At 53.5% G+C, this 57,119-nt stretch carries 53 protein-coding genes, 2 tRNA genes and 3 other RNA genes (2 of these 58 only partly in view); 30 read left to right on the top strand and 28 right to left on the bottom strand.

The window, feature by feature from the left end; genetic code table 11:
• The 3 genes from AC6I8E_RS10445 to rnd form a co-directional block, all read left to right on the top strand.
• Positions 1-396, top strand: partial view of a Slp family lipoprotein gene (locus tag AC6I8E_RS10445; protein ID WP_013358084.1) — the 3' portion only. Its footprint begins 201 nt before the window's first position; only the last 396 of its 597 coding nucleotides appear in the window; its start codon lies beyond the left edge, outside the window; its stop codon occupies positions 394-396.
• A gap of 206 nt (positions 397-602) precedes the next feature.
• Complete coding sequence (gene fadD / locus AC6I8E_RS10440) at positions 603-2,279, top strand: long-chain-fatty-acid--CoA ligase FadD (protein WP_497823953.1); 1,677 nt, start codon at positions 603-605, stop codon at positions 2,277-2,279.
• Between the two features lie 98 nt (positions 2,280-2,377).
• A complete protein-coding gene (gene rnd, locus AC6I8E_RS10435; protein WP_095707103.1) occupies positions 2,378-3,499 on the top strand; it encodes a ribonuclease D in 1,122 nt (373 codons plus the stop codon).
• Between the two features lie 53 nt (positions 3,500-3,552).
• Here the strand turns inward: rnd and minE are convergent, their stop codons facing one another.
• From minE to minC, 3 genes are read right to left on the bottom strand one after another with little or no spacing between them, the layout of a single operon-like run.
• Complete coding sequence (gene minE / locus AC6I8E_RS10430; protein WP_008925314.1) at positions 3,553-3,822, bottom strand: cell division topological specificity factor MinE; 270 nt, start codon at positions 3,820-3,822, stop codon at positions 3,553-3,555.
• A 3-nt stretch (positions 3,823-3,825) separates the two neighbouring features.
• Entirely contained in the window at positions 3,826-4,638 is an 813-nt protein-coding gene (gene minD / locus AC6I8E_RS10425) for a septum site-determining protein MinD (RefSeq protein WP_003852716.1), read from the bottom strand.
• Positions 4,639-4,671: 33 nt separating this feature from the next.
• Positions 4,672-5,385, bottom strand: coding sequence for a septum site-determining protein MinC (minC, locus tag AC6I8E_RS10420; RefSeq protein ID WP_013358080.1), 714 nt, complete (start codon positions 5,383-5,385; stop codon positions 4,672-4,674).
• Positions 5,386-5,540: 155 nt separating this feature from the next.
• On the opposite strand from minC, the gene AC6I8E_RS10415 reads away from it, so the two are divergent.
• From AC6I8E_RS10415 to ycgN, 3 genes are all read left to right on the top strand, one after another.
• Entirely contained in the window at positions 5,541-5,816 is a 276-nt protein-coding gene (locus AC6I8E_RS10415; protein ID WP_003852719.1) for a YcgL domain-containing protein, read from the top strand.
• 317 nt (positions 5,817-6,133) lie between these two features.
• Positions 6,134-6,793 carry a fumarylacetoacetate hydrolase family protein gene (locus AC6I8E_RS10410; RefSeq protein ID WP_013358079.1) on the top strand — a complete coding sequence of 220 codons (660 nt, stop codon included), beginning with the start codon at positions 6,134-6,136 and terminating at the stop codon, positions 6,791-6,793.
• A gap of 65 nt (positions 6,794-6,858) precedes the next feature.
• On the top strand, positions 6,859-7,305 hold the full coding sequence (ycgN, locus tag AC6I8E_RS10405) for a cysteine cluster protein YcgN (RefSeq protein ID WP_013358078.1): 447 nt from the start codon (positions 6,859-6,861) through the stop codon (positions 7,303-7,305).
• Between the two features lie 71 nt (positions 7,306-7,376).
• Here the strand turns inward: ycgN and dsbB are convergent, their stop codons facing one another.
• Positions 7,377-7,907, bottom strand: a complete 531-nt coding sequence (dsbB, locus tag AC6I8E_RS10400) for a disulfide bond formation protein DsbB (protein ID WP_107319805.1) — start codon at positions 7,905-7,907, stop codon at positions 7,377-7,379.
• A gap of 471 nt (positions 7,908-8,378) precedes the next feature.
• Between dsbB and fadR the strand changes: the two genes are divergently transcribed.
• Complete coding sequence (gene fadR, locus AC6I8E_RS10395; RefSeq protein WP_013358075.1) at positions 8,379-9,098, top strand: fatty acid metabolism transcriptional regulator FadR; 720 nt, start codon at positions 8,379-8,381, stop codon at positions 9,096-9,098.
• Between the two features lie 41 nt (positions 9,099-9,139).
• Here fadR and AC6I8E_RS10390 read toward each other — a convergent pair whose 3' ends face one another.
• On the bottom strand, positions 9,140-10,675 hold the full coding sequence (locus AC6I8E_RS10390; RefSeq protein ID WP_013358074.1) for a SpoVR family protein: 1,536 nt from the start codon (positions 10,673-10,675) through the stop codon (positions 9,140-9,142).
• A gap of 504 nt (positions 10,676-11,179) precedes the next feature.
• Here AC6I8E_RS10390 and AC6I8E_RS10385 point away from each other — a divergent pair.
• Together AC6I8E_RS10385 and dadX are read left to right on the top strand one after the other, a co-directional pair.
• Positions 11,180-12,481 (top strand): D-amino acid dehydrogenase, encoded by a 1,302-nt coding sequence (locus AC6I8E_RS10385; RefSeq protein ID WP_497823952.1) that lies wholly within the window; start codon positions 11,180-11,182, stop codon positions 12,479-12,481.
• Positions 12,482-12,500: 19 nt separating this feature from the next.
• Entirely contained in the window at positions 12,501-13,571 is a 1,071-nt protein-coding gene (gene dadX, locus AC6I8E_RS10380) for a catabolic alanine racemase DadX (RefSeq protein ID WP_497823951.1), read from the top strand.
• Here the strand turns inward: dadX and AC6I8E_RS10375 are convergent.
• From AC6I8E_RS10375 to yeaG, 6 genes are all read right to left on the bottom strand, one after another.
• Positions 13,564-14,757 carry a multidrug effflux MFS transporter gene (locus tag AC6I8E_RS10375; RefSeq protein ID WP_033783278.1) on the bottom strand — a complete coding sequence of 398 codons (1,194 nt, stop codon included), beginning with the start codon at positions 14,755-14,757 and terminating at the stop codon, positions 13,564-13,566. The genes dadX and AC6I8E_RS10375 overlap by 8 nt on opposite strands.
• A gap of 127 nt (positions 14,758-14,884) precedes the next feature.
• The gene (gene wbaP, locus AC6I8E_RS10370; protein ID WP_013358070.1) at positions 14,885-16,351 is read right to left on the bottom strand and encodes an undecaprenyl-phosphate galactose phosphotransferase WbaP; all 1,467 of its coding nucleotides are present in this window, start codon (positions 16,349-16,351) and stop codon (positions 14,885-14,887) included.
• 376 nt (positions 16,352-16,727) lie between these two features.
• Positions 16,728-16,961 carry a DUF1480 family protein gene (locus AC6I8E_RS10365; RefSeq protein ID WP_013358069.1) on the bottom strand — a complete coding sequence of 78 codons (234 nt, stop codon included), beginning with the start codon at positions 16,959-16,961 and terminating at the stop codon, positions 16,728-16,730.
• A gap of 78 nt (positions 16,962-17,039) precedes the next feature.
• On the bottom strand, positions 17,040-18,767 hold the full coding sequence (locus AC6I8E_RS10360) for a potassium/proton antiporter (RefSeq protein WP_033783277.1): 1,728 nt from the start codon (positions 18,765-18,767) through the stop codon (positions 17,040-17,042).
• A 248-nt stretch (positions 18,768-19,015) separates the two neighbouring features.
• Positions 19,016-20,290 (bottom strand): YeaH/YhbH family protein, encoded by a 1,275-nt coding sequence (locus AC6I8E_RS10355; RefSeq protein WP_110330377.1) that lies wholly within the window; start codon positions 20,288-20,290, stop codon positions 19,016-19,018.
• 89 nt (positions 20,291-20,379) lie between these two features.
• A complete protein-coding gene (gene yeaG, locus AC6I8E_RS10350) occupies positions 20,380-22,314 on the bottom strand; it encodes a protein kinase YeaG (protein ID WP_003852739.1) in 1,935 nt (644 codons plus the stop codon).
• Positions 22,315-22,734: 420 nt separating this feature from the next.
• Between yeaG and AC6I8E_RS10345 the strand changes: the two genes are divergently transcribed.
• Positions 22,735-23,484: a MipA/OmpV family protein gene (locus AC6I8E_RS10345; RefSeq protein WP_497823950.1), complete on the top strand. Its 750-nt coding sequence runs from the start codon at positions 22,735-22,737 to the stop codon at positions 23,482-23,484.
• Positions 23,485-23,556: 72 nt separating this feature from the next.
• Entirely contained in the window at positions 23,557-24,408 is an 852-nt protein-coding gene (locus tag AC6I8E_RS10340) for an aldo/keto reductase (RefSeq protein ID WP_147789152.1), read from the top strand.
• 2 nt (positions 24,409-24,410) lie between these two features.
• On the opposite strand, the gene AC6I8E_RS10335 is transcribed toward AC6I8E_RS10340, so the two are convergent.
• Both AC6I8E_RS10335 and gapA read right to left on the bottom strand, forming a co-directional pair.
• On the bottom strand, positions 24,411-25,304 hold the full coding sequence (locus AC6I8E_RS10335) for a D-hexose-6-phosphate mutarotase (protein ID WP_095707108.1): 894 nt from the start codon (positions 25,302-25,304) through the stop codon (positions 24,411-24,413).
• 74 nt (positions 25,305-25,378) lie between these two features.
• Positions 25,379-26,377 carry a glyceraldehyde-3-phosphate dehydrogenase gene (gene gapA / locus AC6I8E_RS10330; protein WP_013358063.1) on the bottom strand — a complete coding sequence of 333 codons (999 nt, stop codon included), beginning with the start codon at positions 26,375-26,377 and terminating at the stop codon, positions 25,379-25,381.
• A gap of 340 nt (positions 26,378-26,717) precedes the next feature.
• On the opposite strand from gapA, the gene msrB reads away from it, so the two are divergent.
• Positions 26,718-27,128, top strand: coding sequence for a peptide-methionine (R)-S-oxide reductase MsrB (gene msrB, locus AC6I8E_RS10325; RefSeq protein WP_013358062.1), 411 nt, complete (start codon positions 26,718-26,720; stop codon positions 27,126-27,128).
• Positions 27,129-27,132: 4 nt separating this feature from the next.
• On the top strand, positions 27,133-27,414 hold the full coding sequence (locus tag AC6I8E_RS10320) for a YeaC family protein (RefSeq protein ID WP_013358061.1): 282 nt from the start codon (positions 27,133-27,135) through the stop codon (positions 27,412-27,414).
• 30 nt (positions 27,415-27,444) lie between these two features.
• Here the strand turns inward: AC6I8E_RS10320 and pncA are convergent, their stop codons facing one another.
• The 3 genes from pncA to sppA form a co-directional block, all read right to left on the bottom strand.
• On the bottom strand, positions 27,445-28,053 hold the full coding sequence (pncA, locus tag AC6I8E_RS10315) for a bifunctional nicotinamidase/pyrazinamidase (RefSeq protein ID WP_110330372.1): 609 nt from the start codon (positions 28,051-28,053) through the stop codon (positions 27,445-27,447).
• 16 nt (positions 28,054-28,069) lie between these two features.
• The gene (gene ansA, locus AC6I8E_RS10310) at positions 28,070-29,083 is read right to left on the bottom strand and encodes an asparaginase (protein ID WP_033783270.1); all 1,014 of its coding nucleotides are present in this window, start codon (positions 29,081-29,083) and stop codon (positions 28,070-28,072) included.
• An 85-nt stretch (positions 29,084-29,168) separates the two neighbouring features.
• Positions 29,169-31,031 (bottom strand): signal peptide peptidase SppA, encoded by a 1,863-nt coding sequence (gene sppA, locus AC6I8E_RS10305; protein WP_033783269.1) that lies wholly within the window; start codon positions 31,029-31,031, stop codon positions 29,169-29,171.
• Positions 31,032-31,204: 173 nt separating this feature from the next.
• Here sppA and AC6I8E_RS10300 point away from each other — a divergent pair, with 173 nt between their 5' ends.
• The 3 genes from AC6I8E_RS10300 to AC6I8E_RS10290 all read left to right on the top strand — a co-directional run bounded on the left by AC6I8E_RS10300 (position 31,205) and on the right by AC6I8E_RS10290 (position 34,174).
• On the top strand, positions 31,205-31,756 hold the full coding sequence (locus AC6I8E_RS10300; RefSeq protein ID WP_147789154.1) for an NAD(P)H nitroreductase: 552 nt from the start codon (positions 31,205-31,207) through the stop codon (positions 31,754-31,756).
• Between the two features lie 193 nt (positions 31,757-31,949).
• Entirely contained in the window at positions 31,950-33,866 is a 1,917-nt protein-coding gene (locus AC6I8E_RS10295; protein ID WP_370421012.1) for a DNA topoisomerase III, read from the top strand.
• Positions 33,863-34,174 carry a YnjH family protein gene (locus AC6I8E_RS10290; protein WP_147789156.1) on the top strand — a complete coding sequence of 104 codons (312 nt, stop codon included), beginning with the start codon at positions 33,863-33,865 and terminating at the stop codon, positions 34,172-34,174. The genes AC6I8E_RS10295 and AC6I8E_RS10290 overlap by 4 nt, the downstream gene beginning before the upstream one ends.
• A gap of 33 nt (positions 34,175-34,207) precedes the next feature.
• On the opposite strand, the gene xthA is transcribed toward AC6I8E_RS10290, so the two are convergent.
• From xthA to AC6I8E_RS10250, 8 genes are all read right to left on the bottom strand, one after another.
• Positions 34,208-35,014, bottom strand: coding sequence for an exodeoxyribonuclease III (gene xthA / locus AC6I8E_RS10285; protein WP_041456889.1), 807 nt, complete (start codon positions 35,012-35,014; stop codon positions 34,208-34,210).
• Between the two features lie 168 nt (positions 35,015-35,182).
• A non-coding RNA gene (locus AC6I8E_RS10280) (RtT sRNA) lies at positions 35,183-35,309 on the bottom strand.
• Between the two features lie 40 nt (positions 35,310-35,349).
• Positions 35,350-35,476, bottom strand: a non-coding RNA gene (locus AC6I8E_RS10275) — RtT sRNA.
• Between the two features lie 41 nt (positions 35,477-35,517).
• A non-coding RNA gene (locus AC6I8E_RS10270) (RtT sRNA) lies at positions 35,518-35,645 on the bottom strand.
• A gap of 40 nt (positions 35,646-35,685) precedes the next feature.
• Positions 35,686-35,770 (bottom strand) — tRNA-Tyr (locus tag AC6I8E_RS10265).
• 39 nt (positions 35,771-35,809) lie between these two features.
• Positions 35,810-35,894: transfer RNA gene (locus AC6I8E_RS10260), tRNA-Tyr, on the bottom strand.
• A 144-nt stretch (positions 35,895-36,038) separates the two neighbouring features.
• Complete coding sequence (gene purU, locus AC6I8E_RS10255) at positions 36,039-36,887, bottom strand: formyltetrahydrofolate deformylase (protein ID WP_003852258.1); 849 nt, start codon at positions 36,885-36,887, stop codon at positions 36,039-36,041.
• A 56-nt stretch (positions 36,888-36,943) separates the two neighbouring features.
• On the bottom strand, positions 36,944-37,399 hold the full coding sequence (locus tag AC6I8E_RS10250) for a YchJ family protein (RefSeq protein WP_071822179.1): 456 nt from the start codon (positions 37,397-37,399) through the stop codon (positions 36,944-36,946).
• Between the two features lie 96 nt (positions 37,400-37,495).
• Here AC6I8E_RS10250 and rssA point away from each other — a divergent pair, with 96 nt between their 5' ends.
• From rssA to AC6I8E_RS10225, 5 genes are all read left to right on the top strand, one after another.
• Complete coding sequence (gene rssA, locus AC6I8E_RS10245; protein WP_013358054.1) at positions 37,496-38,401, top strand: patatin-like phospholipase RssA; 906 nt, start codon at positions 37,496-37,498, stop codon at positions 38,399-38,401.
• 99 nt (positions 38,402-38,500) lie between these two features.
• A complete protein-coding gene (gene rssB, locus AC6I8E_RS10240) occupies positions 38,501-39,517 on the top strand; it encodes a two-component system response regulator RssB (protein WP_013358053.1) in 1,017 nt (338 codons plus the stop codon).
• A 193-nt stretch (positions 39,518-39,710) separates the two neighbouring features.
• Positions 39,711-40,619: a UTP--glucose-1-phosphate uridylyltransferase GalU gene (gene galU / locus AC6I8E_RS10235; RefSeq protein ID WP_013358052.1), complete on the top strand. Its 909-nt coding sequence runs from the start codon at positions 39,711-39,713 to the stop codon at positions 40,617-40,619.
• Positions 40,620-40,641: 22 nt separating this feature from the next.
• A complete protein-coding gene (locus tag AC6I8E_RS10230) occupies positions 40,642-41,982 on the top strand; it encodes a UDP-glucose dehydrogenase family protein (RefSeq protein WP_013358051.1) in 1,341 nt (446 codons plus the stop codon).
• Between the two features lie 14 nt (positions 41,983-41,996).
• Positions 41,997-43,004 carry an NAD-dependent epimerase gene (locus tag AC6I8E_RS10225; RefSeq protein ID WP_107319801.1) on the top strand — a complete coding sequence of 336 codons (1,008 nt, stop codon included), beginning with the start codon at positions 41,997-41,999 and terminating at the stop codon, positions 43,002-43,004.
• A gap of 76 nt (positions 43,005-43,080) precedes the next feature.
• On the opposite strand, the gene hns is transcribed toward AC6I8E_RS10225, so the two are convergent.
• Complete coding sequence (gene hns, locus AC6I8E_RS10220; protein ID WP_497823949.1) at positions 43,081-43,491, bottom strand: histone-like nucleoid-structuring protein H-NS; 411 nt, start codon at positions 43,489-43,491, stop codon at positions 43,081-43,083.
• Positions 43,492-43,899: 408 nt separating this feature from the next.
• Here hns and tdk point away from each other — a divergent pair, with 408 nt between their 5' ends.
• On the top strand, positions 43,900-44,520 hold the full coding sequence (tdk, locus tag AC6I8E_RS10215) for a thymidine kinase (RefSeq protein WP_033783265.1): 621 nt from the start codon (positions 43,900-43,902) through the stop codon (positions 44,518-44,520).
• 68 nt (positions 44,521-44,588) lie between these two features.
• Here tdk and adhE read toward each other — a convergent pair whose 3' ends face one another.
• The gene (gene adhE, locus AC6I8E_RS10210; protein WP_497823948.1) at positions 44,589-47,276 is read right to left on the bottom strand and encodes a bifunctional acetaldehyde-CoA/alcohol dehydrogenase; all 2,688 of its coding nucleotides are present in this window, start codon (positions 47,274-47,276) and stop codon (positions 44,589-44,591) included.
• Positions 47,277-47,735: 459 nt separating this feature from the next.
• Between adhE and AC6I8E_RS10205 the strand changes: the two genes are divergently transcribed.
• The 8 genes from AC6I8E_RS10205 to oppF all read left to right on the top strand — a co-directional run bounded on the left by AC6I8E_RS10205 (position 47,736) and on the right by oppF (position 56,344).
• The gene (locus AC6I8E_RS10205) at positions 47,736-48,383 is read left to right on the top strand and encodes a YchE family NAAT transporter (protein WP_013358045.1); all 648 of its coding nucleotides are present in this window, start codon (positions 47,736-47,738) and stop codon (positions 48,381-48,383) included.
• 553 nt (positions 48,384-48,936) lie between these two features.
• The gene (locus AC6I8E_RS10200) at positions 48,937-49,092 is read left to right on the top strand and encodes a hypothetical protein (RefSeq protein WP_497824715.1); all 156 of its coding nucleotides are present in this window, start codon (positions 48,937-48,939) and stop codon (positions 49,090-49,092) included.
• Entirely contained in the window at positions 49,055-50,590 is a 1,536-nt protein-coding gene (locus AC6I8E_RS10195) for an ABC transporter substrate-binding protein (RefSeq protein ID WP_497824702.1), read from the top strand. The genes AC6I8E_RS10200 and AC6I8E_RS10195 overlap by 38 nt, the downstream gene beginning before the upstream one ends.
• 154 nt (positions 50,591-50,744) lie before the next feature.
• Complete coding sequence (gene oppA / locus AC6I8E_RS10190) at positions 50,745-52,385, top strand: oligopeptide ABC transporter substrate-binding protein OppA (protein ID WP_497823947.1); 1,641 nt, start codon at positions 50,745-50,747, stop codon at positions 52,383-52,385.
• A gap of 92 nt (positions 52,386-52,477) precedes the next feature.
• A complete protein-coding gene (gene oppB / locus AC6I8E_RS10185) occupies positions 52,478-53,398 on the top strand; it encodes an oligopeptide ABC transporter permease OppB (protein WP_013358042.1) in 921 nt (306 codons plus the stop codon).
• A 14-nt stretch (positions 53,399-53,412) separates the two neighbouring features.
• Complete coding sequence (gene oppC / locus AC6I8E_RS10180) at positions 53,413-54,321, top strand: oligopeptide ABC transporter permease OppC (protein ID WP_013358041.1); 909 nt, start codon at positions 53,413-53,415, stop codon at positions 54,319-54,321.
• Positions 54,322-54,332: 11 nt separating this feature from the next.
• Entirely contained in the window at positions 54,333-55,346 is a 1,014-nt protein-coding gene (locus AC6I8E_RS10175; RefSeq protein ID WP_013358040.1) for an ABC transporter ATP-binding protein, read from the top strand.
• A complete protein-coding gene (gene oppF / locus AC6I8E_RS10170) occupies positions 55,343-56,344 on the top strand; it encodes a murein tripeptide/oligopeptide ABC transporter ATP binding protein OppF (protein ID WP_013358039.1) in 1,002 nt (333 codons plus the stop codon). Before AC6I8E_RS10175 ends, oppF begins: the two co-directional genes overlap by 4 nt.
• 43 nt (positions 56,345-56,387) lie before the next feature.
• Here oppF and AC6I8E_RS10165 read toward each other — a convergent pair whose 3' ends face one another.
• Both AC6I8E_RS10165 and cls read right to left on the bottom strand, forming a co-directional pair.
• Entirely contained in the window at positions 56,388-56,711 is a 324-nt protein-coding gene (locus AC6I8E_RS10165; protein ID WP_003853921.1) for an HI1450 family dsDNA-mimic protein, read from the bottom strand.
• A 45-nt stretch (positions 56,712-56,756) separates the two neighbouring features.
• Positions 56,757-57,119: the 3' end of a cardiolipin synthase gene (gene cls, locus AC6I8E_RS10160; RefSeq protein ID WP_497823946.1), read on the bottom strand. The gene runs 1,098 nt beyond the window's last position; only the last 363 of its 1,461 coding nucleotides appear in the window; its start codon lies beyond the right edge, outside the window; its stop codon occupies positions 56,757-56,759.

Below are 57,119 nucleotides of genomic sequence, written 5' to 3'. Positions count from 1 at the left end.
CTGAACGGCAAAACCCGGCTTGAGATTGCGGCACAGCCGCTGGATGAGAGCGCCAGACCGCGTCTGGGTGCGGCCTCGGTTGGCCGGATTTATGCTGACATTCACGGTTTTGTTGATCCGGTGGATGTCAGAAACCAGTACGTTACCGTACTGGGTACGCTGAAGGGCACGGAGCAGGGTAAAATTGGTGAGGCCGATTACAAATTTGCGGTCATCGATGTGCGCGGTTATCAGCGCTGGCGGATTGCCCAGCAGGTAACAGCACCGCCACAGCCGATGGATCCCTGGATCTGGTATGGTCCGACCCGTCATCGCGGCGGATACTGGGGACCTAATCCCTACTGGGGAATGGTCAACACCGGACCCTCAGAGGTGCAGACCATCCTGACCGAATAAGTGTAAACATGATTTATCCAGCCCGGTCGCGGTGCTCGCTACCGGGCTTTTTATTGGCCTGTTTTCCCGGCACGAAATTTAGTGATGCACTTCGCAACCTCAACATGCCGAAACAGGCAAACTGGTACAATCAGTTAAAATATTGTTAACAAACCAGATTGGCTGAGGCAGCGATGGAAATACAACATAATTATCGGGGTGGATCCTTGAATAAGGTTTGGCTGAAACGCTACCCGGCAGATGTGCCTGCCGAAATAAGTGCAGATCGTTACACCTCGCTGGTGGATCTGTTTGAGCAGGCCGCAAAACGCTACGCCGATCAACCCGCGTTCCTGAACATGGGTCAGAAGATGAGTTATCGTCAGCTGGAAGAGAAGAGCCGTGCCTTTGCTGCTTATCTCCAGCACCAGCTGGGCCTGAAAGCAGGTGACCGGGTGGCGCTGATGATGCCTAACTTACTGCAGTATCCGGTGGCCCTGTTTGGTGTGCTGCGTGCCGGTATGGTGGTGGTCAACGTGAATCCGCTCTACACGCCGCGTGAGCTGAAGCATCAGCTCAATGACAGTGGAGCCAGCGCCGTCGTGATCGTCTCAAATTTTGCGCATACGCTGGAAAAAGTGGTGGTGGAAACCGCTGTGCGGCATGTCATCCTGACCCGGATGGGCGATCAGCTGGCACCGATAAAAGCCACACTGGTTAACTTTATCGTTAAGTATGTGAAGAAGCTGGTGCCGAAATACCATTTGCCGGGCGCCATTTCGTTTCGCCAGGTACTGGAAGTGGGTGCCACGCTCAATTATCAGCGACCGACGGTCTCGAATGACGATCTCGCCTTCCTGCAATACACCGGTGGCACCACCGGCGTGGCGAAAGGGGCGATGCTGACCCATCGCAACATGCAGGCGAACCTGGAGCAGACGCGCGCGACCTATGGCAAAGTGCTGCGTGACGGAAAAGAATTTGTGGTCACCGCGCTGCCGCTTTATCACATCTTCGCTTTAACCGTGAATGGCCTGCTCTTCCTGGAGCTTGGCGGCCAGAATCTGCTGATCACCAATCCCCGCGATATTCCCGGCTTCGTTAAGGAGCTGGGTAAAGTGCCGTTTACAGCGATTACCGGCGTGAACACGCTGTTTAACGCGCTGCTCAACGATGAGCAGTTCAATAAACTCGATTTTTCAACGCTGCGTCTCTCTGCGGGTGGCGGAATGGCGGTGCAGAAAGTGGTAGCTGAGCGCTGGGAAAAGCTTACCGGACACTATCTGCTGGAAGGCTACGGCCTGACCGAATGTTCGCCGCTGGTATCCGTCAATCCGTATGACATCAACTGTCACACGGGCAGTATCGGCCTGCCGGTTCCTTCAACCGACGTACGCATTCTGGATGATGCCGGAAACGAAGTGCCGCCGGGGGAACCGGGCGAACTCTGTATCAGCGGCCCGCAGGTGATGCTGGGCTACTGGCAGCATCCGCAAGCGACAGCGGAAGTGCTGAAAAATGGCTGGCTCCACAGCGGTGATATTGTTACCGTTGACGAGGAAGGGTTTATTCGCATCGTAGACCGCAAAAAAGATATGATTCTGGTCTCAGGCTTTAATGTCTATCCGAATGAGATCGAAGATGTGCTGATGCAGCACCCGAAAGTGCGAGAAGCCGCGGCAATTGGCGTACCCAGCGATCTGTCAGGTGAAGCAGTAAAAGTCTGCATCGTGAAAAAAGAGGCGTCGCTGACCAAAGAAGAGGTGCTCGATCACTGTCGACGCCAGCTGACCGGTTACAAGGTGCCAAAAATCATTGAGTTCCGTGATGAGCTACCGAAAACCAATGTGGGCAAGATCCTGCGGCGTGAGCTGCGCGACGAGGCGAAGCCCGGCGCGAACTGAATCTGTATAAGAATTGAGGTTGAACGCCGGCATGTCCGGCGTTTTTATTGTGTTTAACATGGAGCGCCGCGCGTTGTTGGCTGCGGTGGAAATCAGACGTGAACTATTCCCTTATTGACCAGGATGAACAACTGGCTGACGTGTGCCAGAAAGCCCGCCAGCATGCAGCGGTAGCACTGGACACCGAATTCGTCCGCACCCGCACCTACTACCCTCAGCTTGGCCTGATCCAGCTGTTCGACGATCACCAGCTGGTGCTGATTGACCCGCTGAATATCCGTGACTGGTCACCCTTTATTGCCCTGCTGACCGACACCAGCGTGACTAAATTCCTGCATGCCGGGGGAGAAGATCTGGAAGTCTTTCTGCATCGTTTCGGCGTGCTGCCGACGCCGATGATCGACACCCAGATTCTGGCAGCCTTCTCCGGCCAGCCTCTCTCCTGGGGCTTTGCTTCCATGGTGGCGCATTTCACGCAGGTCGAGCTGGATAAAAGTGAATCACGTACCGACTGGCTGGCTCGCCCTCTGACCCAGCGTCAGTGCGAGTATGCGGCAGCGGACGTTCACTATCTGCTGCCGATTGCCCGTCAGCTGATGTTCAACACGGAAGAGGCCGGCAACATGGCGGCGGCACTCAGTGAGTGCGATAACCTGTGTCAGCGCCGTCTCGACAGTGTGGCACCGGATGAAGCCTGGCGGGATATCACCAACGCCTGGCAACTACGTCCGCGTCAGCTGGCGGCACTGCAACGGCTGGCGGCCTGGCGTCTGAAGCTGGCGCGTGAAAAGGATATGGCGGTTAATTTTGTGGTGCGCGAAGAGCATCTGTGGAAAGTGGCGCGCTTTATGCCTGGCTCTCTGGGTGAGCTGGATCATCTGGGGCTGTCAGGCCACGAAATCCGTTTCCATGGCAAAACGCTGGTGGCGCTGGTAGCTGAAGCAGAGGCGCTTGATGAGAATGAACTGCCGGCTCCGCTGGGCAATCTGATCGACCATCCGCACTACAAGCAGGTGTTTAAGGCAATGAAGGCGCTGGTACAGCAGGTGAGCGAGCAGAGCGGATTCAGTCAGGAGTTACTGGCGTCACGACGTCAGATTAATCAGGTGTTAAGCCTGCACTGGGGCCTGAAGCCACAGGGACGTCAGCCGGAGCTACTTACCGGATGGCGGGGCGAACTGCTGAAACCCGGCATTGAGGAGATTCTTGCGGGTTGTTAACCGGTTAAATTTCCCCTGCCACTGCGCAGGGGAAATTCAGGAAACGGTCAGCGTCATTTAGTCACTTCATCCGTTTCCGGCAGCGTGACGTTCAGCTCCAGAATCGAGATGTCATCACCTTTCTGATCGAGCTGTACCGTGACCATTTCCGGATCGATCTTCACATATCTGCAAATCACTTCCAGAATGTCGCGCTTAAGTTGCGGAAGATAGTGGGGCTCACTGTCGCCCCTTCTCCGTTCTGCCACGATAATCTGCAGCCGTTCCTTGGCTATGTTGGCAGTGTTCTTCTTCCGGGATAAAAAGAAATCAAGTAATGCCATGGTTTATCCCCCGAACAGGCGTTTCAGGAAACCCTTCTTCTCTTCTTCGATAAAGCGGAAGGGGCGTACTTCACCGAGTAACCGTTCAACGGTATCGGCATAGGCTTTGCCAGCATCAGATTCGCCGTCAAGAATCACCGGCTCGCCCTGGTTAGAGGCACGTAACACCGATTGATCTTCAGGGATCACGCCGACCAGAGGAATGCGCAGAATTTCCAGCACATCTTCCATGCTCAGCATATCGCCACGGTTTACCCGGCCAGGGTTATAACGGGTCAGCAGCAGATGCTCCTTCACCGGGTCCTGACTGTTTTCAGCGCGGCGGGATTTAGAGGAGATGATGCCGAGGATGCGGTCGGAGTCGCGGACAGAAGAGACTTCCGGGTTGGTGGTGATGATGGCTTCATCAGCAAAGTAGAGCGCCATCAGTGCGCCCGTTTCAATCCCTGCCGGTGAATCGCAGACGATGAAATCGAACTCCATTGCGGCTAAATCGTTCAGGACTTTCTCAACACCTTCACGGGTCAGCGCATCTTTATCGCGGGTCTGCGATGCAGGCAGAATGTAGAGCTGCTCAGTGCGTTTGTCGCGAATCAGCGCCTGGTTGAGCGTGGCATCGCCTTGGATAACGTTAACGAAGTCGTAGACCACACGGCGCTCACAGCCCATGATCAAATCCAGGTTACGCAGACCGATATCAAAGTCGATAACGACCGTCTTTTTGCCTTTCTGCGCTAAACCGGTGGCGATGGCCGCGCTTGACGTGGTCTTACCAACGCCCCCTTTACCGGATGTAACTACAATAATGCGTGCCATAAATGTTGATTTCCTTAACAAAAGAAAAGGGGCCTAATTAAGTGTCTGGATAGTCAGCGCGCCATCCTGCAGGCACAGGCGCGCGGCTTTACCAAAAAATTCTTGTGGGATCTGATCCATGATCCAGTACTCCCCGGCAATCGAGACCAGCTCGGCCGCCAGGTTAGTACAGAAAATCTGGCAGTTACGATCGCCGCTGGCACCTGCCAGGGCGCGACCGCGCATCATGCCGTAAATATGAATGTTGCCATCGGCGACCAGTTCGGCCCCGGCACTGACGCTGCTGGTGATAATTAAGTCGGCGTCACGCGCATAAATCTGCTGGCCTGAGCGCACCGGCGTATTCACGATGCGGGTTTTCGCTGCTGCCGTCTCGGTTACAACCGGCTGCGGTTCAGGAGTGGGGGCCGGCTGCGGTGCTTCGGCGCGCGGCCTGGCCTCTTTGCCTTCTGCCAGTACCGGCAGCCCTGCACGCACGATCATGCGTTTCAGTGCTTCATCTTTGCAGCCGCTTACGCCGACAATGCGCAAGCCGGTAGCAAGAATCGCCTGCTGCAGCTGTTTCCAGTTAACATCGGCACTCAATGTAGCGACGTTAAGCACCACCGGGGCGTTTTTCAGGAAATCGGGAGCCTGGTCAATCTTGTCCTGGAGTGCCTTGCGAATCACCGCAGGGTCATGGTGATGCAAATGAACGACAGACAGGGTGAAACTGCTACCTTTGAATTCGATTGGCGTTTGCGACATCTGTCCCGACTCAGTCCTGTTTTCACTACCGTTAACCTGACGATGATAAAATCATCGCTGAAGCGCTAACGGTGAATATTCGAAGTTCTGCAAGCATGTTATAGTTACAGCTATATTCAGACAAGCCTCAACGCCGGTTAATTCGAGTAAAAAATATGTTTTGTGTGATCTACAGAAGCCCGTTACGTGACCAGACTTATCTCTATGTTGAAAAAAAGGACGATTTCTCGCGCGTTCCGGAAGAATTGCTGAAAGGATTTGGCAAGCCGCAGCTGGCGATGGTGCTAAAGCTGGCGGGCCGCGACAGGCTGGCTAATGCGGATATCAATAAAGTTAAGCAGGGATTGAGCGAGCAGGGTTATTATTTACAGCTTCCACCGCCGATTGAAAGTCTGCTAAAAATTCATTTAGAGGCCGATAAAAAAGTTTAACTCGGATTCTTCTGTAAATATAAATCCTGTTGGTGCGATACTGCAGGGTTAATATTGCTCTGAAGCTGCGCAAAATTAACGGCGCAGCTTATCTGTTTCACCCCTGTTTAAATACCCAGTCCACATTTTCACACCTTATTTGTACGATTATTCAGCATGCCAGGGGCATCGTTTACGCTTTTTGACAAATTCCGCACCCCGGATGGTTAAAAGGATCTTATTATCACGCTCTGTTGCTGGCATTTCGATCAATGCATCAGCAAACATCAATCCGCCAGCCGCGCTGGCATTACACCTAACCTGAACAGGGGATGAGCATGTATCAGCATCATAACTGGCAAGGCGCTCTGTTAGATTTTCCGGTCAGCAAAGTGGTTTGCGTCGGCAGTAATTATGCAAAACACATTAAAGAGATGGGCAGTGCGACGCCAACCGAGCCGGTAATCTTTATCAAACCGGAAACGGCGCTGTGTGATTTGCGCCAGCCGCTCTCCATTCCCGACGCTTTTGGCGAAGTTCATCACGAAGTCGAACTGGCGGTGTTGATTGGTGCAACGCTGAAACAGGCGAGTGAAGAACACGTGGCTAAAGCGATTGCAGGCTATGGCGTGGCGCTGGATCTGACGCTGCGTGACCTGCAGTCCGGGCTGAAAAAAGCGGGCCAGCCATGGGAAAAATCAAAAGGCTTTGATAACGCCTGTCCCATCTCCGGTTTCATCCCGGTAGCCGAATTCAGTGATGATCCACAGAATGTCGAGCTAAAGCTGGTGGTAAACGGAGAAGTGCGTCAGCACGGCAACACCGCCGATATGATTCACAAAATTCTGCCGCTGATTGCCCATATGAGCCACTATTTTACGCTGCGTGCAGGCGATGTCATTCTGACCGGGACACCTGAGGGTGTGGGTCCAATGCGCTCGGGTGACAAGCTGGAAGTGTCGCTGGCGGGTCACGGCATCAGCACGCGCGTACTCTAAAAACTTGCATCACCGCAGCATAGGCTTTATAAGGTGCGTTTCAGGCACAACCCGGACAAATCATCATGACTGACACCCCTTTCTGGCAACAAAAACGCCTGGCACAAATGAGCGATGAGGAATGGGAATCCTTGTGTGATGGTTGTGGCCAGTGTTGCCTGAACAAGTTGCAGGACGCTGACACGGATGAGATTTACTTCACTAACGTCGCCTGCAATCAGCTCAATATTAAAACCTGCCAGTGCCGTAACTATGAGCGCCGCTTTGAATTAGAAGAGGATTGCATCAAGCTGACGCGTGAAAATCTGACCACCTTCAACTGGCTGCCGCGCACCTGCGCCTATCGGTTGCTGGGGGAGGGCAAAGGATTGCCAGTCTGGCATCCGCTGCGGGCCGGTTCGAAAACCGCGATGCATGCGCAGCGAATTTCGGTGCGTTATATTGCGGTGCGGGAGAGTGAAGTGCGGGACTGGGAAGATCATATTATTGATCGCCCCGATCGTAACGGCTAAACGCCACGGTATCATCTGAAACGTAAAAAGGCTGCCAGTGGCAGCCTTTTTCGATCTCAGCACGTTTCGTGTCAGCGACCAAAGAGATCGCGACGCTTAGGTTTGAAAGGCTGAGCAATCAGTACCAGCACGGCGACCAGCAGATAACCAGCAAACACCCCAATCATCCACTGCGGCATGCTGAGTGTCAGGAAAGTCCAGCTGCGTTCTGCACAGTCGCCGCTGGCCAGAAACACCGACGGCAGCCACTTATCAAGCGGTAACCCGCTGGGAAAACGGGCAGCAAAATCACAGGTCGTAAACGGGTTTGGATGCAACTGAATCATCGTATGTTCATAAGAGAGACGCAGGCCCTCCCAGGCACTGTAGATCCATAATGCCAGAGCGCCCAGACGCAGCGGTGATTTCGGCGCAATCACACCGACCAGACCCGCGCCCAGCACACCAAACAGCGCATTACGTTCATAAATACACATCACGCAGGGCTTTAATCCCATCACGTGCTGAAAGAAGAGTGCCGTCAATTCCAGTGCAAGCGCCGTCAGTGCCAGTAATAACCAGGCTCCCCGACCACGAGAACATTGATTCAGATATCGCAACATATTGCATTCCCTGTAAACGTTAATGCCACGCAGTGTAAACCAAAAGCGCGGGCAAACCAGCCAGGGACAGGGAAAAATCGTGTGCAAACATGACCTGATTCTGATCCAGAGCAGGTTACAGGAGGATAAGCGGAGGTCTTCCAGCTGATGCCTGCTCAGTTAACAGCGCCAGGATGTCGACGTTGAGAAAAACCCGGCTGCAATTGGCAGAAAGCGAAACGGCAAGTGCAGGCCATCCGGAACCCGCATACTGTGCTTTCAGGATGATTTTCTGCTGCTTTTGAGACTGAATGTTCCGGCGCAGAAAAGCGTGCATCCGGCCATCGTCTTATAACAGCAGCGTTCGCCGTCAGCCAGTCTGAAATATGCGCCCGCGCCCGGTTTTAATGGTTACGCAGGCTATATCCGCTATAGGGCGTCTGGTATGATGAGTCCCCATCATGATTAGAAAAGCAACGAGAACACATTGCTATGGTTATAAAGGCTCAGAGTCCAGCGGGATTTGCTGAAGAGTATATTATTGAAAGCATCTGGAACAGTCGCTTTCCGCCCGGATCGATTCTTCCTGCTGAGCGTGAGCTTTCTGAATTGATTGGGGTAACGCGCACCACATTGCGTGAAGTGCTGCAGCGTCTGGCACGTGACGGCTGGCTGACGATTCAGCACGGCAAACCGACGCGCGTGAACGATTTCTGGGAGACCTCCGGCCTTAATATTCTGGAAACGCTCGCCCGCCTCGATCACGACAGTGTGCCGGTGCTGATTGACAACCTGCTGTCAGTCCGCAGCAACATTTCATCGATTTTTATCAGCCGTGCGCTGCGCCATCATCCGGACAAAGCGCGTGAAGTGCTGGAAACGGTAAGTGCCGCGGCCGATCAGGCGGATGCTTATACCGAGCTCGACTACCGGGTGTTTCGCGGTCTGGCATTTGCATCAGGCAATCCGATTTACGGTCTGATTCTCAACGGCCTGAAAGGCCTCTATACCCGAGTGGGTCGTCACTACTTTTCCAGTGCGGAAGCGCGCCAGGTTGCGCGGGATTTCTATCTGACTCTTCTGGCCTTGTGCGACAAAGAGCCAGGACAGGATGAGATTGTAGAGGTGGTGCGCAACTATGGCCGCCGCAGCGGCGAAATCTGGCACAGCATGCAGAAGAACCTGCCAGACGACCTCGGCAATAAACGATAAAAAAAACCGGACATCGCGTCCGGTTTTTTGTTTTTAGCCCATCAGAGCGATGAACCGCGTGGCGGATTACGATCCAGCAATTCGACGCTGCCATCTTCGTTCTGCTGTTCCAGGATCACATCAAATCCCCACAGACGATGTACATGCTTCAGCACCTCGCGACGACTCTTATCGAGCGGCGTACGGCTCTGTGGCACATAGCGCAGAGTCAGTGAACGATCGCCACGCAGATCGACGTTGTAGACCTGAATATTAGGCTCAAGATTACTCAGGTTGTACTGTGCAGAGAGCTGCTGCCGAATGGCGCGATAGCCTGCCTCATCGTGGATAGCGGCGATCTCCAGATAGTTGTTGCGGTCATCATCCAGTACGGTGAAGAGACGGAAATCACGCATCACTTTCGGCGACAGGAACTGGCTGATAAAACTTTCATCCTTAAACTCACGCATCGCAAAATGCAGCGTTTCCAGCCAGTCGGAGCCGGCGATATCCGGGAACCAATAGCGATCTTCTTCAGTCGGTGACTGACAGATCCGCTTGATATCCTGCATCATCGCAAACCCTAACGCATAAGGGTTTATGCCGTTGTACCACTGACTGTTATAGGGCGGCTGATAGACGACGTTGGTGTGACTGTGCAGGAACTCCATCATAAAACGTTCCGACACTTTGCCTTCATCGTACAGGTGATTAAGGATGGTGTAGTGCCAGAACGTCGCCCAGCCTTCGTTCATGACTTGCGTCTGCTTCTGCGGATAGAAATACTGGCTCACCTTGCGCACAATGCGCAGGATCTCACGCTGCCAGGACTCCAGCAGCGGGGCATTTTTTTCCATAAAATAGAGCAGGTTTTCCTGCGGCTCAGAAGGGTAGCGTGCCGCTTCAAAAGCCACTGTCTCTTTCTCACGCCGTGGCAGCGTTCGCCATAGCGTATTCACCTGGCTCTGCAGATACTCTTCACGGCTTTTCTGCCGCGCCTTCTCCTCCTGAAGGGAGATTTTCTGCGGGCGTTTATAGCGATCGACGCCATAATTCATCAGGGCATGGCAGGAGTCGAGCAGTCGCTCGACCTCTTCGACGCCATAACGCTCTTCGCAGTCACTGATATAGTTTTTGGCGAACAGCAGGTAATCGACAATCGAGCCAGCATCGGTCCAGCTGCGGAACAGATAGTTATTTTTGAAGAAGGAGTTATGACCATAGCAGGCATGTGCCATCACCAGCGCCTGCATGGTCATGGTGTTCTCTTCCATCAGATAGGCGATGCAGGGGTTGGAGTTGATAACGATTTCATAGGCCAGACCCTGCTGACCATGCTTATAGCGCTGCTCGGTCTCGATAAACTTTTTACCGAATGACCAGTGTGAATAGTTAATGGGCATGCCAACGCTGGAATAGGCATCCATCATCTGTTCTGAGGTAATCACTTCAATCTGGTGCGGGTAGGTATCAAGCCGGTAGAGTTTAGCAACCCGGTCTATCTCTGCTAAATAGACATCAAGCAGTTCGAATGTCCAGTCTGGTCCGTCATTGAGTCGTTTGCTGTCTCTGATGGCTTCGTCAAAGATTGTCGTCATAGCGCACCTCTTTTTTGCAAACCGGCTGACCCGAAAGACAACCCGTTCTGGTTATTTAAGGCTTCATCCTGAAAAAGGGAACCCGAAAAAAACTGAGCGAACACAACAATGATAGCCCACTGTCGCTTATCCGAAATGCGAACTCAAACGAATTCTTTGGCACAAAATCATTAAGAGAGGTGCGGCAGAGAATTTAATAGCCTTTAATTCGAACGTTATTTCAAAGCGCGGAATATCATCCTATTTATAAGCAGAATGTATGGGGTTGAATGATTCTCCTGCCATGCGCAGATTTAACTGCTTTCGTTGTCATTTATTTCTGTGTTTATGGATTAAGGCGCATAAAGCGCTGAAATTGGCCGTGCGACAAGATTTTAGTTACCTGAAAAGTGAAAAAGATGTGAAATAGATGCTGAATTTATGGGGTGGTGTCCGCTGTGTAAATCCGCTGACTATCATCTGCTGAACAGTGAATTATGCTTTTATATGCCGGGTGGGGGAGCTATGCACGTAGTCATTCTTGGAAGTGGTGTGGTTGGCGTGGCAAGCGCCTGGTATCTGGCGCATGCCGGACATCAGGTTACCGTCATCGATCGTCAGCCCGCTGCCGCGATGGAGACCAGCGCAGGCAATGCGGGTCAAATCTCACCGGGGTATGCCGCACCCTGGGCGGCGCCTGGCGTGCCGCTGAAAGCGGTGAAGTGGATGTTCCAGCGCCACGCGCCGCTGGCTATCCGGCTTGATGGCAGCAGTTTCCAGCTGGAGTGGATGTGGCACATGCTGCGCAACTGCGACATCAACCACTATCAGCAGAACAAAAGCCGCATGGTGCGGATTGCCGAATACAGTCGTGACTGTCTGAAAGCGTTGCGCGCTGAGACCGGCATCGCCTATGAGGGTCGTCAGGGCGGCACATTGCAGCTTTTCCGCACGCAGCAGCAGTTCGACAGCGCCAGTAAAGATATTGCGGTACTGCGCGACGCGGGCGTGCCCTATGAGCTGCTGGAGGCGCATGAGCTGTCTCGCGTGGAACCAGCGCTGGCGGCAACCCAGCATAAACTCACTGGCGGACTGCGCCTGCCTAACGATGAAACCGGTGACTGCCAGCTCTTTACGCAGCGGCTGGCAAAAATGGCCGAAGAGGCGGGCGTGGTTTTCCGCTTTAACACCCCGGTCGATCACCTGCTGCGCGATGGCAATCGCATTTATGGTGTGAAGTGCGGCGAGGAAATCATCAAGGCAGACAGCTATGTAGTGGCCTTTGGTTCCTACTCGACCGCACTGCTGAAAAACGTCATTGATATTCCGGTCTATCCGCTGAAAGGCTACTCACTCACTATTCCGATTAAAAATCCTGAGGCTGCCCCGGTTTCGACGATTCTGGATGAGACCTACAAAGTGGCGGTGACCCGGTTTGACGATCGTATCCGCGTCGGCGGGATGGCGGAAATTGTTGGTTTTAACACCAGACTCACCGAAGCGCGGCGGGAAACGCTGGAGATGGTGGTCAGTGATCTCTATCCTGAAGGCGGTCATCTCGCGCAGGCGAGTTTCTGGACCGGTCTGCGTCCGATGACGCCGGACGGTACGCCGATTGTCGGTGCCACGCCACTCTCAAATCTTTATCTTAATACCGGTCACGGTACGCTGGGCTGGACGATGGCGTGTGGTTCTGGTCAGTTGCTGGCCGATCTCATCTCCGGTAAAAAGCCAGCCATTGCGGCGGATGACTTAGCGGTGTTCCGCTACTTACCCGGTTTCGCGGCGACCTCATCGCCGCTGCGTAACGCCAACGCAACTCGTTAAGTATTCAGGGAGAGAAAGGATGTCACGTCCGATTGTCGCTACCATTAACCAGCAGGCGCTTCGTCATAACCTGACTGTTGTTCGCCAGGCGGCACCCGCATCCCGCGTCTGGTCAGTGGTGAAAGCCAATGCTTATGGCCATGGCATTGATCGCGTACGCGAAGCGTTATCTGCCACCGACGGCTTTGCGCTGCTTAATATGGAAGAAGCCATTCTGCTGCGCGAGCAGGGCTGGAAAAAACCGATTCTGCTGCTGGAGGGCTTTTTCCAGCCAGAGGATCTGCAGCTGATTGACCGCTATCGCCTGACGACCAGCGTACACAGTAACTGGCAAATCAAAGCGATGGCCAGTGCCAGCCTCTCTGCGCCGGTTGATATCTATCTCAAAATGAACAGCGGCATGAACCGGCTGGGCTTTCGCCCGGAGCAGGTTTCTGGCGCCTGGCAGAAATTGCGGGCGCTGAGCAATGTCGGTGAGATGACGCTGATGGCCCATTTTGCCGATGCCGAAAATCCGCAGGGCCTGATTGCACCGCTGCAGCGTGTTGAGCAGGCGGCAGAGGGGCTGAACTGCCCACGGTCGCTTTCGAATTCCGCCTGCACCTTATGGCATCCTGAAGCGCATTTTGACTGGGTCCGGCCCGGTATTATTCTGTACGGCGCGTCGCCCAGCGGTGACTGGCAGGACATTGCCGGCAGCGGCCTGAAGCCAGTGATGACCCTGAGCAGTGAGATTATTGCGGTTCAGCAGTTACAGGCGGGCGATGGCGTCGGTTACGGCTACCGTTATCACGCCAGCACAGCGCAGCGGATTGGCGTCGTAGCCTGTGGGTACGCCGATGGCTATCCGCGCCATGCCCCGACCGGCACGCCGGTCTGCGTCGATGGCGTGATGACACAGGTGGTTGGCGCGGTTTCAATGGATATGATTACGGTGGATTTAACCCCCTGTCCGCAGGCGGGCATCGGCTCATCTGTTGAGCTGTGGGGGGAGCAGGTGAAAATCGATCAGGTGGCAAAAGCGGCCGGAACGGTAGGGTACGAGCTGATGTGCGCGCTGGCACCCCGCGTCCCGGTCACGGTTATTTAAGCGCGGTCAGGCTACCGCGCATCTTTCTGCTGCAGCGCCAGGCGATAAAGGCCAGCGCTGCACCCAGCAGCATCATCAGACTCAGCGACAGCTTCTCCGCCACCGGCAGCGCGACGATCACCAGGCTGCCTGCCGCACCACCGGCCATCTGAATAAAGCCCTGCAGGGCGGACGCCACGCCCGCCTGTTGCTGATAGGGCTCCAGCGCATAGCTGGTGGCCGGCCCCACCGTAAAGGCCAGTCCTGCCACCGACACGGCGACCGGGAACATGTAGAGCGCCCAGTGCGTCTGCATCTCTGCCGGGAAAATCTGCATCCCTGCCATCAGCAGCACCGCGCCCAGCAGCATGGTGAAAAATCCCATCGCCAGACAGAATGGTCGACCCGCTTTACGAATCGCTTTATTCACGAACATGCTGACAAACATGATCCAGAAACCGTTAGCGCCAAACGCAAAGGAGAACTGGATCGGCGTCAGCCCGCCTTCGGTCATTAACACCTGCGGTGCCAGCGACACATAGGTCAGCACCATACCCAGCGCACCGGCATTGGCAAAGGCGAAGGCCAGGAAGCGCGGCTGACGCAGGATTTCAGCGTACTGCTTAATCGGCAAGCCTTTCACCCGCAGCGTATTCGCCGGACGTGTTTCCGGCAGCCAGATAATCACCAGCAGCGTAATCAGCACGCCATAGGCGCAGAGGAACCAGAAGGGGGCGCGCCAGTCGAAGGCGCTGGCCAGCAGTCCGCCCAGCAGCGGGGCCAGGGCTGGAACGATATTTAACGCACCGTTCAGGAAGCCATAGGCGCGGGCGGCATCATCACCGCTGAGTCGGTCACGCACGCCGCTAAAGGCAACTACCGCGCTGCAGCAGACGCCACAGCCCTGCACCAGACGGGCCACGACAAACAGCGGGAATGAGGTCGCGGTAGCGGCGATGGCGCTGCCGGTGATGTAGAGCCCCAGCCCCAGCAGGGCAATCGGCTTACGGCCATAGTTGTCCACCAGCGGACCGGTCACCAGTTGTCCCAGTCCCATCACCAGCAGAAACAGGGGAATGGTGGTCTGTACCAGTGAGACCGGCGTATCCAGCCCTTCTGCGATTTGCGGCAGCGTGGGCAAATAGAGATCGATGCCTAAAGGTGCCAGCAGCACCAGGCTTAATAACAGCAGAGTAAATTTTTGCATAACAACCAGAGGGTAAACGTTCTGTTAAAAAACGAGCGCAGAGGGTAATGATTCAGAGGCAAAAAAGATAGAGGAAGTCGTGCGGAAAGTGCGATGCCTGCTGTAAACAGGCATCGCAGGGTCTTTCTTAGTAAGCACCGTCGCGGCGTAGCACCACGCCTGCGGTTTTGAACAGGATCGCGATATCGGTCCAGAGCGCCCAGTTTTTAACATACCAGGAGTCAAAATAGACGCGGGTATCATAGTCGATATCGTTACGTCCGCTGACCTGCCAGAGGCCGGTCATGCCTGGCTTGGCCATCAGGTAGTAGTCGACGTCACCGGCATAACGCTCCAGTTCAGCTTCGATGACCGGACGCGGGCCGACCAGACTCATCTCACCACGAATCACGTTCCACAGCTGCGGCAATTCGTCGAGGCTGGTTTTACGCAGGAAGCTGCCAATCCGGGTCACGCGCGGGTCATTCTTCAGTTTGAAATCTTTGTCCCACTCCATCCGGGCCTCTTCACTGGTCGCCAGCAATTTCTCCAGCACCTCTTTGGAATTGGTCACCATGGAACGGAATTTCAGACATTTGAATTTTTTGCCATTCTGGCCCACACGCTCGTGACCATAAATTGCATTCCCGCCGTCACGCTTCACCATATAGCAGAGCAGGGCGAAGATTGGGCCAAGGAACAGCAGCAGCATCGACGCGACGACAATATCAAAGGCACGCTTCATGAAACGGGAAGAGTGTTTCGCCAGGTTATTACTGACGCGCAGGATCATCACTTCATGACTGAAGATGAAAGACATGTCCGTGCCGTAAAGTGGCACGCCGCGCAGCGTCGGGATCACCGAAACTGACCGGCAGTTCATCTTCGACAGGAACTTCAGCCAGCGATCGCGCATCGGCTGCTGCTCATATTCCATAGCAACAATAAACTGCACGTTGTCACGGTCAATGGTCTGCCAGTTAATATCTTTCCAGGTGATCACTGGCACACCATTCACGCTCTGCTGAGCCGGAACATCATCCACCGAGATAAAGGCCTGCACGTTGTAGCCCAGGATCTCTTCACTCTGTAGCGCCGCATACGCTTCAGTGGCGTTGCGGCCGGAACCGATAATGATGGTCTCTTTCTGCCACTGGCCCGCCTTGTTAATGGCACGTTTAACCAGAGCGCGCATCAGCGGCAGCAGCAGCAGGGCATATGTCCAGCTGAAGACCCACACCATGCGGGAGAAGTCCCATTTAGAGAAGGCGATAAGCGCCAGGTCGAGCAGCGAGAAAACAAATAATGTTTTAACGATCTCTTTCAGCTCAAACCAGAAGGGTTTGCGATAGGTATAATGGCGCAGTCGTACCCAGAACCAGCCGGTACACATAACTGACATAATAAACTGCGCCACAAAACGATATTCAATCTGATGCGGTGGAATAAAGGTATCCAGCTCGCCCCAAATACCCTGTATTGTCGCGGCAGATAAAAACAGCGCCAGGTTAAGTGCAATCAGATCGGAAAAACTCAGGGCGAATTTCACGATGATATTTTTACGCGTTCCGCTCCACGAGCGGCTCGGGCTATTCATTATCAATGTACTTGCCATAAAACCTGCTCTCTTTCTCAAGTAAAAGATGGCCTGATCAGAATCAAATACGCGCTCAGGAGTGGGCCTCTGAAAAATTAAAAAATAATTTTCAGTCTGTTGCAGTCAGTACAGCCAGTGCAGCTGCAAAAAAGGTAACGATTAAAGCGTGATGGTACTCACGAAATGTTGCAGCATTGAGAATGAGTATGCAGGAGTTATTTGACAGAGTTAATACGGAAAAAATCTGAAAACATCAAAAGTGATTAAAGTTTTAAATCGCTAACTGCAGGTTTTTATTGAATAAAATAAGGAAGGGGTCGATTATAACCAAACTGTTTAAGACGCTTTTTAGGAATTACCGCCAAATCATATGACTGGCGGTAGTGATAGTGGCTCAGGCAGGTTTCTTTAAAATCCAGCGGTCCTGCTGTTTATCATAGTGGCCAATCTGCAGATTCACTGGCTCCCCGTCAATCCAGGCCGGTACGCTGGTATCACGATCCCAGCCATCGAGTTGGGTAATTAAGCCGGGATTGGTGTGACAGGGGATACTGACGGTGTCGGCGTTCTCACTGTCAAGATCGGCATCTACAATCTCATAACGACCAATTTTAACCACGTGTCCCATTCATTTCTCCCGTTTTAACTGGCATAGACAGTTAAGCTTAGCGCACTGAGAGAAAATAACGTGGCTGAATGATTAGGATTATTCCTTCTCTTCAGCCGGACGGACACCAATCTTCACGATGCGGTTATCCTCTTTCTCTGCGACGGTCCAGGTCAGCTGATTCCACTCCACCTGATCGCCGACGACCGGCGAGCCGCCCAGCATTGCCAGCACCAGTTGCCCCAGTGACTGCTGATCGTTAGTGCTCTCATCCAGCTCGAGTCCGTAAATCTGCGCAACGTCGCGCAGGCGGGCCTCTGCATCCAGAATAAAGTCACCAAAGAAGCGCTGATCGAGCGAAACCGGCGGTGACTGGCTGAACATCTTGCCCAGCGCCGGAAGATCGCGCTCACGACCTATCACGCAGATGACGTCGTTCTCTTTCAGCCGTGTCCCGCCATTGGGGTGCATCAGCACATTGTCACGGAACAGGGCGGCGATGCGGGTCTCACGCGGCATCTGCAGGTCACGCAGTGCGGCACCCACGCACCACTTGTCAGCGCTGAGCTGATAAACAAACTGCTCCCACGGATTTTCCGGATGAATATCCAGGCCGACACGGCTGATCGGCGAGGCGGTCGGCGGCACCACCACTTTGGCTTTTTTCGCCGCAAAGCCCAACGAGGTGCCCTGCAACATCAGGGAGACCAGCACCACGAAGAAGGCGATATTAAAATAGAGCGAGGCGTTCTCTAATCCGGCCATCATCGGGAAGACCGCGAGGATAATCGGCACCGCACCGCGCAAGCCGACCCAGCTGATAAAAAAGCGTTCGCGCGTGGTGAAGCTTCGGAACGGCAGCAGCCCAATAAACACCGATAACGGGCGCGCTACCAGAATCAGCCATAGCGAGAGGATCATCGCCGGCACCGCGATATGCCACAAATCAGAGGGCGTCACCAGCAGCCCCAGCACAATGAACATGCCAATCTGGCTCAGCCATGCCATCCCATCAAAGGTTTGCAGAATGCCGTGTCGGTTGCGGATCGGGCTGTTGCCCAGTAAAAAGCCGCACAGATAGACCGCAAGGATACCACTGCCCTCTAACACCGTGGTCAGGGCGAACACCAGAATGCCACCGCTCAGCGCCAGCAGCGGATAAAGCCCTGGGGCCAGACTGATGCGGTTAATCAGCTGCTGCAGCGCCCAGCCGCCGCCCAGGCCTAACACAATACCCAGACCAAACTGCTGCACAAGGTGCACCAGGAACATCCAGTCAAGGCCGCTGCGGCCCTGCTCGATCATCTCAATCAGGGTGATGGTCAGAAACACCGCCATCGGGTCATTGCTGCCCGACTCAATCTCCAGCGTGGAGCTGACGCGCTCATTCAGGCCTTTATCACCCAGCAGAGAGAAGACGGCGGCGGCGTCCGTAGAGCCGATAATGGCGCCAATCAGGAAGCCCTGCATCATATCGAGGTTAAATAACCAGGCCGCCACCACGCCGGTTAAGCCCGCGGTAATCATTACCCCGACGGTTGCCAGCGACAGCGCAGGCCCCAGCGCAACTTTAAACGAGCTGGCCTTAGTTCGCATGCCGCCATCCAGCAGGATGATCGCCAGCGCCAGGTTTGAAATCAGATACGCCGCAGGATAGTTATCAAACGCGATGCCGCCAATACCATCAATACCGGTCAGCATGCCCAGTGCGAGGAAGATAACCAGAATAGGAATACCCAGCCGGGATGAGAAAGAGCTGAGCAGAATACTCGATGCGACCAGCACGGAACCGATGATAAACAGACTGTAGACAATAGTGTGGTTCAAACCCGGTCTCCTGAGATATGGCAGTACGATGCGGCAACTGATGACAAATATCCATGCTATCTCTGAAAGATAATGTTTTATCAAGGAGTTGTCATTGTGAAAATGCGTATTATACGAATTGCTTAACAGCATATGGAATCAGATTAATGTGAAGAATGAGGGGGTTGGCAGGCAAGCGGGAGAAAACAGACTGTTTTAGCAGGTTATTCGGCAGATAAAAAAAGCCGGTGATTAACCGGCTTAGTGCATCAGGCTTCCGTTGCCTGTTTATGGAACAGCGATCGGAACACCGGATAGATATCTTCCGGCTCGCGAATATGTTCAATGGCAAAGTTATCAAACGTCGCCTGCAGATGCTCATACTCGCGCCACAGGGTCTGATGCGCCCGGCGGGTAATCTCAATATAACTGTAGTAACGCACGACCGGCAGAATGTGCTTCGCCAGAATTTCATGGCAAAGCGGTGAGTCGTCAGCCCAGTTATCCCCATCCGAGGCCTGTGCTGCATAGATGTTCCATTGCGCCGGGTCATAACGCTCTTTCACCACCTCATCCATCAGTTTCAGCGCACTGGAAACGATAGTGCCGCCGGTCTCCTGAGAGTAGAAGAACTCCTGTTCATCGACTTCTTTAGCCTGCGTATGATGGCGGATATAAACCACATCGACATTCTTGTAGGTGCGGCTCAGGAACAGGTAGAGCAGAATATAGAAGCGTTTTGCCATATCCTTAGTCGCCTGATCCATTGAACCGGATACATCCATCAGACAGAACATGACTGCCTGGCTGGAAGGCTCCGGGCGCTTCTCAAAGTTTTTGTAGCGCAGATCGAAGGTGTCGATAAAGGGCACGCGTTCAATGCGCGCCCGTAACTCGGCAATCTCTCTGCGCAGCCGCTCCTCCTCCAGCAGTTGTGCCGGTTCAGCGTTCTCAACTTCCTGCAGCGTCTCTTCCAGTTCATGCAGCATCCGGCGTTTACCTGCTGTCATCGCCGTACGACGCGCCAGCGAGTTCTGCAATGAGCGCACAACGCTGATATTGGCCGGCACGCCATTGGAGGTGAAACCGGCCCGGTGGGTCTTATACTCATTCAGCTGACGATGCTGGTTGCGACGCAGGTTAGGCAGAGCGAGGTCTTCAAACAGCAAATCAAGATACTCATCTTTCGATATCTGAAAGACAAACTCATCCTGACCCTCACCATCCTGACTGGCATTACCCTGACCACTGCCGCCGCCACCGCCACCCTGCGGACGCTCGACGCGGTCGTTCTGCACAAAATGGTCGTTGCCCGGATGGACCCGATGGCGGTTACCGCCGCGCCCCTGATGGAAAATCGGCTCATTGATATCGTCAATTGGGATAGAGACGGACTCACCGCTGCTTACGTCAGTCACCGAGCGTTTATTGATGGCCTCGGAGATCGACTGCTTAATTTGCGACTTATAACGGCGCAAGAAGCGCTGGCGGTTTACCGCGCTCTTGTTTTTGCCGTTAAGCCGGCGATCGATGAAATAGGCCATGGTATTCCCCCAAACTACATTGTAAGCAGGCCGGGCGAACCCGACCCTGTCAGACCGGTATCACTTACCGGCAAGCTTACAGACTCTTATCAGGACGATTTACGCACACGCAGATACCATTCACACAGCAGGCGAACCTGTTTGCGGGTATAGCCTTTTTCCATCATGCGATCGACAAAATCATCATGCTTTTTCTGCTCATCGGTAGAGGTCTTGGTATTAAACGAGATGACCGGCAGCAACTCTTCCGTATTCGAGAACATTTTCTTCTCAATCACGGTGCGCAATTTCTCGTAACTGGTCCAGTTCGGATTGCGGCCGTTATTGTGTGCCCTGGCACGCAGCACGAAGTTGACGATCTCGTTACGGAAATCTTTCGGGTTACTGATGCCAGCAGGCTTCTCGATCTTCTCCAGTTCCGCGTTGAGCGATTCACGGTCAAACAACTGTCCGGTATCGGGATCGCGATACTCCTGATCCTGAATCCAGAAGTCGGCATAGGTCACGTAGCGGTCAAAAATGTTCTGACCATATTCAGAGTAGGATTCCAGATAGGCTGTCTGAATCTCTTTGCCAATAAACTCAGCATATTTAGGAATCAGATAGCCTTTGAGGTGCTCAAGGTATTTCTCCGCCTGATCCTGCGGGAACTGCTCGCGCTCAATCTGCTGCTCCAGCACGTAGAACAGGTGCACCGGGTTAGCCGCCACTTCGGCGTGATCGAAGTTAAATACCCGCGACAGGATTTTAAAGGCAAAACGGGTTGAAAGGCCGTTCATGCCTTCATCCACACCGGCGTAGTCGTGATACTCCTGCCAGGACTTCGCTTTAGGGTCAGTGTCTTTCAGGCTCTCACCATCGTACACCCGCATTTTGGAGTAGATGCTGGAGTTCTCAGGATCCTTGAGTCGTGACAGGATAGAGAAACGTGCCAGCGTTTCCAGCGTACCCGGTGCGCAGGGCGAGGTTGCCAGCTCACTGTGATTAAGCAGTTTGTCGTAGATTTTGATCTCTTCAGAGACCCGCAGGCAGTAGGGCACCTTGACGATGTAAACACGGTCAAGGAACGCCTCATTATTCTTATTGTTACGGAACGTCACCCACTCTGATTCGTTGGAGTGCGCCAGAATAATACCGTTAAACGGCAGCGCCGAAATCCCCTCGGTGCCGTTGTAGTTGCCTTCCTGCGTTGCTGTCAGGAGTGGGTGCAGCACCTTAATCGGCGCTTTAAACATCTCCACGAATTCCATGATGCCCTGGTTCGCGCGGCAGAGTGCACCAGAGTAACCGTAGGCATCAGGATCGTTTTGTGCGTGGTTTTCCAGTTTACGGATGTCCACTTTACCCACCAGCGCAGAGATATCCTGGTTGTTCTCATCACCCGGCTCGGTTTTGGCGATCGCCAGCTGTTCCAGAATCGACGGCCAGACTTTTACGACTTTGAACCGCGAAATATCGCCACCAAAGTCGTGAAGGCGTTTCGCAGCCCAGGGCGACATGATAGTGCCGAGGTAACGGCGCGGCACGCCATACTCTTTTTCAAGAATATGCGCGTCTTCCTGCGGATTGAACAGGCAAAGAGGATGATCGTTGACCGGACTACGTTCACCGTCAGCGCTTAGCACATAGATGGGCACCCGCTGCATCAGCGACTTAAGCCGTTCCGCCAGGGAAGATTTACCGCCACCCACCGGACCCAGTAAATAGAGGATCTGTTTCTTCTCCTCAAGTCCCTGAGCGGCATGTTTCAGATAGGAGACGATCTGTTCAATCGCTTCCTCCATGCCGTAAAACTCCTCGAACGCCGGATAGCGTCCCATCACACGGTTGGAGAATATTCTGGAAAGGCGTGGCTCCTGAGCAGTGTCGACCATTACTGGCTCTCCGATAGCCATTAACAGTCGCTCTGCAGCGTTGGCGTATGCACTGCGATCCTGCTTACAGATGGCAAGAAATTCCTGCAGTGTGAACTCTTCGTCCTTGGCAGCTTCATAACGCTGACGATAGTGATCGAATATATTCATAGCGATGCCCGTCCTTTCGTTTTTAGCACAGGTAAGGAGCGTAATTTAAGACTTGTAGCAGCTCCCGGAAGATATTCTCTGTTGAGTACAGCAACCCTTATGCCAACCTGATCTTTTTTATCGGGATACACAACTTTTGTGGTTACTCTGCTCGTACAAAATCTCTGCTGTTAATTCTAACTGTAGATGGCTTCTAGGAAATTTCCTCCATGGGTTTGGGCGAATGAGGGGGAGATCAAGACTAATTCGGGTCAGTTGTGAGATGAGTTCATATGGGTGATGCTTTAACTTAACTTGTTTTTAACCTTTGATGCCACTTTCATCTGTTGGTTGCTTAAAGGATTTCGATATAAGTTAATCCAGCCGTAAAAAAACGTTAGACTTCCTGTTTGATTGTTATATTTATGGAATTAATAAATTGTGAACCAATTCAAATTTAAGACGCTTGTTGCACTTTTACCCTGTTATTTACTGGCGGCGCACGCCAATGCCGCTCCGCTTTCTGTAGGGGCATCGGTCATCTATGCCGACTCACCTTATCGTGGCGGACAGGACCGTTATCTTCCGGTTCCGGTCATCAATTATGAGGGTGAAGACTTCTGGTTCCGCAGCCTGCAGGGCGGTTACTACCTCTGGAAAGATCCTCAGAATCAGCTCTCGCTGACGCTGCTGGGCTCACCGCAGGAGTACAAACCCAGCGACAACGATCTGGGCGATATGAAAGGGCTGGATAAGCGCCGCATGACGCTGATGGGTGGCGCAACCTATCGCCACACCGCCGACTGGGGGGTTGTCCGCACGGCATTGCTGGGCGACGTGCTCAATAACAGCAACGGCATAATCTGGGACCTGACTTACCTGTACCCCATCCAGATGGGCGACTTCAGCCTGACGCCTGGCATCGGTGCCATGTGGAATAGCGCCAATCAAAACCGTTATTATTACGGTGTTTCCGCGCATGAAAGCGCACGTACCGGCATCAGTCGTTACAATCCGGACGACAGCTGGTCACCTTATGTTGAGCTGAGTGCCAGCTATCAGATTACAGCGCAGTGGAATGTTGGCGTGGTGGGACGTTACACCCGCTTCGACAGCGAAATCAAAGACAGCCCGATGATTGATAAGAGCGGGCAGACGACGATCTGGACAGGTGTCAGCTACACCTTCTGATAACGCACCGAAAGAGGGCACCCAGTGCGCTCTGTTCTTTTATGGGGCCTCAGAATGAGGCGGGAGAGCAGAATGCGCAACACGATCAACTTCGCTGGCTTCAGCGAACTGCCGGTAATCGGTCAGGGCACGTGGTATATGGGCGAAAACCCGGCGCAGCGGGCCGGTGAAGTCACGGCATTACAGGCAGGTCTTGAGTGTGGATTGCAGCTGATTGATACCGCCGAAATGTATGCAGACGGCGGCGCTGAAGAGGTGGTCGGGCAGGCACTGCTGGGGCGTCGTGATAAAGCGTTGCTGGTGTCGAAGGTCTATCCGTGGAATGCCGGCGAAGTAGATGCCATTGAAGCCTGTGAACGCAGCCTGCGCCGTCTGCAGACCGATTACCTTGATCTCTATCTGCTGCACTGGCGCGGTAATATTCCGCTGGAAGAGACTCTGCGCGCCATGGAGCGCCTGCAGCAGCAGGGCAAGATTCGTCACTGGGGCGTCTCGAATTTTGATACTGATGATATGGCCGAACTGTGGGACGAACCCGGAGGCAATCAGTGCGCGACCAATCAGGTGCTCTACCATCTGGCTTCACGCGGTATTGAATTTGATCTGCTGCCCGTCTGTCAGCAGCGTGGCGTGCCGGTGATGGCCTATTGTCCGCTGGCACAGGCTGGACGGTTGCGGGACGCACTGTTTACTGATGTGGTGCTGAATCAGATTGCACAACAGAAGGGCATCAGCGTGGCGCAATTACTGCTGGCCTGGGTAATTTGTCAGCCTGGCGTCATTGCCATTCCCAAAGCCAGTTCTGTGGTTCACGTCCAGGAAAATGCTGCGGCGCTGGAGGTGGAACTGACCGATGAAGAGTTGCAGCTCATCGATCGTGCCTGGCCAGCACCACAGCATAAATTACCGCTGGATATCGTTTAGCCCTAAGCTTTGTCGCTGGCTGCGACTTTCTTCTTAAGACGGAACGTTGTGGCCAGGCGTGCCGGTTTTTCACCCGCACTGCGCAGCGGCTTACTGATTCGGGCCGTCTCTACACAAACCATTGTCTTATACCCTTCATTCGCCATATCCGCCATGCTGCAGGAGAGTTCCACACCCGGATTCCAGGTGACAACGTCACTGTGATGGTGGTGGTAAACTTCGATCTGTCGCTCACCGGCTGTATCATTGATGACCGAGCAATCTTCTGCTGCAGTGAAGATACGGTCGATGCGTCCCGGATAGCGCTGTTTGCCATCACTGCTGGCAACCTCACCGTTATTTACTTTGTCGATATAGCTGTTGCCCAGACCGGAGACCTCAACACCGTTGATGTCACTGACGGTAAAGTAGCTATGCAGCGCTGCCGTGGCGTCAAAGTCACCATGCGCTTCCAGTTCAATCTCACAATGCTGACCCAGGCGGAAACGGGCGATCAGGGTAAATTCGTGTGGCCATAGTTTCAGCGTCTGAGTGTTGCTCTCAAGCACTAGCGTCAGCATTACGCCATCTTCATTCTCATCATGCGCCGTAAGCTTCCATGTCTGAATCCGGGCAAAACCGTGAGCCGGTTCGCCTGCCGGACCAAACCAGGGCCAGCAGATCGGTACGCCGCCACGAATCGCTTTGCCCGGTGAAAACAGACTCTTGTCGCTCAGCCACAGTACCGGCTTTTCGCCACTCGGCTGCCAGGCGATCAGGTGCGCGCCCTGCAGCGTGATCGCTGCCCGTACTTTTGGATGACTGACAACAATCGTCGGTAATTCGCCAACCTGACGCTGCGAAAGGTAAGGGGAGATCTGCGTAACCACGGGCAGAGAAAACAGTTTATCTTGCATGTTCGATTCCTTCCTGTGCGGATCAAAAAAAGGGCGACCGAAGTCGCCCTTAATCTCAATGATGTCTGTCTGCCTTATTTAGCAGAAACCAGCGCAATCAGGTCGAGAACTTTGTTTGAGTAGCCAGTTTCGTTGTCGTACCAGGAAACCAGTTTCACAAAGTTGTCGTTCAGCGCGATACCCGCTTTAGCATCGAATACTGAAGTCAGGACTTCGCCGTTGAAGTCGGTAGAAACCACGTCATCTTCAACGTAGCCCAGAACGTCTTTCATCTCACCTTCTGCAGCCGCTTTGATTGCAGCACAGATTTCTTTGTAAGAAGCCGCTTTTTCCAGACGCACGGTCAGGTCAACAACGGAAACGTTAGGGGTAGGTACGCGGAATGCCATACCAGTCAGTTTGCCGTTCAGCTCTGGCAGAACTTTACCAACGGCTTTTGCTGCGCCAGTTGATGAAGGAATGATGTTCTGCGATGCGCCACGGCCGCCGCGCCAGTCTTTGTGAGACGGGCCATCAACGGTTTTCTGAGTCGCAGTGGTAGCGTGAACGGTGGTCATCAGACCTTCAACGATACCAAACTTATCGTTGATGACTTTTGCCAGTGGTGCCAGGCAGTTAGTGGTACAGGAAGCGTTAGAAACGATATCCTGGCCATCATATTTGTCGAAGTTTGCACCACGAACAAACATAGGGGTGTCATCTTTAGATGGACCGGTCAGAACGACTTTCTTAGCACCTGCGGTGATGTGTTTACGCGCGGTTTCGTCGGTCAGGAAGATACCGGTTGCTTCAGCAACAACGTCAACGCCCACTTCATCCCACTTCAGGTTGGCCGGATCACGCTCAGCAGTAACACGGATTTTTTTACCGTTAACGACCAGTGCGCCATCCTGAACTTCTACGGTGCCGTCGAAACGACCGTGCGTAGAGTCATACTTCAGCATGTACGCCATGTAATCCGCGTCCAGCAGGTCGTTGATAGCAACGATTTCGATGTCAGAACGTTTCTGAGCAGCACGGAAAACGATGCGACCGATACGGCCAAAACCGTTGATACCTACTTTGATAGTCATATATTCCACCAGCTATTTGTTAGTGAATAAAAGGTTGCCTGTAAAATTACAAAAACCTTACCAGGCGTCAAGCGGAATCGTGTCAATTGTTGCGACAGGTCAATTCGCCTGAGAGGAATAATTCAATGCGCAACCGCTTGCGCGCCGCCAATGTTATCGCGTTTCGTCGAATCAATCGCCGAATATATAGGGATGCCCGGGATAAAAGGTGATCGAAGTCACAATTACGCTTTGCAGTGAACGGCATGAAAGGGTAAGCACAAAAAAAGACCCAGTAATGTTGATCGTTTGTTAGAATAATAGTCGAATTTTTCAGAATGGCACTTCCCGGAATCCTAAAATGGCTAAAGACACCGCACCCGAAGCAAAAATTGCGCAGCTGACTGAAATGCAGCGCTACGTCACTCAGCATCGCGGAACGGAACCGCCTTACAGCGGCGCGTTGCTCCACAACAAGCAGGAAGGGATTTATCACTGTCTGGTTTGTGAGGCGCCACTTTTCCTCTCAGAGACCAAATATGATTCAGGCTGTGGCTGGCCCAGTTTTTACCAGCCGGTGAATGATGATGCGATTCGCTATATCGAAGACAACTCTCATGGCATGCAGCGTGTTGAGATCCGCTGCGGGAGTTGCGATGCGCATCTGGGGCATGTCTTCCCCGATGGTCCGCAACCGACCGGTGAACGCTACTGTGTTAACTCCGCCTCGCTGAATTTCACTGACGAGCAGGGCGAACAGACCAAAGGGTAAGGCGATGAAGGAACAACTTGAAGCAATGCTTGCGTCGATGACACCTGAAGTCTACGAACGACTGGCAACAGCAGTAGAGATTGGAAAATGGCCGGATGGCGTGGCACTGACGCAGGAGCAGCGCGACAACTGCCTGCAACTGGTTATGCTGTGGCAGGCAAGACACAACGATGCGCCGCAGCATATGACCATCGCTAAGGGCGGCGAGATGGTGATGAAGTCGAAAAAAGAGCTGAAAGAAGCGTTCGGCATCGACCCGGATGTCACCCGCATTCATCTGCACTAAAAAAAAGCTGGCGTCATGCCAGCTCCATTTTTAAATCAGAATCGCGCCCTGAGCCGTCATCTGAGCAAAGGCGATTTCACTGTCATCAGGATTCAGATTGACGCCGCGGCAGCCTTCTTTGACCACCTCGACGTGATACCCCAATTCCAGCGCATCCAGCACGCTATATTTCACGCAGTAATCTGTCGCCAGCCCCAGCATCACCAGATGGGTGATGCCACGCTCACGTAGCCAGCTGTCCAGCTCGGTTTTACGACGGTGGCCATTATCAAAAAAGGCGCTGTAGCTGTCGACATCCTGATCTTCACCTTTATGGAACGTCGCATCGAACAGTGAACGATCCAGACCGGGATGGAAGTCGGCACCTTCTGAGCCCTGAATGCCGTGATCGGGCCACCAGATTTGCGCCAGACCATTTAACTCGCCCAGCGTGTAGACCGGCTCACCGGAAACCGAGGCAAAGCTGCCGTGATCGGCCGGGTGCCAGTCCTGCAGTGCCAGTACGCATTCACCGTTTTCACGGAACAGCCGCGCATAGCGATTGGCCACCTCGACCGTGTGGTCGCCCTCATGGACTGCCATCGGGCCGCCGGGGCAAAAATCGTTCTGAATATCAATAATGATGAGTGCCCGCTTCATTACATGTCGCTCCGTTTCAGTCTTCAGTCAGTTCGCCGCGCAAATTCTGCTGCATTCTGGCACGGATTTGATCGGCAGAGAGTTCCTGGCTGAGTAAAAAGTGTAGCTTGGTCAGCGCGGCTTCTACCGTCAGGTCAAATCCGCTAATCACGCCAGCCTCTTCCAGCGCATTGCCGGTGGCGTACCCGCCCATATTCACCTTGCCTGAAATGCACTGGGTCAGGTTCACAACCACGATACCACGTTCGCTGGCCTGCTGAAGTTCGGCCAGAAATTCCTTGTTCTGCGGGGCATTGCCCACGCCATAAGAACGCAGAATCAGCGCCTTAACCGGCTGACGAAGGAAGTTACGCACCACGTCGGCGGAAATTCCAGGGTAGATGGTGACCACGCCAATGGGCTGAGGCGTAATGGTGTGAACTTTCAGTTCGCCCTGACCGGATGGGGCAGGTGGCGTATTGAGGCGGCGAATATGAATGCCCGCTTCCAGTAGTGCAGAGAGGTTCGGCGACGCGAAGGCGTTGAAGCCATCGGCATGGGCCTTGGTAGTACGGTTACCGCGATAAAGCGTGTTATTGAAAAACAGAGATACTTCGCTAATCGGGTAGTTAGCCGCCACATAGAGCGAATTTAACAGATTCTGCTGACCATCTGAGCGCAGCTCCGCCAGGGGGATCTGCGACCCGGTCACGATTACCGGCTTGGCCAGATTTTCCAGCATGAACGAGAGCGCGGAAGCGGTAAACGCCATGGTGTCAGTGCCATGCAGAATCACAAAGCCATCATAGCGATCGTAATTTTGTCGGATATCGTTGGCGATAAACTGCCAGTCTTCCGGGGTCATGTCGGATGAGTCGATCAGCGGCTGATATTCATGAATGGTGAAATCAGGCATCTCGGGGCGGTGGAACTCGGGCATATTCGCCAGCTGCTGCTGCAGGTGCCCTGAGACCGGAATATAGCCCTGCGCAGAGCGCTGCATACCGATTGTCCCGCCCGTGTAGGCTACGTAGATGTTTTTCTTTTGCATTAGAGAACTCAGACTCGCCATAAAACGCGCAGTATAAGGGGAATAGCGGGGAAAAGCAGCCCGACCAGCGGCCGGGCTGAGAGGTTTATCGCACTTCGCCGCAGTTCAGGCAGAAGGCATAACGGTTCTGAGGATCGTTCTGCTTGTCGAACAGACCCGGCTGGGCTTTCATGGCACTCATGACATCCAGCATTGGTGCAGGCAGCCAGGCTTTCAGCGTATCCGGCAATACGGCCTGTACCGAGGCGTTCATCTGGCCCAGCACCATATCCAGGAAGGTCGGTTCATCCTGATACCAGCTCAGCATGGGTTTACTGACTTTCGCCAGCTCGCCCGCCTTCTTCACGGCATCATCGAAGTCACCCAGCGCATCCACCAGACCATTGGCTTTGGCATCGCTGCCGGTCCAGACATGGCCCTGCGCTATCGCATCAATCTGCTCTGGAGTTTTATGACGCGACTTCGCCACCAGACCCACAAAATTGCGGTAACCATTTTCGATAGTCAGCTGCATCAGCTGCTGAACTTCTGCTGGCAGCGCTTTGGTGGTGGAGATATCCGCCAGCGGGGAGGTCGCGACGCCATCCGTGTGCACGCCAATGCTGTCCAGACTGTTCTCCAGCGTATTGATCACGCCGAAGATACCAATCGAGCCGGTCAGCGTGCTGGGGTTCGCCACAATGTAGCTGGCAGGCGTTGAGATCCAGTAACCGCCGGATGCCGCCATGCCGCCCATAGAGACCACAATCGGCTTACCTGCGGCCTGGGCCGCCGCCAGCTCTTCACGAATTGCTTCCGATGCTGTCACGCTGCCACCCGGGCTGTTCACCCGCAGAATAATCGCTTTGATTTTTGGATCGAGACGCGCATCGCGGATCTGAGCGGCTGTCGTGTCGCCACCGACGTTGCCCGGCGTCTCTTCGCCATCCATGATGGCACCGCTGGCCATGACGACCGCAATGTTGCCATCCTGCTGCGAGGAGGCCGGTTTCACGCTGTAGTCATAGATGCTGACGCTACGGTAATCGTTGCTCTGCTTATCCAGACCAAAGGTTTTCACCAGCTCCTGATCGGCTGCTGCACGGGAACCCAGGGCATCGACCAGCTTGTTATCCAGCGCATATTGCGCGGTGTCGCCTTTAACCGCGTTTAAACCAGCAATGATCGCTGCTGCGCCCGGGAAGAGTTGTTCCGGCGTCAGCTGGCGATTCGCCGCCACGGTATTCAGGTAGTTCTGCCACAGCTGACCTACCCAGCGGCTATCAGCGTCACGTGCCGCGGGTGACATGTCGTCACGCAGGAACGGCTCGACCGCTGATTTGTAGGTCCCGACACGGAAGACGTGTGAGGTGACTTTCAGCTTCTCCAGCAGGGTTTTGTAATAGAGTCCGTTGGTGGCGAAGCCATGCAGATCCACTGTGCCCTGCGGCGACAGATAGATTTTTGTGGCGTAGCTGGCAAGGTAGTATTGCGCCTGGCTGTAGCTGTCGCCCAGAGCATAAATTGGCTTGCCGCTGTCGCGGAATTCACGCAGCGCTTTACCCACATATTGCAGCGAAGGCTGATCGCCACCGGCAAATTCGCGTAAATCCAGCACCATGCCTTTAATATTGCTGTCGCCCTTTGCCTGGCGAATGGCATCGACCACATCAAACAGCGAATTTTCCTGTAAGCGGTCACTGCTGGCACCCAGCAGCTGGCGGCCAATTTTACTCAAACGGTTGCTTACCGACGGTTTATCCACCAGTACGCCGCTGAGATCGACTTTCAGTGCGCCCTGCTGAATCGGCGCTGAACTGCCGCCCGATCCGCTGACCTGCAGCCAGATCCCCACACCCACCACAATCAATAAAATCAGGAAAATATTCAGAATGAATTCCCTGATAAAATTCAATACCCGCCAGCTCCAGCGGAACAGACCTGCAATTATTCGCCACAATGTGCGCATCAGACTCTCCATAAATATGTAGCAGGAAGTGGCCGCCGCGCGGACCAGACTTCCCCGACGAGCTCATCCTAAAGAGCGGCGTGTTAAAAGTCAGCAGGAAATCACTGCGCACTGTTACAAAAAATCTGCCTGTGCCAGGATAATGGCAACATTACAGAGATCGGGAGAGAAACATGGACGCACTGGAGTTACTGGTCAACCGACGTTCGGCTTCACGCCTGACTGAGCCGGCACCGGCGGGTGACGCACTGGAAAATATCCTGCGGGCGGGTATGCGCGCCCCGGATCACGGCACGCTGCAACCCTGGCGCTTCATCATTGTAGAAAATGAAGGGCGTGACCGGATGAGTCAGCTGCTGGAGAAGGTGGCACGCGATAGCCAGCTGGATGAAAAGGCGATTAATAAAGCAAGCCAGGCGCCGTTTCGCGCACCGATGATCATTACAGTGGTGGCACATTGCGAAGCGCACCACAAAGTGCCGCGCTGGGAACAGATTGCCTCGGCCAGCTGTGCAGTGATGGCGATGCAGATGGCGGCGCTTGCTCAGGGGTACAACGGTATCTGGCGCAGCGGTCCCTGGACCGATGACGAGCAGGTCCGGCAGGGCTTTGGCTGCCGCGAGCAGGATGCCATCGTCGGCTTCCTTTACCTGGGTACCCCGCAACTGAAATCCAGCACTACGGTGCTCCCGCCAGACACTGCGCCTTTCGTCCGTTACTTCTGATCTGCCTGTCCGGTTCCGGCAGGGTGCATTTCAGCCCTGCCTGTTGCACGGTTCCTGTGCGAACGATCGCTAACACCGTGCGTCATGCTTACACCCGAAGCCCTGCCAGGCTAACATAGCCCGCGAGATTCAAACCGACAGCGAACAACCGGTTATCACTGTGTTCCCCTGATGTTAAGGATGTCCTGATTCAATGCGTTTGTTTATTGCGGAAAAACCGAGCCTTGGGCGTGCTATCGCAGATGTGCTGCCGAAACCGCATCGCCGCGGTGATGGCTTTATTGCCTGCGGCAACGATCAGATCGTCACCTGGTGCGTGGGACACCTTCTTGAGCAGGCGCAGCCCGACAGTTATGACAGCCGTTACGCGCGCTGGTCGCTGAACGATTTGCCGATCATTCCGGAAAAATGGCAGCTGAAACCACGTCCGTCGGTTGCGAAGCAGCTGAAAGTGGTGGAGGGTCTGCTGGCGCAGGCGAGTGAAGTGGTACATGCCGGTGACCCGGATCGGGAAGGGCAGTTGCTGGTGGATGAGGTGTTGGATTACCTGAACCTGCCCGCTGAAAAACGCAGTAAAGTGCAGCGCTGTCTGATCAACGATCTTAACCCTCAGGCAGTGGATCGCGCCGTAAATCGCCTGCGTGAGAATCGCGAGTTTATCCCGCTGTGCGTCTCTGCGCTGGCCCGCGCCCGGGCTGACTGGCTCTACGGCATCAATATGACCCGCGCCTGGACGCTGCTGGGACGCAATGCCGGCTACGATGGTGTGCTGTCAGTAGGCCGGGTACAGACACCGGTGCTGGGGCTGGTAGTGCGGCGCGATGAAGAGATCGAGAACTTCGTGCCGAAAGACTACTTCGAAGTTAAAGCGCATATCCTCACGCCTGATGGTGCCAGATTTGTTGCCAGCTGGATCCCCAGCGAAGCCTGTGAGCCGTGGCAGGATGAAGAGGGACGGCTGCTCAAACGCGCACTGGCCGATCATGTGGTGGCGCGTATCACCGGTCAGCCCGCCATTGTCACGGCCTACAGCGATAAGCGCGAAAATGACGTCGCTCCGTTGCCATTCTCCCTGTCCAGTCTGCAGATCGAGGCCGCGAAACGTTACGGACTGAGTGCCCAGACGGTCCTGGACACCTGTCAGCGGCTCTATGAAACCCACAAACTGATTACCTACCCGCGTTCAGACAGCCGCTATCTGCCGGAAGAGCATTTTGCCGGTCGTCATACGGTCTTGAAGGCGATACAGGCGCATCAGCCCCAGCTCACGCCACCAGCAGACTTTAACGCCGATCGCAGAAATCGCTGCTGGGACGATAAAAAAGTCGATGCTCACCATGCCATTATTCCCACGGCCCGAAGCAGCGCGGTGAAGCTCAGTGAAAACGAACAGCACATTTATGAGCTGGTAGCGCGCCAGTATCTGATGCAGTTCTGCCCGGATGCGGTATTCCGTAAATGTGTCATCGACCTTGATATTGCGGGCGGAAAGTTTGTGGCGAAAGCGCGCTTCCTGGCTGAGGCGGGCTGGCGCGCGCTACTGGGCAGCAAAGAGCGGGATGAAGAGAACGACGGCATGCCGCTGCCGGTGGTAGCGAAGGGTGATGCGTTGCTTTGTGAGCGTGGCGAGGTGCTGGCGAAGCAGACTCAGCCGCCTCGACCGTTTACCGATGCCACCATTCTTTCTGCAATGACCGGCATCGCCCGTTTCGTTCAGGATAAAGAATTAAAGAAAGTGCTGCGTGCGACCGATGGTTTAGGAACGGAAGCCACACGCGCCGGCATTATCGAATTACTGTTTCGTCGTGGCTTCCTGGTGAAGAAGGGCCGTTACATCAATTCCACGGATGCCGGACGCGCCCTGATTCACTCTCTGCCCGATCTGGCAGCGCGCCCGGATATGACGGCGCAGTGGGAATCGACACTGACGCGTATCAGCGAAAAGGCCTGCCGCTATGATGAGTTTATGCAGCCGCTGGTGCAGACCTTAACCGGCCTTATCCAGCAGGCGCGGCAGCAGCCTGCGGCGCATGCATTTCGGGGATTACCGTCCACCGGACAGAAACGTCCGGTGCGCAAAACCAGGCGTAAAGTGAAGGAGACGGAATGAGGCGTTATACGGTATTTCTGGTCGTGGCTCTGACGCTGGTGACCAGCGCAGTGCAGGCCAACAGTCGTTATCAGTCGATGCCACAACAGGGCAGCAACGGTGTGAACACCGATGTGGTGGTGGATATGCCGCCGGAAGCCTGGACGCAGTCAGAGAGACGTCAGCAGGACTGTCTGCGCTGCTGTATCTTTGAGAACCGCAACTACACAGAAGGCGCGGTAGTGAAATCTGAGGGCGTGCTGCTGCAGTGCGCGCGTGATGAACAGTCTCTTGGCACCAACAACCTGATCTGGAAAATAGTGAAATAGCCGTCGCGTGGCGTTCTGCCACGCGACCATTAATTAAAAGCGGAAGGTTGACCAGATGGGGGCGTGGTCAGACGGCTTCTCCATGCCCCGAATCTCATAATCAATGCCGCTCTCAACGCAGTGTGCTGCCAGATTTTTACTTGCCAGCACTAAATCAATGCGTAAGCCACGATTATCATCAAACCCTTTCGAACGATAATCGAACCAGGAGAAACGGTCCGCAACCTCCGGGTTGTGCTCGCGCCAGGTATCCACCAGTCCCCAGCCCAGCAGGCGATCCATCCACTCACGCTCTTCCGGCAGGAAAGAGCATTTGCCGGTGCGCAGCCAGCGCTTGCGGCTCTCCTCACCAATGCCAATATCCAGATCGGTGCTGCTGATATTCATGTCGCCCATAACCAGAACCGGTTTATCGGCAGGCAGATCGTCGGTCAGCAGGCGTTGCAGATCGCGATAGAACTTCTCTTTAGCCGGGAACTTGGTGGGATGATCGCGACTCTCGCCCTGTGGGAAATAGCCATTGATCACTGTGATGTCGCCAATCGGGCTGGGGATTTCCGCCATGATCAGGCGACGCTGGGACTCTTCGTCATCGTCCGGAAAGCCCCGGCTCACTGAAACGGGCTGCGCTTTGGTTAGCAACGCCACGCCGTAGTGGCCTTTCTGTCCATGATAAAAGACGTGATAGCCAAGCTTTGCCACCTCCTCCAGCGGAAACATGTCGTCATGGACTTTGGTTTCCTGCAGACCGATCACATCGGGCTGATGCTGTTCGACAAGCGCCTGAAGCTGATGCGGGCGGGCACGCAACCCATTGATGTTAAATGAAACAAATTTCATGAGAACGACCATTGTTCAGCGAGTAATGGGCGAAGATGGTAGCGATTTTTATTGAAGAAGTCATGGCAGAACAGGCTGAGATTGTGCGAAAGCGGGTAAGAAACGTGAGGAGGCGTAAGGTAGAACAAGGGGCCTGCATTTTTTTGGGATGGAGTGCGATATACAAGATGGTGGTGGGAGAAGGATTATTCGGCGCGTTGCGCCTCACCCTTCGGGCCGTGCTAAAGCGCGTTGTCTCGCAAGCTCGACACGAACCTTGATCGAAGGTTCTCATCCCTCTCCCCGCAGAACAGGAAGCTTTTGAGTTAGTCTGGGATTGTCTGCAACATGCAAAATGGTGGTGGGAGAAGGATTATTCGGCGCGTTGCGCCTCACCCTTCGGGCCGCGCTAAAGCGCGTTGTCTCGCAAGCTCGACCCGAACCTTAATCGAAGGTTCTCATCCCTCTCCCTGCAGAACAGGAAGCTTTGATATTTGTTTTGGGATGGAGTGCGATATACGAGATGGTGGTGGGAGAAGGATTATTCGGCGCGTTGCGCCTCACCCTCCGGGCCGCGCTGAAGCGCGTTGTCTCGCGATGCTCGACACGAACCTTGATCGAAGGTTCTCATCCCTCTCCCCGCAGAACAGGAAGCTTTTGAGTTAATTTGGGATTGTCTGCAACATGCAAGATGGTGGTGGGAGAAGGATTCGAACCTTCGAAGTCTGTGACGGCAGATTTACAGTCTGCTCCCTTTGGCCGCTCGGGAATCCCACCAGGGATATTTGAAGTGGCTTAAGATGATTCAGATTCAGATGGTGGTGGGAGAAGGATTCGAACCTTCGAAGTCTGTGACGGCAGATTTACAGTCTGCTCCCTTTGGCCGCTCGGGAATCCCACCATGGCCTGAATCTTTGTCTCTTAAAGCGGGGCGCATCATACCAAATGCGATAAGGGTGTAAAGCGCCCACTGGCAAAACCGCAACTGTTTGCCCACTTTTTACACGTAGCGCTGAATCTGCAGACAATTCAGCGCCCTGGCTGATTAAAGAATAATCGTACGGTTACCGTAAACGAACACGCGTTGTCCCAGTACTTTGTACAGAGCGTTGCTCAGGACATTCTTTTCTACGTCGCGACCGGCACGCATCATCTCATCCGCGGTGTAGCTGTGATCGACGTTAATCACATCCTGCATGATGATTGGACCTTCATCGAGATTGTCATTCACGTAGTGCGCGGTAGCACCGATGATTTTCACGCCACGCTCATAAGCCTGATGGTAAGGGCGGGCTCCGATAAAGGCGGGCAGGAAGGAGTGATGAATATTGATAATCTGATTCGGATAACGCTGCACGAAAGCGGGCGTCAGAACGCGCATATATTTTGCCAGCACCACGTAATCGGGCTGATAGCGGTCAATCTCTTCTACCATGCGGTTATCGTGCTCTTCCCGTGTCAGCCCCTCATGACTCACCAGCACAAACGGAATATCGAAACGCTCAACCAGTGAACGCAGGGTGTCGTGGTTACCCACTACCGCTGCAATTTCCATATCCAGGCCGCCAAACGCGCTCTTCATTAATAGATCGCCCAGACAGTGTGCCTCTTTAGTCACCAGAATCACCACGCGACGGCGACCGGCACTGTGAAGTTCCCGCACGGAACCCTGCGGCAGGGCGCTGTCGAGATCGGCGAGCAGGGTATTGTCGTTGAAAATCCCTTCCAGCTCGGTGCGCATGAAAAAACGCCCGGTGCGATGATCAACAAACTCATTGTTCTGCACGATATTAAGTTCGTGCTTGTAACAAATATTGGTGATTTTGGCGATCAGACCTTTTGCATCGGGACAAATGGTTCGTAAAACTTTTCTTTGCATGGTTTGCGCTTGCATCTCAATCAGAGTCCTGTCAAAGCATTAGGGTGTAAACCGCTGGGGTAGCCGTCAGCTTAACCACAACATTTTTTGTATTTTTTGCCACTGCCGCACGGGCAGGGATCGTTACGCCCCACGGGCGGTTCTGTTCCGTCAACATAGTACCAGCGTTGATCCTCGCGAAGAAAGCGTGAACACTCATGAATGGTATGAATGTTGGTTTTCTCGCGGTATCGCGCAAAAAAGGTAACGAAAGCTTCGTTCTCATGGCTTCCATGATTACAACGGGTTACATTCAGGCTAAGCCATTCGGTGCCTGGAAAACTTTCAGATAAAAGCCCCGACAGCGCCGGATGGCGTTTCTCAGGATGCCAGGTTGCAACCAGATAGTCCGCATTATGCTGAACATAGGCGCAATAACGGGATCGCATAAGTTGTTCAGCTGTAACAGGAATCTGGTTACCCTGCAGAAAGGGCCCGCAACATACGCTATACTGCTCTCCGCTACAACATGGGCAGGTTTCTGACACATTGTCTCCCGGGAATGATGAGTCGATTTCACAAGCGCGCTATGTTAGCTGACCCCACGTTGTGACGCTACGTATTGACGGCAGGACCAGATACAAATGAGAAAGGTAAAAATTGGATTGGCTCTGGGGTCTGGAGCGGCCAAGGGATGGGCGCATATTGGCGTGATTAACGCGCTGGAACGTGCGGGCATTGAGATCGACGTTGTTGCAGGCTGCTCAGTCGGCGCACTGGTCGGGTCTGCCTATGTGAATAACCGTCTGCCGCTGATGCAGAAATGGGTGAGCGCATTTCGCTACTGGGATGTAATTCGCCTGATGGATGTCTCATGGCAGCGTGGCGGGCTATTACGCGGCGAGCGGGTATTCAGCCATGTCCGTCAGTTGATCCCGAATGATGCGATAGAGCACTGTAATAAACCCTTCGGCGTGGTGGCGACCAACCTGAGTACGGGGCGTGAGCTCTGGCTGACTGAAGGCGATCTTCATCAGGCGGTACGCGCATCCTGCAGTATGCCAGGTTTATTACCGCCGGTGGGCTACAATGGGTATTGGCTGGTGGATGGCGCCGTCGTGAACCCGGTGCCGATTTCACTGACGCGTGCCCTGGGGGCAGACATTGTTATCGCCGTTGACTTACAGCATGACGCACATTTAATGCAGCAGGATCTCTTTTCCGTTACACCTCAGAACAGTGAAGAAGAAGCCGCCGCAGCGGCATTGAGTTGGAGTGGAAAGTTGCGACAGCGCCTGGTGAATTTCACTCAGCGCCGTGCATCTCAGTCACCTGGCGCGATGGAGATTATGTCTACCTCTATCCAGGTGCTGGAGAATCGTCTTAAGCGAAACCGTATGGCAGGCGATCCGCCCGATGTTTTGATACAGCCGGTCTGTCCGCAAATTTCGACGCTGGACTTTCATCGTGCTGAAGAGGCCATTGAGGCAGGCAGGGCCGCCGTAGAGAAGAAAATGGATGAACTATTACCACTGGTCCGTGGCAGATAATCAGGTTGTTCATTCAAAACGGTGACTTCGGGCAATTCTGAAAGGCGCAACTGCGTTTTATGAACCACTATTGAATTATCTGGTACGCAGGGGGAAAGAATGGAAAAACCACTACTCGGCAAAAAGATACTCATTGTCGAAGATGAGGCTGTTTTCCGTTCGTTGCTGGACCAATTTTTGTTATCGATGGGTGCTGTGACGTTACAAGCGGAAGATGGTCTGGAAGCAATTGCACAACTACAACAGCATACTGTCGACCTGATTATCTGCGATCTGGAAATGCCGCGTATGAGTGGCATCCAGTTCGTTGAGCATATTCGTACCCGTGGCAATGTCGTGCCGATTCTGATCATCTCGGCCACTGAAAATATGTCCGATATCGCCCACGTACTGCGTCTTGGGGTGCAGGATGTGCTGCTTAAGCCACTCAAAAACTTCGAACGCTTCCGTGAAGCGGTTTATGAGTGCCTTTATCCCTCAATGTTCACCTCAAAGGTGGAAGAGGATGAGCAGCTTTTCCAGGACTGGGATGCGCTGGTTCGCGATCCAAAAGCAGCCGCCAAGCTGCTCAAGCAACTCCAGCCGCCGGTGCAGCAGACCATTGCTAACTGCCGGATTAACTATCGTCAGCTGACGATGGCCGAGCAGCCTGGGCTGGTACTTGATATCGCGGCACTCTCCGATAAAGATCTGGCGTTCTACTGTCTCGACGTGACGCGCGCCGGTGATAACGGCGTGCTGGCGGCGCTATTACTGCGTGCACTGTTTAATGGCCTGCTGCAGGAGCAGCTTACGGGCCAAAAACAGCGTCTGCCGGAGCTGAATGGACTACTCAGACAAGTCAATCTGCTGCTGCGCCAGGCGAACCTGAGCGGTCAGTTCCCGCTGCTGGTGGGTTACTATCATCGCGGTTTAAAAAATCTGATTCTGGTTTCAGCCGGATTAAACGCCACGCTTCATGTTCATGCCCATCAGATTCAGCTCAGTAATGGTGTCCCGCTTGGCACTATGGGCAGCACCCATCTTAATCAAATCAGTCAACGCGCAGACAACTGGCAGTGCCACGTCTGGGGCGCGGGCGGTCGTATCCGGCTGATGCTGTCCACGGAAGAATAAGTGCAAAAAACAGTGAGATTCTGGTGCTGATCTCAGGGCCAGAGTTTAGCTTTACAGTTGGGTAATAGTCTTAATTTCGACGGTTTGGTCCCTTCCAGGATAAATCCGTTCGATACTAACTGATATACTCATTTCCGATTTTAAACCGACATATCAAGTATTAACTTGAACGGCCTATGAGAGAGGTATCTTAATGTCTGCCAATAATACCAAAGTAAAAAAAGCGGTAATCCCGGTAGCGGGTTTGGGTACGCGTATGCTCCCGGCTACCAAAGCGATTCCAAAAGAGATGTTACCGCTGGTTGATAAGCCGTTAATCCAGTATGTCGTTAACGAGTGTATCGCTGCTGGCATCAACGAAATTGTGCTGGTTACGCATTCATCAAAAAATGCCATCGAAAACCACTTTGATACCAGCTTCGAACTGGAATCAATGCTGGAAAAACGCGTTAAGCGTCAGTTGCTGGATGAAATCCAATCTATCTGCCCGCCACACGTTACCATTATGCAGGTCCGTCAGGGCATCGCTAAAGGTCTGGGTCACGCTGTGATGTGTGCGCACCCGCTGATCGGTGATGAGCCATTTGCGGTCATCCTGCCAGACGTCATCATCGACGAATATGAATCCAACCCAACCAAAGATAACCTGGCAGAGATGCTGAGCCGTTATGAAGAGTCTGGCCGCAGCCAGATCATGGTTGAGCCGGTTGCCGATGTTACCGCGTACGGTGTTGTTGATTGCCAGGGCGCAGAACTGAACCCAGGCGACAGCGCACCTATGGTTGGTGTGGTTGAGAAGCCTAAAGCGTCAGAATCACCATCAAACCTGGCCGTTGTAGGTCGTTATGTGCTGTCTTCAGACATCTGGCCACTGCTGGCGAAAACGCCTCCAGGTGCAGGCGGCGAAGTTCAGCTGACTGACTCCATTGCGATGCTGATGGAAAAAGAGACTGTCGAAGCTTATCACCTGAAAGGCGTGAGCCATGACTGTGGTAACAAGCTGGGCTACATGCAGGCTTTCGTTGAGTACGGTGTTCGTCATCCGGTATTGGGCAAAGATTTCTCTGAATGGCTCGATGGCGCAGTTGGCAACAAAAAGTAATTCATAAACACAGGATAACTCGATGAAAGTCACTGTATTTGGTATCGGCTATGTCGGTCTGGTTCAGGCTGCGGTGTTAGCCGAAGTCGGACATGACGTTCTCTGCATTGATGTCGACGCTAATAAAGTCGAAAATCTGAAAAAAGGCATCATTCCTATTTTCGAACCAGGTTTAACGCCGCTGGTAATGTCCAATTACGAAGCGGGTCGTCTGAAGTTCAGCACTGATGCTGAGCTGGGCGTAAACCATGGTGTTATGCAGTTTATTGCAGTTGGTACACCACCGGACGAAGACGGCTCTGCCGATCTGAAATATGTGACCGCCGTAGCGCGCACCATTGCGCAGCATATGAACGATCACAAAGTGGTTATCGACAAATCAACCGTTCCGGTTGGCACAGCAGACAAAGTTCGTGCAGTAATGACGGAAGCGCTGAAAGCGCGTGACGCCAACATCACCTTCGATGTGGTTTCAAATCCGGAATTCCTGAAAGAGGGTGCAGCAGTTAATGACTGTATGCGTCCGGAGCGTATTGTTGTCGGTACTGACAACGACGACGTGGTCGAACTGTTACGCGAGCTCTATGAGCCGTTTAACCGTAACCACGATCGCATGATCATGATGGATATCCGCAGCGCAGAGCTGACCAAGTATGCCGCAAACTGCATGCTGGCAACCAAAATCAGCTTTATGAACGAGATGTCTAACCTGGCTGAACGTTTAGGCGCGGATATTGAGAAAGTACGCCAGGGTATCGGTTCTGATCCCCGCATTGGCTACCACTTTATCTATCCTGGCTGTGGCTACGGCGGCTCCTGCTTCCCGAAAGATGTGCAGGCGTTAATCCGTACCGCAGAGTCCATTGGCTATCAGCCACGTCTGTTGCAGGCGGTGGAAGATGTGAATGACAACCAGAAAAACAAGCTGCCTACCTTCATTAAGCGTCATTTTGGTGACGATCTGAAAGGTAAAACGTTTGCACTCTGGGGCCTGTCATTCAAGCCGAACACTGACGACATGCGTGAAGCCTCCAGCCGTGTGCTGATGGAAACGCTGTGGGAAGCAGGCGCATCTGTTCAGGCGTTTGACCCTGAAGCGATGGATGAAGCGCAGCGCATCTATGGTCACCGCAGCGATCTGAAGCTGATGGGTACCAAAGAAGCCGCACTGCAGGGCGCAGACGGTCTGGTCATCTGTACGGAGTGGCAAAACTTCCGTGCGCCTGACTTCGACGTTATCAAAAATGCACTGAAAGAAGCCGTGATTTTTGATGGTCGTAACCTGTATGATCCAGAGCGTATCAGCAAACGCGGTTTCGTTTATTATGCAATCGGCCGCGGAGCGTCTATTCAAACTGCATAATTAACGAGGGATTTATGAACTTTCTGGTCACCGGCGCCGCAGGCTTTATTGGTTTTCATGTCAGTCAGCGTCTGCTGGCCGCCGGTCACCAGGTTGTCGGTATCGACAACCTGAATGATTATTACGACGTAAATCTCAAGCATGCCCGTCTCGATTTAATTAAAGCTGATTCTGGTTTTACATTTATTGAGATGGATCTGGCGGACCGTGACGCAATTGCGTCACTGTTCGACCAGAACACATTCCAGCGCGTTATTCACCTTGGCGCTCAGGCTGGCGTCAGGTACTCCATTGAAAACCCCCATGCCTACGCAGACTCAAATCTGATCGGCCACCTCAATATTCTTGAAGGCTGCCGTCACCATAAAATTGAACATCTGCTCTACGCCTCATCCAGTTCAGTTTATGGCCTGAATCGCAAAATGCCGTTCTCAACCGAAGACAGCGTTGATCACCCGGTTTCTTTATATGCGGCGACCAAAAAAGCTAATGAGTTAATGTCGCACACTTACTCACATCTTTATCAGTTGCCGACGACCGGACTGCGCTTCTTTACCGTTTACGGTCCATGGGGCCGTCCCGATATGGCACTCTTTAAGTTCACCCGGGCAATGATTGCGGGTGAAGCGATAGATGTTTATAACCAGGGCCAGATGAAACGCGACTTTACCTATATTGACGATATTGCTGAAGCGATTGTCCGCCTGCAGGATGTTATTCCACAGCAGGATGATAACTGGACCGTTGAAACCGGTTCACCCGCAACCAGCTCTGCGCCTTATCGGGTTTACAATATTGGTAACAGTCAGCCGGTTACGTTGATGAACTATATCGAAGCGATTGAGAAAGCCCTGGGGATTACGGCGAAGAAAAATCTGATGCCAATGCAGCCCGGCGACGTACTGGAAACCAGTGCGGATACCGAAGCGCTGTATAAGGCCATTGGTTTTAAACCGCAGACCGGGGTCGAAGAGGGCGTTAAAAACTTCGTTGACTGGTATCGCGATTTCTACCGCGTCTGATTAACAGAAAAAGGAAGCTTCGGCTTCCTTTTTTATTGGTTATCAGGCTAACGCTTAAGCGGCGAAGCCGTATGCATTACAGTAAAAAATCGTCCAGTGATTTACCCTGTTCTTCCAGCGCTTTTTTAATCACGGCCGGTGTCCGTCCCTGACCTGTCCAGGTTCTGGACTCGCCTTTTTCATCAGTATAACCATATTTGGCCGGACGCACTGAGCGTTTACCTTTTGTCGCAGCGCGGGGAGTGGCGGTCAGCGTGTTAATCAGTTCATTAGGGTCGATTCCATCCGCCAGCAGCATTTCACGATACTGATTAAGCTTACGCGTGCGTTCTTCATTTTCTGCCTGAAAATGTGACTCTTCTTCGCGGCGTTCTTTTACCACCACGTCCAGTTTTTCCAGCATCTCTTCCAGTGTTTCGACGGAATACTCTCTGGCCTGGGCGCGCAGCGTACGGATATTATTAAGAACTTTTAGTGCTTCGCTCATTGTCCTGGTCTCTGAATAAGGGAAAAGTTGTGTTGCCCGCTAATAGTAGTGGTGACATTAAATAACTTCAATCTTAAAAAAATATTCAGAGCGATAATTGCCAGAGTAATTAAAATAATCACCTTCAAAATTCCACGGTAATGGCAAATAAAAAATAGTTTCCGCGGGTCTGATATGCAATAAATTTAATGTATTTAGCGTAGTAACAAAAATGTCATTCCTTTTGTTGCGGGTAAAATAAGTAAAACTTATCCAGCGTGAAGTGTACATAACCGGCACCCTGTGAAGCACGAAGAGGAATAACCACTCAGCCGTTACGCTTTAATTACCGCTACAGCGCAACGTATTACCTGCACTTTGTGATAATATGCGCGCCATTCCGTTAAGTCCTGATGAAGATACGCTCCTATGGCTCAACTCTATTTTTATTACTCTGCCATGAATGCAGGGAAATCGACGGCACTGCTGCAATCCTCCTATAACTATCAGGAGCGCGGCATGCGTTCGCTGGTCTACACCGCTGAGATCGATAACCGGTTCGGTGCCGGGCAGGTGAGTTCCCGTATCGGACTCTCGTCGCCGGCCATGCTCTACAATGCTGAAACCGCACTCTACAGCGACATTGCCGCCGAACATGCTGCGCAGCCAATCCACTGCGTGCTGGTTGATGAGAGTCAGTTTCTGACCCGGGAGCAGGTTAAAGCGCTCTCTGATGTCGTAGACGATCTGGATATTCCGGTGCTCTGCTATGGCCTGAGAACCGATTTTCGTGGTGAACTGTTTGTGGGCAGTCAGTATCTGCTGGCATGGGCAGATAAGCTGGTTGAACTGAAAACCATTTGTCACTGTGGCCGCAAGGCGAGCATGGTGCTGCGACTGGATAGCGAAGGTAAACCTTTCAGTGAAGGCGAGCAGGTGGTCATTGGCGGTAATGAACGCTATATCTCTGTCTGCCGTAAGCATTATAAACAGGCGATAGAGCAGGGATCGTTACAGGCGATTCACGGCGCACAGACTCCGCTGAATTAACCGCGTCATTCAGGCAATAAAAAACCCGCCGAGGCGGGTTTTTTTATCACATAGTCAGAAGCGGTCTATCAGACTTTTTTCACTTTCTTATCAACTTTCACGCCTTTTACCGGCTGCTCAGCTACGGCTTCGGCGACACTTGAGAACGGTTCGACAAATTCACGTCCGTAGTAGGTATCGAGCATAATCTGTTTCAGCTCAGCAATCAGCGGATAGCGTGGGTTCGCGCCAGTACACTGGTCATCGAACGCATCATCGGCCAGTTTGTCGACTTTCGCCAGGAAGTCCGCTTCCTGCACACCGGCTTCGCGGATTGAGGTCGGAATACCGAGTTCAGTTTTGATCTCGTCCAGCCATGCCAGTAGCTTCTCAATTTTCTGCGCGGTGCGGTCGCCCGGTGCGCTCAGACCTAAGTGGTCAGCAATCTCAGCGTAACGACGGCGCGCCTGTGGACGATCATACTGGCTGAACGCGGTCTGTTTGGTCGGGTTGTCATTCGCGTTGTAGCGGATAACGTTCGAGATTAACAGGGCATTCGCCAGACCGTGTGGGATATGGAACTCTGAACCCAGTTTGTGTGCCATTGAGTGACAGACCCCGAGGAAGGCGTTGGCAAACGCAATACCGGCGATAGTCGCGGCATTGTGAACGCGTTCACGCGCCACCGGGTTTTTAGCACCTTCGGCATAGCTGGCCGGCAGGTTCTCTTTCAGCAGTTTCAGTGCCTGCAGCGCCTGACCATCAGAGTATTCATTTGCCAGCACGGAAACATAGGCTTCCAGCGCGTGGGTTACCGCATCCAGACCACCGAAGGCGCAGAGTGAACGCGGCATATCCATCACCAGGTTGGCATCAACAATCGCCATATCCGGCGTCAATGCATAGTCAGCCAGAGGATATTTCTGACCGGTCGCATCATCGGTTACCACAGCGAACGGTGTGACTTCTGAACCGGTACCTGAGGTTGTCGTAATGGCAACCATGCGTGCTTTGACGCCCATTTTCGGGAACTTGTAGATACGTTTACGGATGTCCATGAAACGTAAGGCCAGCTCTTCGAAGTGGGTTTCCGGATGTTCGTACATCACCCACATGATTTTCGCGGCATCCATTGGGGAACCGCCGCCCAGCGCAATGATGACGTCAGGTTTAAAGCTGTTCATCTGCTCTGCACCTTTGCGTACGATGCTCAGCGTTGGGTCAGCTTCAACTTCGAAGAATACTTCAGTCTCGATGCCGTGTGATTTCAGCACGCGGGTCACCTGGTCAGCATAACCGTTATTGAACAGGAAGCGGTCAGTGACGATAAAGGCACGTTTCGCGCCGTCCGTTGCCACCTCTTCCAGCGCAATTGGCAGTGAACCCCGACGGAAGTAGATGGATTTAGGAAGTTTATGCCACAACATATTCTCAGCTCGCTTGGCGACAGTTTTGGTATTGATCAGGTGTTTTGGACCGACGTTCTCTGAAATAGAGTTACCGCCCCAGGAACCACAACCCAGCGTCAGAGACGGCGCCAGTTTAAAGTTGTAGAGGTCACCGATACCGCCCTGAGAGGCAGGGGTGTTGATCAGAATACGCGCGGTTTTCATTTTGTCGCCGAAGTAGTGCACGCGCTCAGTCTGGTTATCCTGGTCGGTGTAAAGGCAGGAGGTGTGACCGATACCGCCCATGGCGACCAGTTTCTCCGCTTTATCTACGGCATCCTGGAAATCTTTTGCCCGATACATCGCGAGGGTAGGTGAGAGTTTTTCGTGGGCGAATGGCTCAGACTCATCCACCAGTTTTACCTCACCAATCAGGATCTTAGTGCTCGGTGGCACGCTGAGACCCGCCATCTCTGCAATTTTGAAGGCAGGCTGACCCACGATGGCCGCATTCAGGCCGCCATTTTTCAGGATGATATTCTGTACAGCGCTCAGTTCAGCACCCTGCAGCATGTAGCCGCCATGGCTGGCGAAACGTTCACGCACGGCGTCATAAACTGAATCAACCACAATGACAGATTGTTCAGAGGCGCAGATCACCCCATTATCAAAGGTTTTCGACATCAGAATGGAGGCAACGGCACGCTTCACATCGGCAGTTTCATCGATTACTACCGGCGTGTTACCGGCACCGACACCAATCGCCGGTTTACCGGAGCTGTATGCCGCTTTCACCATGCCCGGACCGCCGGTGGCGAGAATCAGGTTGATGTCAGGGTGATGCATCAGCTGGTTTGACAGCTCAACAGACGGGGCATCGATCCAGCCGATAATGTCTTTAGGCGCCCCGGCAGCAATGGCGGCCTGCAAGACGATATCAGCAGCTTTGTTTGTTGCGTCTTTGGCGCGTGGGTGGGGCGAAAAGATAATGCCGTTACGGGTTTTAAGACTGATTAACGCTTTGAAGATGGCGGTTGAGGTTGGGTTGGTGGTCGGGACGATACCGCAAATCAGGCCAATCGGCTCGGCGATGGTAATAGTACCGAACGTATCATCAGTGGCCAACACGCCACAGGTATTTTCATCTTTATAGGCGTTGTAGATATACTCAGAAGCAAAGTGGTTTTTAATGACTTTGTCTTCGACGATGCCCATACCGGATTCGGCAACGGCCATCTTAGCTAGCGGGATTCGGGCGTCTGCGGCGGCAAGGGCGGCGGCACGGAAGATGGCGTCGACCTGTTGTTGAGAAAAGTTGGCATATTCACGCTGGGCTTTTTTTACACGTTCGACCAGTGCATTGAGTTCAGCGACATTGGTTACGGCCATGGTGTTCTCCTGAAGGAAGTTAAACTTTTTTAGTAAACAATCCTGCGTCCTGAGTATAGTCACGCTGAAATAACGTGACTGGCTGGCAGGTAACGCGTGGATTTTCAACTGTTTACTGAACGAGTCTTCTGCTGGCGTTAAAGAGCTTTCTTTCGCTGACGCTTATACTTCCGTTAAGAAAAGATTACCTGGTTTGGGGTAGGTCAATTTTGATGCAGATCAATTTAAGCGCAAGCTGACACCTTTCAGCACCCCTTTTTACTGCTTTTCTGTTAAGCCGGTCTGCTCCTGCGCTTAGCCCTTCTGGTAGTGGCTAAGTCCAGCCACTTTTTAATCTCTGGCGGAAAGCGCTAAATGCTTTGCTGTTCATCAGGATAAATAGCCAGGCGCACATCTGGCGTCTCTGCACGTTTTCACATACATTAGGCGCGTTTTCCCCCTGTGGTACGGAGTTATGTTGTGAATCCAGCGCTGTTAGATCTATCAGGCTATATAAAATTTTTTGTCGGGCTCTTTGCGCTGGTCAATCCGGTAGGCATTATTCCGGTGTTCATCAGCATGACGCGTTATCAGGGGGTGGCGGAGCGTAACAAAACCAACCTTACGGCTAATCTGGCCGTTGCCATTATTCTCTGGACGTCACTTTTCCTCGGCGATGCGATTTTGCGTGTGTTTGGCATTTCGATTGACTCGTTCCGTATTGCGGGCGGCATTCTGGTTGTCACCATTGCGATGTCGATGATCAGCGGCAAGCTGGGCGAGGATAAGCAGAATAAACAGGAGAAGTCAGAAACCGCGATTCGTGAAAGCGTGGGTGTAGTACCTCTGGCATTACCACTGATGGCGGGACCAGGGGCCATCAGCTCGACCATCGTCTGGAGTACCCGCTACCACAGCTGGATAAATCTGCTGGGATTCACGCTGGCGATTGCCATTTTTGCGTTCTGCTGCTGGCTATTGTTCCGGGCTGCGCCATTAATGGTTCGGATTCTTGGGCAAACCGGTATTAACGTCATTACCCGAATTATGGGGCTGTTACTGATGGCGCTGGGCATTGAATTTGTCGTAACCGGTATGAAGTCGATTTTCCCCGGCTTACTGAACTAAAAACTCACTTATTTCATGCAGCGAAGCGAAATGGTGACCTGAAGTGGTGCAGTAAAGCGTTTTATTGCACCATAACAATGCAGTTATTCATCCTGCTTAATAAAAACAGAGGATTATAAATTCCATTACTGCGGGGTTGCTCACAGACTTTTTTTTGCAAAATAATGTCACTATTTTCACACGACAATCTGCTATCTGATCTCCACTTAACCCGATAAATCTCCATGCTTCAATACTCAGCCTGAATTTCATCACGTCCTTACCGTTTTTATCAATACAAATACCAAAACAGACGCTTTTTTTGGCTCCATAACGCCCTGGAAGCAGGTTTCCAGCTAAACAGCCTATTTTTCATATCGATATAATATTTTCAGGACGAAAATTAACACTTTCGCTGCCTGACATCTCATGATAAAAGAGAATTAGTTAACATTTTAGCTATTTTGTTTTGGCGCCCCTTCGCGGCTTCTGATAATTTTTGGCCCAGCGTAAATTTTTTCTCCGAAAGTCCAAAGTGAGAACGCTTTTTGCTTAAGCCTATCGGGATACTTAATTGAAGGTTGGCGTTTCGCATGATTGGGATGAAAAACTTGCAACAACAGCGGTCAGCAATCGCACTCTTTTTGTTCACGGCTTTTTCTCCGGCTTACGCCGCCACGGTTCCGCCTGGAATGGTTCTGGCAGCGCAACAGCAAATAGTGATCAATAACGGAAGCGAAGTTTCCTCGCTGGATCCGCATAAAACCGAAGGCGTGCCGGAATTCAATGTTATTCAGAACCTGCTGGATGGCCTGGTTAATACCGATAACCGCGGTCAGGTCGTGCCGGGCGTCGCCAAAAGCTGGGAAAATCCACAACCCACAGTCTGGATTTTTACTCTGCGGGACGATGCGAAGTGGAGCAATGGTGAACCGGTAACTGCCGCTGATTTCGTCTATAGCTGGCGTCGTCTGGTAGACCCGAAAACGGCGTCGCCTTACTCCAGCTATCCACAGGCCGCTCATTTTGCCAGTATCGATGCCATCCTTGCCGGCAAAGCGTCACCCGACCAGCTGGGCGTGAAAGCGCTGGATGCCCATCGCCTGCAGATTACGCTGAGTGAACCGGTGCCTTATCTGGTGGCGATGTTAGCGCATACGGCGATGAAACCGGTTTATGCGCCAGCCATTAAGCAGTGGGGCGACGCCTGGACCCGTCCCGGTCACTATATCGGTAACGGTGCCTATACGCTGAGCGACTGGGTGGTGAATGAAAAAATCGTCGTGAAGCGTAATCCCCATTACTGGGATAATGCGCATACGGTGATTGAGCAGGGGACCTTCCTGCCGATCGCCTCTGAAAACAGTGATATCAATCGCTACCGCAGCGGCGGAACGGACATTACCAATAGTGCGGTGCCGCCGGAGATGTTTGGCAAGCTGCGCAAAGAGCTGGGCGATGAAGTAAAGGTCAGCCCGCTGCTCTGCACCTTCTATTACGAAATTAACAACAAAAAAGCGCCGTTCACCGATGCACGAGTGCGCGCCGCGCTGAAAATGACCCTCGATCGCGAGGTGATAGCTAATAAGATCATGGCTCAGGGGCAGATTCCGGCCTATAGCCTCACGCCACCCTTTACGGCTGATATTAAGCTATCCCCGCCTGAATGGTTCACCTGGACACAGGCGCAGCGTAATGAGGCGGCGAAAAAGCTGCTGGCAGAGGCGGGCTTTGATGCCGGCCATCCGCTGACCTTTACGCTGCTCTATAACACCTCTGATCAGAACAAACGCCAGGCAATTGCGGCCGCATCGATGTGGCAGAAAAACCTGGGCGCGAAGGTGACGCTGCAGAATCAGGAGTGGAAAACCATGCTGGAGACCCGTCATCAGGCCCAGTATGACGTAGTGCGCGCCACCTGGTGTGCCGATTACAACGAGCCCTCTACCTTCCTGAACATGTTGATCAGTAACGCCTCGATCAACACCGCATTTTACAGCAGCGCGACCTTTGATCGCTTAATGGCGCAAACGCTGACGGCGGGCAGCGAGGCGCAGCGCGCCGACCTGTATCAGCAGGCTGAAACACAACTCGACAAAGACTCACCAATTGTGCCAGTTTACTACCGCGTAAGTGTGCGCCTGGTAAAGCCCTGGGTTGGCGGCTTTACGGGCAAAGACCCGCAGGACATGACAGACCTGAAGTACTATTTCATCAAACAACACTGATCTGATCGCCGCTTCGGCGAGACAGTCGGGACACGCATCAGCGTACAGACCATTTTGGGGTCAATCTCCCTGGGAACAGGCCAGGGAGCCCGGAGACGGGGGACGCCGGGGCAGAGCATCGCCACGGTGACGATAATAAAACTGGAGTGTAATAATGAACAACATCACGAAAAAAAGCCTGATTGCAGCGGGCGTTTTCGCCGCAGTGAGTGCCCTGGCAGGGAATGCGGCTTTAGCAGCAACCGTGCCTGCGGGCGTTGAGCTGGCTGCAAAACAGGAGCTGGTTCGCGGTAATGGCGATGAAGTCCAGTCGCTCGATCCGCACAAAATTGAAGGCGTGCCGGAAGACAACGTGGCGCGCGACCTTTACGAAGGTCTGCTGGTCAATGACAGCAACGGTAAACCGATCCCGGGCGTAGCGGAAAGTTACGAAAACAAAGATTTCAAAGTGTGGACGTTCCACTTACGTAAAAATGCCAAATGGTCCAATGGCGAGCCGGTGACCGCGCAGGACTTCGTCTACAGCTGGGAGCGTCTGGTCGATCCTAAAACGGCGTCCCCGTACGCCAGCTATCCGCAGTATGGTCATATCCTGAACGTCGATGACATCATCGCCGGGAAAAAACCGATTACCGATCTGGGCGTAAAAGCCATTGATGACCACACGCTGGAAGTCACCCTGAGCGAGCCGGTTCCCTATTTTGATAAGCTGCTGATTAACTCCGTCATGTCACCGGTTTATAAACCGGCAATTGAGAAGTTTGGCGAGCAGTGGACCCAGCCACAGAACTGGGTCGGCAACGGTGCCTTTAAACTGGACGCGCACGTGATTAACGAGCGCATCACCCTGGTCCGTAACCCTAACTACTGGGATAACGCACACACCGTGCTAAACAAGGTCACCTACCTGCCAATCAGTTCTGAAGTCAGTGACGTTAACCGTTACTTCTCTGAGAACGGCAGCGACATGACCTACAACAATCTGCCGATTGAGCTGTTTAAAAAGCTGCAGCGTGACAATGGTAAAGAGCTGCACGTCGATCCTTACCTCTGCACCTACTATTACGAAATCAACAACCAGAAAGCGCCATTCACCGATCCTCGCGTGCGCGCGGCCCTGAAGCTGGGTCTGGATCGTGACATCATGGTGAATAAAGTGCTGGCGCAGGGCCAGAAACCAGCTTACAGCTACACGCCGCCATCCACTGACGGCATGGACATTCTGCCGCCAGACTGGTTCACATGGTCACAGGACAAACGTAATGCCGAAGCGAAGAAGCTGCTGACTGAAGCGGGCTACACCGCTGACAAACCGCTGACCTTTAACCTGCTGTATAACACCTCCGATCTGCACAAGAAGCTGGCGATTGCCGCCTCGTCGATCTGGAAGAAAAACATCGGCGTGAACATCAAGCTGGAAAACCAGGAGTGGAAAACCTTCCTGGATACCCGTCATCAGGGTAACTTCGATGTGTCGCGTGCGGCCTGGTGTGCGGACTACAACGAACCGACCTCATTCCTGAACACCATGGTGTCCAACAGCAGCAGTAACACCGCACACTATAAGAGCGATGCGTTTGACAAAGTGGTGCGTGATGCGATCAAAGCGCCGGATGCGAAAGCCCGCGCAGCGGACTATCAGAAGGCTGAACAGATCCTGGATAAAGACAGCACTATCGTACCGGTTTACTACTACGTGAATACGCGTCTGGTGAAGCCTTATGTCGGCGGTTACACCGGTAAAGACCCCCTGGATAAAACGCTGTCTAAAGACTTCTACATCATTAAACACTAATAGCATTCAGGCTATCAGCAGTGGCGGCGCGTCTGGCGCCGCCTTTTTTAATTTTTTATATGTTGTGAAGCAACAGCCTGGTAGGTACGGCAATGTTAAAATTCATCCTGCGTCGCTTGCTTGAAGCGCTACCGACGCTGTTCGTCCTGATTACCATCTCCTTCTTTATGATGCGTCTGGCCCCCGGTAGTCCTTTTACCGGCGAGCGTACGCTGGCACCCGAAGTCATGGCCAACATTGAGGCGAAGTATCACCTCAACGATCCCATTGGTAAGCAGTATGTCGATTACCTGGTGCAGCTGGCGCACGGCGATTTCGGCCCATCGTTTAAATACAAAGACTATTCGGTCAACTATCTGGTCGCACATGCGTTTCCGGTTTCTGCCAAACTCGGCCTGGCCGCGTTCCTGCTGGCGATAGTGCTGGGCGTAACCGCTGGCGTCATCGCCGCGCTCAAACAAAATACGTTATGGGACTTCGCGGTGATGGGGGTGGCAATGACCGGCGTGGTCATACCCAGTTTCGTGGTCGCGCCGTTGCTGGTCCTGCTGTTCGCCATCAGCCTGAAATGGCTGCCGGGCGGCGGCTGGAATGGTGGTCAGTGGAACTACATGCTGCTGCCGATGGTGGCGCTGTCGCTGGCATATATCGCCAGTATCGCGCGTATTACCCGCGGGTCGATGATTGAAGTGATGCACTCCAACTTTATCCGTACCGCGCGTGCCAAAGGCCTGCCGCTGCGCCGCATTGTGCTGCGTCATGCGCTGAAACCGGCGCTGCTGCCGGTGATCTCCTACATGGGCCCGGCGTTTGTCGGCATCATCACCGGTTCGATGGTGATTGAGTCGATCTACGGTTTGCCGGGTATCGGTCAGCTGTTTGTGAACGGTGCGCTGAACCGTGACTACTCACTGGTGATGAGCCTGACCATTCTGGTCGGTTTGCTGACCATTGTCTTCAACGCGATTGTTGACGTGCTCTATGCCGTTATCGATCCAAAAATTCGTTACTGATAGCGGAGTTCGCCATGATGTTAAGTAAGAAAAACAGCGAAGCTCTTGATGCGTTCAGTGAGAAGCTGGAAGTAGAAGGGCGCAGTCTCTGGCAGGACGCGCGTCGTCGTTTTATTCATAACCGTGCTGCCTCAATCAGCCTGCTGGTACTGTTACTGATTACCCTGTTCGTGATTTTTGCGCCGATGCTGGCGCAGTTCACCTACGACGATACCGACTGGGCCATGATGTCCTCGCCGCCGGATACCACTTCCGGCCACTGGTTCGGCACTGACTCATCGGGTCGTGACCTGCTGGTGCGCGTGGCGATTGGTGGTCGCATCTCGCTGATGGTGGGTGTGGCCTCTGCGCTGATCGCGGTGATCGTGGGCACGCTTTACGGTTCGATTGCTGGCTATCTCGGCGGCAAAACGGACTCGGTGATGATGCGTATTCTGGAAATTCTCAACTCCTTCCCGTTTATGTTCTTCGTGATCCTGCTGGTGACCTTCTTTGGTCGCAACATCCTGCTGATTTTTGCCGCTATCGGCATGGTTTCGTGGCTGGATATGGCGCGTATTGTGCGCGGCCAGACGCTGAGCCTGAAGCGTAAAGAGTTTATCGAAGCGGCCCATGTCGGCGGGGTATCAACCTGGAAAATCGTGGTGCGCCATATCGTGCCGAACGTGCTGGGCGTAGTGGTGGTTTACGCCTCGCTGCTGGTGCCAAGCATGATCCTGTTTGAATCCTTCCTGAGCTTCCTGGGTCTGGGTACGCAGGAGCCTTTAAGCAGCTGGGGCGCACTGCTCAGCGACGGCGCCAACTCGATGGAGGTGTCGCCGTGGCTGCTGCTCTGGCCGGCGGGCTTCCTGGTGGTGACGCTGTTCTGTTTCAATTTTATCGGCGATGGCCTGCGTGATGCCCTCGACCCGAAAGATCGTTAAGGAGTTTCCCGATGACTATTCATGAATTTCAGCCAGCAATGGCGGCCCGCGCGGGAAGCGAACAGCTACTTACGGTCAAAGATTTACGCGTGACCTTTGGCACGCACGATGGGGATGTGACCGCTGTTAATGACCTGAACTTCTCGCTGCGCGCGGGTGAGACGCTGGGCATTGTTGGTGAGTCGGGTTCCGGCAAATCACAGACGGCCTTTGCCCTGATGGGGTTGCTGGCAAAAAATGGCCGCATTGGCGGCTCGGCGATGTTCAACGGCAAAGAGATCCTGAACCTGCCTGAGAACCAGCTCAATAAACTGCGCGCCGAACAGATTGCAATGATCTTCCAGGACCCGATGACGTCGCTGAACCCCTATATGCGGGTAGGCGAGCAGCTGATGGAAGTGCTTAAGCTGCACAAAGGAATGAACAGCGCACAGGCGTTTGAAGAGTCAGTGAGAATGCTGGACGCGGTGAAAATGCCGGAAGCGCGCAAACGCATGAAGATGTACCCGCATGAGTTCTCTGGCGGGATGCGTCAGCGCGTGATGATCGCGATGGCGCTGCTGTGCCGGCCAAAACTGCTGATCGCTGACGAGCCCACTACGGCGCTGGATGTGACGGTGCAGGCGCAGATCATGACGTTGCTCAACGATCTGAAGCGTGAATTCAACACCGCTATTATCATGATCACCCACGATCTCGGCGTAGTAGCTGGGATCTGCGACAAGGTGCTGGTGATGTATGCCGGGCGCACCATGGAGTATGGCCGCGCCCGCGATGTCTTTTATCAGCCTGCGCACCCTTACTCAATCGGTCTGCTGAATGCAGTGCCGCGCCTGGATGCGGAGGGCGAGAGTCTGACCACCATTCCGGGCAATCCACCCAATCTGCTGCGTCTGCCGCAGGGCTGTCCGTTCCAGCCGCGTTGTTCGCACGCCATGGATATCTGCACCCAGGCTCCGCCGCTGGAGCCGTTTGGCGATGGCCGTCTGCGTGCCTGCTTTAAGCCGGTGGAGGAGTTAGTATGAGCACCGTAGCTGAAAAAAGAGTGTTACTGGAAATCGCCGACCTCAAAGTCCATTTCGACATCAAAGATGGCAGGCAATGGTTCTGGCAGCCGTCAAAAACCCTGAAGGCGGTGGATGGCGTCAGCCTGCGCCTTTATGAGGGAGAAACGCTGGGCGTGGTAGGCGAGTCTGGCTGCGGTAAATCGACCCTGGCGCGCGCCATCATCGGGCTGGTTAAAGCGACAGAAGGTCGAGTGGCCTGGTTAGGCCGCGATCTGCTCGGCCAGAGTGAAGAGGAGTGGCGCAAAGCGCGCAGCGATATCCAGATGATATTCCAGGACCCGCTGGCATCGCTGAACCCGCGTATGACCATCGGCGATATCATCGCCGAGCCACTGCGCACCTACCATCCGAAAATGGCGCGGCAGGAAGTGAAAGACCGCGTCAAAAATATGATGATGAAAGTGGGGCTGCTGCCTAACCTGATTAACCGCTACCCGCATGAGTTTTCGGGCGGTCAGTGTCAGCGTATCGGTATCGCCCGTGCGCTGATTCTGGAGCCGAAGCTGATCATCTGCGATGAACCGGTCTCGGCGCTGGATGTTTCGATTCAGGCGCAGGTGGTGAATCTGCTGCAGCAGTTACAGCGTGAGATGGGGCTGTCGCTCATCTTCATTGCTCACGATCTGGCTGTGGTGAAGCATATCTCTGACCGTGTGCTGGTAATGTATCTGGGGCATGCGGTGGAGCTGGGTACCTACAGCGAGGTCTACAGCAATCCGCAGCATCCATACACCCGTGCGCTGATGTCTGCCGTGCCGATTCCCGATCCCGATCTGGAAAAGAACAAGCAGATTCAGCTGCTGGAAGGGGAGTTGCCGTCGCCGATTAATCCGCCGTCAGGCTGCGTGTTCCGCACCCGCTGTCCGATCGCCGGCCCGGAGTGTGCGAAAACCCGGCCGCTGCTGGAAGGCAGTTTCCACCATGCGGTCTCCTGTCTGAAGGTCGATCCGCTATAAAGCAAAACGCCGGGCAATTGCCCGGCGTTTTGTTATCTGATGCTTACTCGCGCCACAGGATATGACAGAGCTTGTGATCTTTCTCGCGGCACAGCAGCACGCGGGCAAAGACATCAGTGATCGGCTCACCATCCGCTTCACCCAGCCCGATGACCACCTCGGCAAAAAAGTCCGGGTTCAGATCGAAATCGACATGATCTTTCCAGTCTTCAGAGGGATCAAACAGCTCTGCGCCACCGCGCTCTTCGAACTGCAGATTGAAGAGAATGACGTCTGCCGGGTCGAGATTGTCGACGGCCAGTTCAAGAAAAATATCGTAGGCCTGTTCCAGCGTTTCATCTTCGGTAAGGCGATTATTCAAATCCATAGTCTGTCCTGTCGGCCTGCGGCCATTTACACAATCTGGCTCGTTTTACAGTAAAGGGCTGAAGAAGTAAAACAGTCGTTCGACGATGCGCTGCCACCACGCACGTTTTGCCCAGCGCTTGCCATCCAGCAGGCGTGAGCGGGCGATATAGTCATCCTGCACACAGGCGAGATCGCTGCCAAATCCGGCATCATCCACCACCAGCGTTACTTCAAAATTCAGCCATAAACTGCGCATATCGAGATTGACGGTTCCCACCAGACTCAGCTGTCCGTCGACCAGCACGCTTTTAGTGTGCAACAGCCCATCTTCAAACTGATAGATCTTCACGCCCGCTTCCAGCAGTTCGCTGAAGAAGGAGCGGCTGGCCCAGCCGACCAGCAGCGAGTCATTGTGACGCGGCACAAT

It is taken from the genome of Pantoea sp. X-Soil-YNGN-785, assembly GCF_059730585.1.
Note: the sequence above shows the minus strand (reverse complement) of the source record. Positions and strands in the feature narration are given on the sequence as shown.

What these genes read in the sequence shown, in the direction of transcription:
- adhE (WP_497823948.1), bottom strand. Translation starts at nt 47,276, where the DNA reads ATGGCCGTAACCAATGTCGCTGAACTCAATGCACTGGTCGAACGTGTA.
- AC6I8E_RS10225 (WP_107319801.1), top strand. Translation starts at nt 41,997, where the DNA reads ATGAACTTTCTGGTCACCGGCGCCGCAGGCTTTATTGGTTTTCATGTC.
- AC6I8E_RS10375 (WP_033783278.1), bottom strand. Translation starts at nt 14,757, where the DNA reads ATGCAAAAATTTACTCTGCTGTTATTAAGCCTGGTGCTGCTGGCACCT.
- msrB (WP_013358062.1), top strand. Translation starts at nt 26,718, where the DNA reads ATGGCTAAAGACACCGCACCCGAAGCAAAAATTGCGCAGCTGACTGAA.
- AC6I8E_RS10290 (WP_147789156.1), top strand. Translation starts at nt 33,863, where the DNA reads ATGAGGCGTTATACGGTATTTCTGGTCGTGGCTCTGACGCTGGTGACC.
- ycgN (WP_013358078.1), top strand. Translation starts at nt 6,859, where the DNA reads ATGACTGACACCCCTTTCTGGCAACAAAAACGCCTGGCACAAATGAGC.
- AC6I8E_RS10340 (WP_147789152.1), top strand. Translation starts at nt 23,557, where the DNA reads ATGCGCAACACGATCAACTTCGCTGGCTTCAGCGAACTGCCGGTAATC.
- purU (WP_003852258.1), bottom strand. Translation starts at nt 36,887, where the DNA reads ATGCAAGCGCAAACCATGCAAAGAAAAGTTTTACGAACCATTTGTCCC.
- AC6I8E_RS10365 (WP_013358069.1), bottom strand. Translation starts at nt 16,961, where the DNA reads ATGGGACACGTGGTTAAAATTGGTCGTTATGAGATTGTAGATGCCGAT.
- rssB (WP_013358053.1), top strand. Translation starts at nt 38,501, where the DNA reads ATGGAAAAACCACTACTCGGCAAAAAGATACTCATTGTCGAAGATGAG.
- oppC (WP_013358041.1), top strand. Translation starts at nt 53,413, where the DNA reads ATGATGTTAAGTAAGAAAAACAGCGAAGCTCTTGATGCGTTCAGTGAG.
- tdk (WP_033783265.1), top strand. Translation starts at nt 43,900, where the DNA reads ATGGCTCAACTCTATTTTTATTACTCTGCCATGAATGCAGGGAAATCG.
- pncA (WP_110330372.1), bottom strand. Translation starts at nt 28,053, where the DNA reads ATGAAGCGGGCACTCATCATTATTGATATTCAGAACGATTTTTGCCCC.
- minE (WP_008925314.1), bottom strand. Translation starts at nt 3,822, where the DNA reads ATGGCATTACTTGATTTCTTTTTATCCCGGAAGAAGAACACTGCCAAC.
- sppA (WP_033783269.1), bottom strand. Translation starts at nt 31,031, where the DNA reads ATGCGCACATTGTGGCGAATAATTGCAGGTCTGTTCCGCTGGAGCTGG.
- minD (WP_003852716.1), bottom strand. Translation starts at nt 4,638, where the DNA reads ATGGCACGCATTATTGTAGTTACATCCGGTAAAGGGGGCGTTGGTAAG.
- AC6I8E_RS10295 (WP_370421012.1), top strand. Translation starts at nt 31,950, where the DNA reads ATGCGTTTGTTTATTGCGGAAAAACCGAGCCTTGGGCGTGCTATCGCA.
- AC6I8E_RS10165 (WP_003853921.1), bottom strand. Translation starts at nt 56,711, where the DNA reads ATGGATTTGAATAATCGCCTTACCGAAGATGAAACGCTGGAACAGGCC.
- gapA (WP_013358063.1), bottom strand. Translation starts at nt 26,377, where the DNA reads ATGACTATCAAAGTAGGTATCAACGGTTTTGGCCGTATCGGTCGCATC.
- wbaP (WP_013358070.1), bottom strand. Translation starts at nt 16,351, where the DNA reads ATGGCAAGTACATTGATAATGAATAGCCCGAGCCGCTCGTGGAGCGGA.
- AC6I8E_RS10385 (WP_497823952.1), top strand. Translation starts at nt 11,180, where the DNA reads ATGCACGTAGTCATTCTTGGAAGTGGTGTGGTTGGCGTGGCAAGCGCC.
- xthA (WP_041456889.1), bottom strand. Translation starts at nt 35,014, where the DNA reads ATGAAATTTGTTTCATTTAACATCAATGGGTTGCGTGCCCGCCCGCAT.
- dadX (WP_497823951.1), top strand. Translation starts at nt 12,501, where the DNA reads ATGTCACGTCCGATTGTCGCTACCATTAACCAGCAGGCGCTTCGTCAT.
- oppB (WP_013358042.1), top strand. Translation starts at nt 52,478, where the DNA reads ATGTTAAAATTCATCCTGCGTCGCTTGCTTGAAGCGCTACCGACGCTG.
- galU (WP_013358052.1), top strand. Translation starts at nt 39,711, where the DNA reads ATGTCTGCCAATAATACCAAAGTAAAAAAAGCGGTAATCCCGGTAGCG.
- AC6I8E_RS10355 (WP_110330377.1), bottom strand. Translation starts at nt 20,290, where the DNA reads ATGGCCTATTTCATCGATCGCCGGCTTAACGGCAAAAACAAGAGCGCG.
- minC (WP_013358080.1), bottom strand. Translation starts at nt 5,385, where the DNA reads ATGTCGCAAACGCCAATCGAATTCAAAGGTAGCAGTTTCACCCTGTCT.
- rssA (WP_013358054.1), top strand. Translation starts at nt 37,496, where the DNA reads ATGAGAAAGGTAAAAATTGGATTGGCTCTGGGGTCTGGAGCGGCCAAG.
- oppA (WP_497823947.1), top strand. Translation starts at nt 50,745, where the DNA reads ATGAACAACATCACGAAAAAAAGCCTGATTGCAGCGGGCGTTTTCGCC.
- oppF (WP_013358039.1), top strand. Translation starts at nt 55,343, where the DNA reads ATGAGCACCGTAGCTGAAAAAAGAGTGTTACTGGAAATCGCCGACCTC.
- AC6I8E_RS10195 (WP_497824702.1), top strand. Translation starts at nt 49,055, where the DNA reads ATGGTTCTGGCAGCGCAACAGCAAATAGTGATCAATAACGGAAGCGAA.
- AC6I8E_RS10410 (WP_013358079.1), top strand. Translation starts at nt 6,134, where the DNA reads ATGTATCAGCATCATAACTGGCAAGGCGCTCTGTTAGATTTTCCGGTC.
- AC6I8E_RS10175 (WP_013358040.1), top strand. Translation starts at nt 54,333, where the DNA reads ATGACTATTCATGAATTTCAGCCAGCAATGGCGGCCCGCGCGGGAAGC.
- dsbB (WP_107319805.1), bottom strand. Translation starts at nt 7,907, where the DNA reads ATGTTGCGATATCTGAATCAATGTTCTCGTGGTCGGGGAGCCTGGTTA.
- AC6I8E_RS10390 (WP_013358074.1), bottom strand. Translation starts at nt 10,675, where the DNA reads ATGACGACAATCTTTGACGAAGCCATCAGAGACAGCAAACGACTCAAT.
- fadR (WP_013358075.1), top strand. Translation starts at nt 8,379, where the DNA reads ATGGTTATAAAGGCTCAGAGTCCAGCGGGATTTGCTGAAGAGTATATT.
- hns (WP_497823949.1), bottom strand. Translation starts at nt 43,491, where the DNA reads ATGAGCGAAGCACTAAAAGTTCTTAATAATATCCGTACGCTGCGCGCC.
- AC6I8E_RS10335 (WP_095707108.1), bottom strand. Translation starts at nt 25,304, where the DNA reads ATGCAAGATAAACTGTTTTCTCTGCCCGTGGTTACGCAGATCTCCCCT.
- yeaG (WP_003852739.1), bottom strand. Translation starts at nt 22,314, where the DNA reads ATGAATATATTCGATCACTATCGTCAGCGTTATGAAGCTGCCAAGGAC.
- AC6I8E_RS10415 (WP_003852719.1), top strand. Translation starts at nt 5,541, where the DNA reads ATGTTTTGTGTGATCTACAGAAGCCCGTTACGTGACCAGACTTATCTC.
- AC6I8E_RS10320 (WP_013358061.1), top strand. Translation starts at nt 27,133, where the DNA reads ATGAAGGAACAACTTGAAGCAATGCTTGCGTCGATGACACCTGAAGTC.
- AC6I8E_RS10300 (WP_147789154.1), top strand. Translation starts at nt 31,205, where the DNA reads ATGGACGCACTGGAGTTACTGGTCAACCGACGTTCGGCTTCACGCCTG.
- ansA (WP_033783270.1), bottom strand. Translation starts at nt 29,083, where the DNA reads ATGCAAAAGAAAAACATCTACGTAGCCTACACGGGCGGGACAATCGGT.
- AC6I8E_RS10230 (WP_013358051.1), top strand. Translation starts at nt 40,642, where the DNA reads ATGAAAGTCACTGTATTTGGTATCGGCTATGTCGGTCTGGTTCAGGCT.